The following is a 55,324-nucleotide window of genomic DNA, read 5'->3' as shown; positions in this document are numbered from 1 at the left end:
GTGTACGGCGCCGGCGTGGCCGGCGCGGCCGAGCCCGTTCATGCCTCCATCCCGGTCGTGCCGGCCGCGACCGTCGCCGACGCACCCGCAACGCCGTCCGACGGCCCGCTGGACCGGCTGTTCGACACGCTCTTCGGCGACGGCGCGGCGACCGCGCCGGCGACGCCCGCCGACGCCGCCGTCCCCGTCCAGGACGTGCCGGCCCCCGCGGCACCGGGTGCCCCCGCGGCACCGGGAGTCCCGGCCGCTCCGGGCGTGCCGGTCGCCCCGCAGGCCCCCGCCGTCCCGAGCGCTCCGACAGCGCCGCAGGTCCCCGCCGTCCCGGGTACTCCGGCCGCACCGCAGGCCCCCGCGGTCCCGGGCGCTCCGGCCGCACCGGCGGCGCCGCAGGTCCCCGCCGTCCCGGCCGCGCCGACCGTGCCCGCGGTCGTCGCGCCGGCGGTTCCCGGCGCCGCCGCCCTGCCCGCGGCTCCGGCAGCTCCGGTGGCTCCGGCAGCTCCGGTCGCGCCCACGGCTCCGGTCGCCCCGGCGGCCCCCGCGGTCCCGGCCACCTCCGCAACCCCGGCCGTGGCCGTCACCACGGACGCCACGGGCCAGCAGATCCCGGAGCCGCCGGCCGTCCCGGGCGCTCCGGCCGTCCCGCAGGCTCCCGCCGCCCCCGGGGCCCCGGCTCTCCCCCAGGCGCCGGTGACCCCGGCCGTCCCGGGTGCCCCCGCCGCCCCGGCAGCGCCCACCGTCCCGGGTGCGCCCGCGACCCCGGCGGTGCCCGGTGCGCCGACCGCTCCGCAGGCCCCGGCCGTTCCGGGCGCCCCCGCGACCCCGGCTGCTCCCACCGTGCCGGCGGCCCCGGGTGCACCGGCCGTCGCCACCGCCCCGGCCGACGCGACCACCCCGGGCGGCACCGTCGCTCCGCAGGCTCCGGCCGACGCCACGGCCCAGGACACCGCCCCCACTCGCCCGAGCCTCTGGGAGCGGCTCTTCGGCACCACCCGCTGACCTGGCACCGCACGCATCGCCACGCGACGGCGTCCCCGCACCGGGGCGCCGTCGCGGCGCGTTCAGGGCAGCTCGGTCGCCCAGCCCCGCTGCAACGACCGCAGCACCTCGTCGAGCAGGTCGGCGAGCTCGGCGGTGTCGTCGGCCAGCCAGCGCTCGTACGCGGCGATGCACACGCCCAGACAGGCGTGCCCGACGCTCTGCGGGACGAGCCCCGAGGAGGCCTCGCCGCGGCGCTCGGCGACGTGGTCGGCCACGACCTCCCGCCACGAGGCGTAGCGCAGCGTCGAGTGCGCCTGCAGCGCCGGGGTCTGCAGGATCAGCCGCAGCCGACGCCGGTGCCAGGGCTGCTCGGCCGGCTCGACGTGGTTGAACTCCAGCACCGCGCGACGGACCCCCTCCAGCGTCGGCAGGTCCGGCGGCTGGGCCGCGAGCACCGCGCGCATCCCCACCAGCTGCTCGTCGAAGGCACCCCAGGCGATGTCGTTCTTGGAGGCGAAGTACCGGAAGAACGTGCGACGCCCGATGCCCGCCGCGTGCGCGACGTCGTCGACGGTCGTGTTCTCGAACCCTTGGTCGCTGAACATCTCCAGGGCGATGTGCTCGATCTCCGAGCGGGAGGTGACCGGACGCCGGCCAGCGCGGCGTGTGCCGCTCCCGCCGGTAGTCCCGGTCCCGTCGTTCTCGGTCACCGCTGACATCGTCGCCCCGCCGTGCTCCCCGACTCCTCCGTCGTGCGTGCGACCGGCGGACCGGGAGGGTCGAGCGGAGCGCCGTCGGCCCCGATCATCCCACGTCGCGGTCGGCCCGTCGGCGCGCGTCGTCCCTGTTCGGCGGCCGTTCGTCGCGCGAGCCCTCCACTTTGTCGGTGTGTCGCGGCACACTCGCGACCAGACGGACCGGGACCCACCCGGACGGCTACGTCGAGGGGGAACCATGAGCGCACCCGCACGGGCTGCCGACGCCACCGTGGACGAGCGGCCACCCGAGGAACGCCTCGAGGACCACCGACGCGAGCTGACCGGCTACTGCTACCGGATGCTCGGCTCGGCGTTCGAGGCCGAGGACGCGGTGCAGGACACGATGGTCCGGGCCTGGAAGGGCGTCGCGAAGTTCGACGGCCGGTCCTCCCTGCGGTCCTGGCTGTACCGCATCGCCACCAACGTCTGCATCGACGCGCTGAACGGACGCAAGCGTCGCGCCGTCCCGATGGACATCGGCGGCCCCGGCGCACCGGTCGCCGAGTCCCTGCGCGAGCCGCTGCCCGACGCCGAGTGGCTCGAACCGATGCCCGACGCCCGGGTGTCGACGCCGGCCGGGGACCCGGCGGACAAGGCCGTCGCGAAGGAGACGATCCGGCTCGCGTTCATCGCGGCGCTGCAGCACCTGCCGGCCCGCCAGCGTGCCGTGCTGATCCTGCGCGAGGTCCTGTGCTGGAAGGCCGCCGAGGTCGCCGAGCTGCTGGACACCACGGTCGCCTCGGTCAACAGCGCCCTGCAGCGCGCCCGTGCCACCCTGTCCGAGCAGGGCATCTCCGAGACCGCGCCGCAGACCTCCCCGGCGATGGACCCGGCGCAGACCGAGCTGCTGATGCGCTACATGGCCGCCTTCGAGGCGTTCGACATGGAGGCGCTGACCGCGCTGCTGCACGAGGACGTCGAGCAGAACATGCCGCCGCTGGAGCTGTGGTTCCGCGGCCGGGACGACGTCATCGCCTGGATGGCGACCGGCCCCGGGCAGGGCTGTCGCGGGTCGCGGGTGGCTCCGGTGGAGATCAACGGGACGGTCGGCTTCGCTCAGTGGAAGCCGTCCGGACCGAACGGCGAGTTCGAGGCCTGGGGCATCACGGCCCTGCGGATCGAGGACGGGGTCGTCACCGGGCTGAGCATCTTCCTCAACACCGAGCTGTTCGGCTACTTCGGGCTGCCGCTGCAGCTGGCCGACCGGCCGGAGCTGTGGGAGCCGAAGGTGGCCTGACCCGGACCCGGCCGGGCCGGGCGGCGTCCGACCGCCCCGGCCCGGTGCTCGGGCCCGGCGCTCAGGCCGCCGGCGTCACCGCGGCGATCCGCTCCCCCGCGGCGCGGGCGTCGACGCGGGCGCGCTCGCGCTTCTCCGCGGCCAGCGGGCGCAGCTCGCTCATCGCGGGCACCACGTCGGCGAGGGTCAGCTCCGTCTCCACGACGGTCACGTCGGCGCCCCAGACGTCGCGCAGGATCCGGGTGATCCAGCCGGAGCCGTGGTCCCATCCCTCGCGCGGAGTGCCCGGCCCGTAGCCGCCACCCCGGGAGACGACGAGCACGACCGGTCGGCCGGCGAGCGGGGTGGTACCCGGCGCGAACCGTGGGTCGGTGATCAGGGCGTCGACCCAGGTCTTGAGGTGCGCGGCGATGCCGAAGTTGTAGAGCGGAGAACCGATGACGACGGCGTCGGCGGCCAGCACGTCGTCCGCCAGCTCCGCGATGCGCGCGAGGGCCCCGCGCTGCTCCGGGGTGCGGTCGGCCTCGGCCACGTACCCGGCCGCGACCGCGGTCGTCCACAGGTCGGCCGGCAGCGGCGCGGTACCCAGGTCGAGACGGACGACCTCGGCGCCCGGCTGCGCCTCGAGGTAGGTGCGCTCGACCTCGTCGGCGATCTCGCGGCTGACGGAGCCCTCGGTGCGGATGCTCGCGTCGAGTCGGAACAGGGACACGGTGACCTCCCGGTCAGTCTGAGAAGAAGATGTTCTGTCTGACAGAGTATCTTCACAGGAGAAGACCTTGGCAAGCACGTATCCTGTGACGATGTCCGGTCCGTCCGCCCCGCAGAGCGTCGAGTGCGACCTGGCGTGGGCACTGACCCGGGTGGCACGCGACCACGCCACCGCGGTGCAGTGCGTCGTCGCCGCCCTGCCCGGCGGACAGCGCGGCTTCCAGGTGCTCGCCGCCGCGGCCGCGGACGACCCGCCCACCCAGCTCGCGCTGGCCCGCAAGCTCGGGGTGGACCGCACCGTCATGACCTATCTGCTGGACAAGATCCAGGAGGCGGGCCTGATCGAGCGCCGCCCCGACCCGACCGACCGCCGTGCCCGCCGGATCGTGCTCACCGAGGCCGGCCGGGCGCTGCTCTGCGACACCGAGAAGCGGATGCGCAGCGCCGAGGCCCACATCCTGGCGCCGCTCACCGCGGACGAGCAGACCGCGCTCCGGACGCTGCTGCGCCGAGTGGCGACCGCGGGCACCGACCCGACCTCCGCCGACGGCGAACCCCGTCCGCCATCGGCGTAACCGCAGGTCCAGAGGCCGGTTCCGGATCTAGCGTCGGGCGGACACCCGAGGAGCGGAGATCCGATGCCCGTCCTGTCCACCCCGTCCGACCCCGCCGACCGCCTGCTCGGCGAGCGGATCGTGCTGCTCGCCCGCGAGCTCGACGACGAGGTCGCCGCCGAGACCTGCGCACGCCTGCTGCTGCTCGCCGCGGAGGACCCGCGACGCGACGTCACCCTGCACGTCCTGGCCCCCGGCGGCTCCCCGGTCGCGGCGATGGCCGTGCACGACACGATCCGCACGCTCGGTGTCGACGTCGCGACCGTCGCCGCGGGGTCGCTCGCGGGCCCGGTGCCGTTCCTCGTCGCGTCCGGGACACCGGGCAAGCGGCTCGCCCGCGCGCACGCCGCGTTCCTCCCGACAGCCGACGGCCCGGTCCGCGGCTCCCACCCCGGCGACGTGCGGGTCCGGGCCGACCACCTCGCCGGGCGTCGTCGCGAGATCGAGTCGCTGACCGCGACCTACTGCGGCGCCCCGCTGCCCGACGACGCCCGGGACCGCTGGCTGTCGGCGTCGGAGGCGGCGACCCTCGGCCTCGTCGACGGGCTGTCGGAGCCCCGGGTTCGAAACGGATAGCTAGAGTCTCGCAGGTGCGAGTCTCGGATCTGTCCCGGTCGTCCGGCGTCCCCGTCGCGACGATCAAGTACTACCTGCGCGAGGGCCTGCTCCCCCGCGGCGAGACGACGTCACCGAACCAGGCCCGCTACGACGACACCCACCTGCGCCGGCTCCGCCTGATCCGGGCGCTCGTCGAGGTCGGCGGGCTGCCGATCGCCACCGTCCGCGAGGTGCTGTCGGCCGTCGACGACCCCGCGGTCAGCCTGCACGCCATGCTCGGCCGGACGGTCTATGCGATCACCGGCGACGTCGGGGCGTCCGGCTCGCTCGACGAGGCGGAGGCGGACCTGGAGCAGGCGATGACCCACGTGGGCTGGCAGGTCGAGCAGGGAGCACCCGCCCTGGCCGGGGCCCGGTCGGTGCTGGCCCGGATGCGCGAGCTGGGCCTGGCTCCCGGCGAGACCACGCTGCGGGCGTGGGCCGAGGCCGCCGATCGCGCCGCGGAGGGCGACATGGCCGCGATCGGGCGGACCACCGGCCGGGAGCATGCCGCGGAGACCGCGCTGATCGGCACCGTCCTCGGCGACGCCCTGCTCGCGGCCCTGCGCCGCATCGCCCAGGAGAGCCGCTCCGCGCAGCTCTACCGCAACGGTTCCTGAGCGTCGGGCAGCCGCACGGTCACCAGCACCGCGCGGTGGTCGCTGCCCGGGGTGTCGAGGACGACGTGGCGGCGGGTCACCGACCCGCGGGGCACCAGGACGTGGTCGATGCGGATGCCGGCCCAGCGCGGCAGCGACGAGGGGAAGGTCGCGACGAGCCCCCGCCCGGTGCCGTCGGTGGCGTCGACGCAGCCACCGGCGGCGTCGCGCAGCCGCCGGTGGTCGACGACGGCGTTGAGGTCCCCGGCGACGACCGGTGTCGGCCGGGCGCTGGTCCACTCCCCGATCAGCGCGAGCTCACCGGCCCACAGCTCGGTCCACCGCGGGTTCGTCGGGGCGGAGGTGTGCACCGCGTACAGCGTCCGGGCGCCGAGCAGCCCGCCGGTGACCTCCAGGTGCGGCAGCCGCATGCCCTCCCCGGGCCGGACGTCCACGTCCCCGGCCCTCGGCGCGGCCAGCACCACGGTGCCGCGCTGGTCCGGGACGCCGCTCGGGACCGACGACCACCCGCGGTAGCCGGCGAGCAGGGGCAGGAGCCGGTCGAGGTAGGCGACGCCCGCCTCGGGCAGCACGACGACGTCCGGCCGCTCCCGGGTCACCGTCGCGGCGAGCGCACCGGGGTCCGCACGCCCCAGCAGCACGTTGGCGACGAGCACCGTCAGCTCGGGCCCGTCCGGCAGCGGACCGGCGGGCCGGGGCAGCACCCGTCGCAGCGCGGGGGCGGCGGCCGCTGCGCCGGCCAGGCCCACCGCCGTCGAGGTGCGGCGCAGCCCGGCGAGTCGCAGGAGGCCGGCGACCCCCAGCCCCGCGACGCCGAGGTGCGGGCGCAGCGCGGTCAGCCCGACCAGGGCGGAGTGCCGGTCGGTCCGCCACCGCCGTGGCAGCACGGTGACGGCGGTACGCAGGGCTCGGTCGACGATCACGGACACGGGTGGACAACGGATGCCGGGCGCGCTCGGTTCCAGCTGGTCCGCGGGGACGGTCCCGACCTCCGGCGGCCGTCGGATCCGGGCGCGGTCGTCGTCGCCGCGGCCGGTGCTCACGCCAGGCAGGTGAGCGGGCGGCCGCCGTTGTACTCGACCATCTCGGCGAGGGCGGTCATGACGTCGATCGGGGCGCCACGCTCGGCGCCGTCGAGCTCGGCGTAGGCGCGGTGCAGATTCCCGACGATGCGCTCGGCGTCCGGCCAGTCGGTGAACCGGCCGAGGTCGGTGTCGCGGGCGGCCTCCAGCGGGCGGATGCCGGCGTCGCGGGCGCGCTCGGCCAGGTCGACGACGAAGCGCAGGTAGTCGAGCATGTCCCGGACCGGCCCGTCGCCCTGGAACACCGGGCCGTGGCCGGGCACCGTCGTCGCGGCTCCGAGTGGCAGCACCACCTGCTCCAGGACGTCGATCGCCCCGGTCACCGACCCCATCAGCAGGAACGGCGTGCCGCCGTGGAAGACGAGGTCGCCGCAGTAGAGGACCGACCGGTCGGGCACGTGGACGAGGACGTCGTTGGTCGTGTGCGCGGGCGTCCCGGTGTGGACGATGTCGACCCGCAAATCCCCCAGGTGCAGCGCGACGCGGTCGGTGAAGGTGAGGAACGGCGGGTCCAGCGGCAGCGAGCCCCAGTCGCCGTGGTCCCAGAACGGCAGGTCCCGGGGCGGCCCGAACGCGATCATCTCCACGCGCGCCCGCTCGTGCGCGACGACCGTCGCACCGGAGAACAGGGCGTTGCCCCAGGTGTGATCCCCGTGGTGGTGGGTGTTGACCAGCGTGCGCACGGGCCGGTCGGTGACCTCGCCGATCGCGGCGGCGAACGCCCGGGTCCGGCGTTCGGTGGAGCAGGAGTCGACGACGACGGCGCCCTGCGGCCCGACCAGCAGCCCCGTGTTGTTGATCCACCAGGTGCCGTCGGGCTGGACGTAGGCGTAGAGCCCCTCGGAGACCTCCTCCAGCCGGGGCGGACCGGGAACCGTGATGTCGTGGGGGTGGGCGCTCATGCTCCGATCATGGCCCCCTCGACCCGGTTCAGCCCGCGATGTGCACGTCCAGCCCCGTCTCCCCCGGCCGGATGTGCGGGGCGAGCTCCCAGCCGCCGGTGTACTCCCCGGTGAACTGCGGCCGGTAGCGGATCGGGGCGTCGTCGAAGAGACCGTCGAGCCGCCGGAACAGGTCGGCCCGGACCGCGGTGAGGTCCTCGACGTGGTCGGCGCTCGGGAGCGCCCAGGGCGGGAGGACGTCCATCCCGGTGTAGGCGAAGGTGCCGTGCAGCAGGCCGAACAGCAGCTGATGCAGCTCGCCGGACATGCCGCGCGGCCCGATCGCGGCCGGACGATCGCCGAGGGTGGTCAGGACGAGCGCACGCCTGCCGATGAGGCGCCCCTGCTCGAACCGCAGGCGCCGGCCGGTGGCGGCGTCGGTCCCGAACGCGAACCCGTGGACCAGGACGCGGTCGAACCAGCCCTTGAGGATCGCGGGCATCCCGTACCACCACAGCGGGAACTGGACGACGAGCGCGTCGGCCCGGCACAGCTTCTCCTGCTCACGGGCCACCTCGGGCGCCTGCCGGCCCTCGAGGTACGCGGCCCGGGTGTCGGCTCCGACGCGGAACGTGCCGCTGTCGACGCCCCCGTCGCACGGCCGCAGGACCGGGTCCCAGTGCATCGCGTAGAGGTCGGACTCGACCACGTCGTGGCCGCGGGAACGCAGCCGGTCGACGCCGGCTCGTCGCAGCTCACCGTTCAGCGAGGAGGTTTCGGGGTGGGCGCTCAACCACAGGACGGACGGCATACTGCGATGGTCGACGCGCAGGGTCGACCTGGCCAGTACGGACATTTCTGTCGCTTGGGGGTTGTCGTGCGCCTGCCCGTGATCCGCGCGCTGGAGGTGTGCCCGGTCGAGGTCGCCGTGTCGGTCCTCGGGGGCACGTGGAAGCTGACGCTGGTCAAGCACCTGCTGGACGGGCCCCGCCGGTTCAACGAACTCGGCCGGCTCGTCCCCTCGGCGAACACGAAGACGCTGACCCGGCAGCTGCGGGAGCTGGAGAGCGACGGCGTCGTGCATCGGACCGTGTTCGCGGAGGTGCCGCCGCGGGTGGAGTACCGGCTGACCCGGCTGGGGCGGACCCTGGAGCCGGTGGTCGAGGTGATGGACCGGTGGGGGGCGGGGTTCGCCGAGGCCTACATCCGGGATGCGGCGGAGAAGGACCACGGACACCGCACCCAGGTCACCGGCCGGACCGGCCGTGCTGTCGGGTCAGGACCGTGGGGAAGCCTCTGATGCCGCCCTCGACGGGTGCGGTGGCCGCTAACCTGGACACCGACGGAAGGTCGTGCCTGTGTGCAACGGTGAACCCGACTCAGGCGTTGGCGGCGATGCGCTGCCGACTGCCGGGCCGGTCGAGGCGCCGGCCTCGGGGACGGTCTCGGCCGAGCGGCTCGTCTCGATGCCGGTGATGCGCGATGCGATGCTGGCGGTCGTCGCTGCCGTGAGCGCGATGCTGGCCGCACACGCGTTCCTCGACGAACGTGGCGCTGTCATCACGGCCGCCGTCGTGTACCTCGTGCTCATGGCTGTCGCCACGTGGCAGGCCGTGCGGGCCCGGCGGGCCCACCCCACCGGGTTCGATGAGCTCACCTTCCGCGAGCAGAACCGGATCGCCAAGGCCCACACCGATCCGCAACAGGTCGCCGATCTCCCGCCGCGGCTTCGCTCGGTGGCCGTCGCAGGGGCACGCCAGCACCTGCACTCGGTCCGGGTAGCCGGGCCATGGGCCGCGGCACTGATCCTTGTCTACGGCGCATTCAGTGCCTGGCGAGTGATCGACAACCCGTCCGGGGCCTCGGTCACCAACCTGATCATGCTGCTGGTCATGCTCGCCCCCGCGATTTCCTCCAGTACCAGGTACGAAGGTCGCGCGCGATCCTCGTGCGCATCGCTGACTCCCCGGGCCGGATCGGTGATTCACGAGCACCGTAGACCGTAAACGCCGTCCAACCTGCTGATCAGCTGGTTGATCCTGCCCAGCGTGGCGAGCCTGGGGCGGGTCGAACCGCCGACCTTCTACTTCTCAGGCACCGCGAGGCCCGGGCTGCACTTCGTCCGCCACCGGGTCGGCCAGGACCAGACCCGCTGCGACCGGGTGCGTTGCCGTCAGGGTCGTCATTCGAGACGCTCTGCGCCGCCAGATGCGACACTGGACAACCAAGGAGGTGGACGCCATGAGCATGCCTGCCGCGGGCGAGCAGCACGAGTTCGTGGTCGCACCGGAGCTGGCGGAGGTTGCCGAGCGCTTGGGCCTGCCCCTGCACACGGGAGACCGAGTCCGTTTCGAGGTGATCGAAGGCGGAGCCGCGCCGCCCACACCCCGCCGTCGCCTCGGCTGGCTGGGCAGCGTCGCCACTGGCGAGGGCGATCTCAGCGAGCGGGCCAAGGACGATATCCGCGACGGCATGGGACGCGAGTCCTGAGCGGGATCGTCGTCGACGCAGGCCCACTGATCGCCGGCTTCGATCGCAGCGACACGTGGCACGACCGTTACTCGGAACTGCTGACGACTCTGCCGGGTCCGCTACTCGTCCCGAGCACCATCGTGGCCGAGGTCTGCTACATGATCGCCCGCCACAAGTTCGGCGCGGAGGCGGAAGCAGCGTTCCTCCGCTCCTTCAGCGATGGCAGCCTCGTCCTCGCCGAACTCGTCGTCTCCGACTTCGCTCGGATGGCCGATCTGGTGGTGCGTTACGCGGACTTTCCGCTCGGAGGTTCCGACGCCAGCGTGATCGCCATCGCCGAGAGGCTCTCGCTCACCACGTTCCTGACGACGGACCGGCGCCACTTCGCCGCCGTGCGTCCGTCCCACGTCGAGGCGTTCACTCTGCTGCCCTGACGTCCGCTGCCTCACGGTTGCCGTCAACCGGGGAGATCGGGACGGCGCTGAGCGGAGAATTTGCTGTTCAGAAGGTGTGGCCAGGGGCGGGGTCGAACCGCCGACCTTCCGCTTTTCAGGCGGACGCTCGTACCAACTGAGCTACCTGGCCCCGGCCTCCGGGAAACCGGAGATCCAGAGAGTGGAGCGACCCAGACGGGACTCGAACCCGCGACCTTCGCCGTGACAGGGCGACGCGCTAACCAACTGCGCCACTGGGCCTTGCTCTTGCGAGAAGCATCGTATCCGACACCTCTCCCGGTACCCCCAACGGGATTCGAACCCGCGCTGCCGCCTTGAAAGGGCGGAGTCCTAGGCCGCTAGACGATGGGGGCTGGGACCAGACCCGTGGGCCTCGACCTTCCCTCAACGGCTGTCCGTTGGGAGTGAGTAAACCTTACGACACCGGCCCGGGGGACCCTGCAACCACCCCCCGGTTCCGGCATCGCCGCAGGTCAGCGAGCCACGGGTGGCGGCTGTTCCGGGTTGCCGGAGATCAGCCCCAGCATGTCGAGCAGCTCGCGCAGGTCCTCGGAGTCGTCGGAGTTCCGTGCGACGACGAGCCGGGCGCGCTGCACCTGCTCGTCGGACACCTTGAAGGCGTCGGCCGCGTTCCGCGGCGCCGGAATGGAACTGGTGTCGTCGTCGATGCCGCGCTTCGCGCCGATGGTCACGAGGCCTCCCCGTAGGCCGTCAGGACCTGCTCCGGGCACGTCCGGTGGGGCGCGCCGCGAGCCGGTGTCCGTCGGTACCGCCACGTGCTGTGGCTGTGACCAAGACGTTACCCATCGTGTGTGGACCCTGCACGCCCCTTCCCGGGTGACGGCCGGTCACGCGGAGCTGCGGAGGGCGGGTGCGTCTCAGCGATCCGGGGAGGTCCGGCAGGGGCTGCCGGACAGCTCCCCGACCGGCACGGATGCCGCCAGCGCCCGGTACCCGGCGGGCGACGGGTGGAGCCCGTCGCCGGAGTCCAGGTCGGGACGGAGCCGGAGCGGGTCACCCGGGTCGCCCAGTGCGGCGGCCGCGTCGATCACCCCGTCGGCCCAGCGACGGCCGTCCGAACGGAGCCAGTCGTTGACCTCGTCCCGGGCCGCGACGGCCGACGGTGCGGCGCGACCACCGCTGGCCGACGGCGGGATGGTGGTGAGGAACACGCGCAGACCGTCGGCCCGGGCCCGCTGGGCGAACTCCTGCATCCCGGCGACGAGGTCGCCGCCGGCCGCGCCCGCGGCGAGGTCGTTGGTCCCGACGAGCAGCACCACGTCGCGTACACCGGGGACGGCGGCCACGTCGTCGTCCCAGCGGGTCGACGGCGCGTCGCCGCCGGCCGGCGGGTCGTCCTGCAGCAGCTGGTTGCGCGACAGCCCCGCGTTCAGCACGGTCATCGGCCGGTCGCCGCCCGCCGCGGACAGCCGGGCGGCGAGCTGGTCGGGGAAGCGGTCGTCGCCACCGGGGGTGGAACCCACGCCGTCGACGAGGGAGTCCCCGATCACGAGGACCGCGCCGTCCGGACGGGGCGCCAGCACCTCCAGCCCGGTCAGCACCGGCCAGGACTGCAGGGTCGTGTCGAAGCCCGCCGCGTCCGGGGCCGCGGTGCGGTCCCCCGGCCCGGACAGCCAGGCGGTGCGCATCGCGACCGGGTGCGAGCCGATCGTGCGCGGCACCTCGGCGAGGAACAGGCTCACCGTCAGCGGCACGCCCGCCGCGGCGGCCACCGGAGCGGGGTCGGTCAGCACCTCGGCGCCCGCCGGGATGTCGGCCACGGGCGCGCCGCCGACGGTCAGCGGGACCGGCCGGGTCACCGCGGCACCCGGACCGGTGGTGCCGACGGTCATCGCCGCGATCCGCAGTGGCCCGTCGCCGTGCCGGTTGGACAGCCGCAGCCGCAGCTGCTCCCCCGCGGCGCCGGGCCGCACCACCATCCGCAGCGTCCGACCGGCGAGGCTGTCGCCGGGGACGGCCTGCTGCGCGGCGTGCCAGGCGGCGGTCCAGCCGGGCGTGCACGTCGTCGCCGCGACGGCGGCCGGGACGACCGCCGGGGCCGGGCCGCAGCCCACGGCGACGAGTCCGGCGAGCAGCGTTCCGAGCACCGCCGTGCCGGCGGGCCCGCGCCGCGCACGCCACCGGACCGCACCGTCGTCGGGCCGCACCGGCACCGCCTCTCCTCCACGCGCCCCGCCCGCGGATCGGACGGGTGCCCCATGCGCTGTGTCGAGCCGTCACCCGATCACGTTACGGATCCGTCCGGTCACACTGCGACGATCGGCGCCCCGTGGTCGGCGAGCGGCCTCCCCCTCGGGATCGGTCCTGCCGGGCGAGGGCTGCGCACTGTCGGTGCCCCGTCCTAGGGTCGTCGGCGACACGAGGGGCGGCCACCGTGGGCCGCCGGGATCGCCAGGGGAAGAGGACGACGGTGACCGCCTACGAGGAGATCTTCCGTTCCAGCGTGGACGACCGTGAGGGCTTCTGGCTCCGCGCGGCCGACGGGATCGACTGGGACGTCGCCCCGACCCGCGCGCTCGACGCGTCGAACCCGCCGTTCTACCGCTGGTTCCCCGACGGGGAGCTGAACGTCGCGTACAACGCACTCGACCGGCACGTCGACGCCGGGAACGGCGACCGCACCGCACTGGTGTACGACTCACCGGTCACCGGGTCGCGGCGCACCTACACCTACGCGGAGCTGCGCGACGAGGTCGCACTGTTCGCGGGCGTGCTGCGCGACCAGGGCGTCGGCCACGGCGACCGGGTCGTCGTCTACATGCCGATGGTCCCCGAGGCCGCGATCGCGATGCTCGCCTGCGCCCGCCTCGGCGCCGTCCACTCGGTGGTCTTCGGCGGGTTCGCCGCCAAGGAGCTCGCGGTCCGGATCGACGACGCCGGACCCAAGGTCGTCGTCTCGGCGTCCTGCGGCATCGAGGGCAAGCGGGTCATCGAGTACAAGCCGCTGCTCGACCGGGCGATCGAGCTGTCCGAGCGCAAGCCCGCGTCCACGGTGATCCTGCAGCGCGAGCAGGCCACCGCGCGGCTGGGCCCGACCGACGTCGACTGGGCCGAGGCCGTCGCCCGCGCCACGCCGGCCGACCCGGTCCCGGTGAAGGCCACCGACCCGCTCTACGTGCTCTACACCTCCGGCACCACCGGCAAGCCGAAGGGCGTGGTGCGCGACTCCGGCGGCTACGCCGTCGCCCTGGCCTGGTCGATGCCCAACATCTACGACGTCGGCCCCGGCGAGACGATCTTCACCGCGTCCGACGTCGGCTGGGTCGTCGGCCACTCCTACATCGTCTACGCGCCGCTGCTGGCCGGGGCGACGACCGTGCTCTACGAGGGCAAGCCGGTCGGCACGCCGGACGCCGGCCAGTTCTGGCGGGTCGTCCAGGAGAACGGGGTGAAGTCGGTCTTCACCGCGCCCACGGCGTTCCGGGCGATCAAGAAGGAGGACCCGAAGGGCGAGTTCCTCGCGCAGTACGACGTCTCGTCGCTGACGTACCTCTTCCTCGCCGGCGAGCGCCTCGACCCCGAGACGCACCGCTGGGCCTCGGACCTGCTCGGCATCCCCGTCATCGACCACTGGTGGCAGACCGAGACCGGCTGGCCGATCGCGGCCAACCCGGCGGGCATCGAGCTGCTGGAGATCAAGCCCGGCTCGCCGACCCGGGCCATGCCCGGCTGGGACGTCCAGGTCCTCGACGAGCGGGGCAACCCGGTCGAGCCCGGTGTCGACGGCGCGATCGTGGCGAAGCTGCCGCTGCCGCCCGGCGCCTTCCCGACCCTCTGGAACGACGACGAGCGCTACGTCAGCTCCTACATGTCGGCGTTCGAGGGCTACTACCTCACCGGCGACGGCGGCCACCTCGACGCGGACGGCTACGTCTTCGTCATGGGCCGCACCGATGACGTCATCAACGTCGCGGGCCACCGCCTGTCCACCGGCGGGATGGAGGAGGTCCTGGCCTCGCACCCGGACGTCGCGGAGTGCGCGGTGATCGGCGTCGCGGACACCATGAAGGGGCAGATCCCGCGCGGGTTCGTGGTGCTGAAGTCCGGCGTCGACAGCGACGCGGAGGGCTACGAGGACGGGCTGCGCGCCGAGCTCGTGCAGATGGTGCGCGACCAGATCGGCGCGGTCGCCTCGCTCAAGGACGTCGCGATCGTCCCCGCCCTGCCCAAGACCCGTTCCGGCAAGATCCTCCGCAAGACGATGCGCGGGATCGCCGACGGTGTCGAGGAGCCGGTGCCCTCCACCATCGACGACGCGTCGGTGCTGGACACGCTGCGTCCGGTGCTGCGCAGGGAGTGAGCGCTCTCCATCGGGTGGTCCGGAGGCGTTCCGCTTGACCCGGATCACCCGATGGCGGTAACGGCGGGCGGCCGCGTCCCGATGGTTGGTCGACGGCCGCTGCCGCTCCCCGGCATCCTTCCGCGCGGTCGTCGACGTGGAGGTGTGCGTGGACTCGGCGCGACTGCGACTCGCGGCACTGGCCGCCCCGGTGGCGCTCGGCGTCGTGCTCGGTGTGGCCGCGATGCTCGAACCCGACGACGTGCGCATGCCGTCGGTCGGCAACATCCCGGTGACCACCCGGGCGACGACCGCCCTCCTCACCGGGATACCGCACACCACCCCGCCGCCGACGCCCGTGCAGGCCCGCGCGAACCTCGCTCCGCAGCCGTTGCCGACCGCCGCCCGGACCGGCGACAGCCGCTGACCTGCAGCCTTCCCGGCCGAGGAAGGGAAGCATAACCGCAGGTCAGGGGGCCCTCAGTCCTGCGGCGTCGACCCGACGGGGGCACCATGGGTGCCATGAAGGTCATCGTGGATTTCGACCGCTGCGAGAGCAACGCGGTCTGCATGGGTGTCGCGCCGGAGGTCTTCGAGGTGCGTGACGACGACTACCTCTACATCCTCGACGAGAACCCGGCCGAGGCGCTGCGGCCGAAGGTCGAGGAGGCGGCACGGAGCTGCCCGAAGGCCGCCATCACGATCGAGGACTGAGCCCCGGCGGTCGAGGGGCGAAGCAGCGGCACGAGCCCCGGCGGTCGAGGGGCGAAGCAGCGGCACGAGCCCCGGCGGTCGAGGGGCAAAGCAACAGCGCGCCCCCGGCGGTCGGCGGTCGGAGCAGCAGGTTGCCGGGTACTCCCCGCGGCGAGCAGGATCGCGGCGACGAGTGCACCGCCTGCGAAGGAGCCGACCGTGACACAGGGCGCGACGACCGACGTCTGGACCACCCCGCTCACCCCGCTGGCCTTCCTGGGCCGCTCGGCCGAGGTGTTCGCGGAGTCCACGGCGATCGTCTACGGCGACCGCAGGTACACCTACGCCGAGTTCGCGGCGGAGGCGACCCGGGTGGCGAACGCACTGGCCGCGTCGGGCGTCGAACCCGGTGACCGGGTCGCCTACCTGCTGCCGAACGTCCCGGAGATGCTCGTCGCGCACTTCGCGGTGCCGCTCGCGGGCGCGGTCCTGGTCGCGATCAACACGCGCCTGTCGACCGAGGAGGTCCGCTACATCCTGGACCACTCGGCGGCCACGGTGCTGGTCGTCGACGCCGTCCTGTACGAGACGGTCCGCCCGGTCGCCGACGAGCTGGCGACGGTCCGCGAGATCGTCACCGTCGTCGACCCGGCGGCGCCCGGCGACGGCGTCGGCTCCGGTCTGGGCTACGCCGACCTGCTCGCCCGCGGTTCGGACGCCCCGCGGCCGTGGGCCGTCGACGACGAGCGCGCCACCATCACGATCAACTACACCTCGGGGACGACCGGCAACCCGAAGGGCGTCGAGTACCACCACCGCGGTGCGTACCTGAACTCCTTCGGCGAAATCGTCCACTCCGGGCACAGCGCGGACAGCGTCTACCTGTGGACGCTGCCGATGTTCCACTGCAACGGGTGGTGCACCCCGTGGGCGGTGACGGCGGTCGGTGGCACCCACGTCTGCCTGCGCGAGGTTCGCGGCGACACCATCTGGCGGCTGATCGGCGAGCACGGGGTCACCCACCTCAACGGCGCCCCGACCGTCGTCACGACGATCATGAACGCGCCCGAGGCCGTCACCCTGGACTACCAGCTGGTGATCACCACGGCCGGGGCGCCGCCGTCGCCGACGACGATCCTGCAGATGGAGCGGATGGGGTTCCGGATCGTGCACGTGTACGGGCTCACCGAGACCTATGGGCCGTACGCGGTGAACCAGTACCAGCACGCCTGGGACGACCTCGACGGCGAGGAGCGGGCCCGGCTGCAGGCCCGCCAGGGCGTCGGCATGGTGTGCGCGGACCGGGTGCGGGTGGTCGACGAGCAGATGGCCGACGTCCCCCGCGACGGCGCCACGATGGGCGAGATCGTGATGCGCGGCAACAACGTCATGAAGGGCTACCACCGCGACGAGGAGAAGACCGCGGAGGCGTTCCGGGGCGGCTGGTTCCACTCCGGGGACCTGGGGGTCGTGCACCCCGACGGGTACGTCGAGCTGCGCGACCGGGCCAAGGACGTCGTGATCTCCGGTGGGGAGAACATCTCCACCGTCGAGGTCGAGCAGGCGATCGTGTCGCACGACGCGGTGCTGGAGGCCGCCGTCGTCGGGGTGCCGGACGAGAAGTGGGGCGAGGTCTGCAAGGGCTTCGCCGTGCTCAGGGCAGGCCGTTCGGCCGAGCCGCAGGAGCTCATCGACCACGTCAAGACGAAGATCGCCCGCTACAAGGCGCCGAAGTACGTCGAGATCGTCGACGAGCTGCCCAAGACCTCCACCGGCAAGGTCCAGAAGTTCGAGCTGCGCGAGAAGGAGTGGGCAGGTCGCGGGAGCTCCCGCATCCAGGGATGACGCATATCGGTTAGCGTTGCTGAACGTGAGCATCGCAACCGAAACGGGCACGACGGACACCGCGGCACCGTCCGCCTTCCGCGTCGCCACCGGCGCGGTCATCGTGACGACGGCGTCGGTGCTGCCGGTGTTCCTCACCGGTGCCCTGGCGGTGCAGCTCTCGCGCGACCTGGCCTTCGACCCGTCCGGGCTGGGGCTGGTCGTCGCGCTGTACTTCGGGGTGAGCGCGCTGTGTTCGCTGCCGGTCGGGATGGTCGTCGAGCGGTTCGGGTCGCGGGTGACCAGCCGCATCGCCGTCGTCGGGGCGGCGGTGCTGATGGCGGCCCTGGGGCTGGGCGCGCGGTCCTACGTCGCGCTCGTCGTGCTGCTGCTCTGCGGCGCCTGGTGCAACGTGATGGGCCAGCTGTCGTCGAACCTGACGCTCGCGCGCTCGGTGCCCGCGCACCGGATGGGGCTGTCGTTCGGGGTGAAGCAGGCCGCGATCCCGGCGGCGACGCTGCTGGCCGGGCTGGCCGTCCCCGCGGTGGCACTGACCGTGGGCTGGCGCTGGGCCTACGGGATCGGCGCCCTGCTGGCCCTCGCCGCGCTTTTCGCCTGCCCGCGGGCCGACGCCCGGCCGCCGGCCCGCGCCGGGAAGGGTGACCGGGCGACGGGCGCGCTCGCGGTGATCGGCGCGGCCTCCGGGCTGGCCGCCGGGACCGCGACGGCGCTCGGCATCTTCCTGGTCGCGTCGGCGGTGGACCGAGGGATCGACCCCGGTCTCGCCGGGCTGGTGCTGACCCTCGGCAGCGTCGTGGGCCTGTCGGCGCGGTTGCTGCACGGGTGGCTGGCGGACCGTCGCACCGGTGGCCACGTGGCCGTGGTGGCGGCGAGTCTCGCGTCCGGCGCGATCGGTTTCGTGCTGCTCGCCGTCCCGGGGACGCCCGCACTGGTCGTCGGCGTGGTGCTGGCGTTCGGGCTCGGGTGGGCGTGGCCGGGCCTGCTGCAGTTCGCCGTCGTGCGGCTCAACCCGTCCGCCCCGGCCGCGGCGACGTCGATCGTGCAGGTCGGCGTCTACGCCGGCGGCTTCGCCGGGCCGATCGTCTTCGGCTCGCTCGCCACCCACGCCGGCTTCCCGACCGCGTGGACGGTCAACGCCGTCGTGATGCTGGTGTCGGCGGCGTTGATGCTGGTCGGGCGCCGGATGCTGATCGCGCACGCGCGGCGCTGAGCGGAAACAGGGCCGAATCTGTCAGGGTCGTGGTGCACAGTGGCGTCCGCTCACGTCGTTCGAGGGGGACTTCACGATGCCGGACGCGATCCGCGCCACGGGACTGGTCAAGACCTACGGGTCGTTGCGGGCACTCGACGGGGTGGACCTGTCGGTACCGGAGGGGACCGTGCTCGGCCTGCTGGGCCCGAACGGCGCCGGGAAGACCACGGTCGTCCGGGTGCTGACCACACTGCTGACACCGGACGCGGGCACGGCCACCGTCGCCGGCGTCGACGTGCTGGCCGACCCCGCCGCGGTGCGCAGCCGGATCGGCCTGTCCGGGCAGTACGCCGCGGTCGACGAGTACCTGACCGGTTTCGAGAACCTGGAGATGGTCGGGCGGCTCTACCACCTGGGGCGTCGCCGGGCCCGGGACCGTGCCCGCGAGCTGCTGGCGGACTTCGGCCTGACCGACGCCGCGGACCGGCCTGCCCGCACCTACTCCGGCGGGATGCGCCGCCGACTGGACCTGGCCGGGGCGCTCGTCGCCGACCCGCCGGTGCTGCTGCTCGACGAGCCGACCACCGGGCTGGACCCGCGCAGCCGCAACGACCTGTGGGACGTGATCCGCGGGCTCGTCGCACGCGGGACGACGCTGCTGCTCACCACCCAGTACCTGGAGGAGGCCGATGCGCTGGCCGACGAGATCGTGGTCATCGACCACGGCCGGGTCATCGCCCGCGGCACCGCGGACCAGCTGAAGTCCCAGGTCGGCGGGGAGCGGCTCGAGGTGACCGTCAGCGCGGCCGCGGACCTCGACGCGACCGCCGCGCACCTGGCTCCGCTCGGCGTCGGCGAGGCGGTGCTCGACCGGCACCGCCGTTCGCTGACCATGCCGGTCAGCGGCGGGGTCGACGTGCTGCGCGCCGCGCTGGACCGGCTCGCCGACTCCGGCACCAAGGTCGACGACGCGGGGCTGCGCCGCCCGACGCTCGACGACGTCTTCCTCACCCTGACCGGGCGCCCCGCCGACGAGGCGGACCAGGCCGAGGAGCCGACCCCGTGAACGCCGCCGCCACCATGCTCGCCGACGCCTCCGTCGTCGCGAAGCGAAACCTGATCAAGATCAAGCGGGTCCCGGACCTGCTGGTCTTCACGACCCTGTCCCCGATCATGTTCGTGCTGCTGTTCGCCTACGTCTTCGGCGCCGCGATCGACCCGACCGGCGGCGGGGCCGGGTACCGCGAGTTCCTGATGGCCGGGATCTTCGCCCAGACCGTCATCTTCGGGGCCACGAACACCGGCGCCGGGCTCGCCGAGGACGTCAAGAAGGGCATCATCGAGCGGTTCCGGTCGCTGCCGATGTCGTCGTCGGCGGTGCTGACCGGCCGGACCCTCTCCGACGTGGTGAACAACCTGATCGTGCTGGTGGTGATGTCGCTGACCGGGCTGCTGGTCGGGTGGCGGATCCACACCTCGGTCGGGGAGGCGCTCGCCGGGTTCGCCGTGCTGATCGTGTTCGCCTACGCCTTCTCCTGGGTGATGGCGTTCGTCGGGCTGCTCGTGCCGAGCCCGGAGGTGGTGAACAACGCCTCGTTCGTCGTGATCTTCCCGCTGACGTTCCTCGCGAACACCTTCGTGCCGCTGAACTCGCTGCCCGGCCCGCTGCGGGTGTTCGCCGAGTGGAACCCGGTCTCGGCGGTGACCGCGGCCGCACGGTCCCTGTTCGGCAACGACGGCGCGATCCCGGCGTCCGCGTCCGTCTCGGACGCCTGGCCGCTGCAGCATCCGGTGCTCTACGTGCTGATCTGGTCGGTCGCGATCGTCGCGGTCTTCGCGCCGCTGGCGAGCTGGCAGTACCGGCGGGCCGCGAGCCGCTGACGGCACCGCTGCCGACAGCACTGCCGCCGGCCCCGGCGTGCCGGGCCTGGCGGCAGGGCCGGCGACCCGAGCCCGGATGGGGAGGCCCTCCCCTGGCGTCCCCGGGGAGGGCCTCGTCGTCCGTCGGGACGCTCGTCGTGTGTGACCACTCCAGCGACTGCGGGAGCACGTCGCTGGGGAGCGTCCCGGCGTACGTGTGGGGGTCAGCCGACCTGGTTGAGCCAGGCTCCACGGCTGCTGGAGAAGTCCATCGCGTCGTAGAGCAGGACGTACTGTCCGGTCGCGCCGCTCGGCCGGTCGAAGCAGACGGTGCCGGTCATGGTGCCGCCGGGCGCCAGCTGGCCGGCGGTGAGCAGCGTGTCGGAGCCGAGCAGTGTCGTCATCAACGCTGCACCGTTCGGGTCCTGGAGCTTCCAGTCGAAGCCTCCGTTGAACGACTCCGTGCCGGATCCGGTGTTGGTGTAGGTGACGTCCGAGCACAGGGTCTGGCCGATGGGCGAGTCGCCCGGCGTCAGCGGGCTCGCCGCGATCTGCAGGTTCCCGACGGTCAGCGTGCCGCCGGCGTCGCCGACCACGTCGTCGGCGGTCGCACCGGGAAAGGCTCCCGCCGCGTCGCCGGAGGCCGCCGGCGGGGTCCCGGTCGAGGAGGCCGTCGGCAGGCCGGACACCGCGGCGGCGAACACCGAGGCGTAGAGGACACAGATGACCAGCCCGACCGCCGAGAGCACCGTGCCCGCGATCGCGACCCCACGGTTGTCCGCACGGCCCCGGCTCGCCCGGACGACACCGAGCACGCCGAACAGCAGACCCAGTAGCACCAGCGGCCAGGCGATCACCCCGATGAACGGGATGAAGGAGAACAGCAGGCCGAGGATCCCGAGCACCAGCGCGGTGACGCCGAAGCCGTTGCGCGGCGCGACGGCCGGGGCGGCGACGGCCGGGGCCGCGGTGCGCTGCTGCGGGACGGCGGTGCGCTGGGCCGCGCTCGGCCAGGGCTGGGCGCCGGCGGGCGCCTGCTGCTGCGGCATCCCGCCCGGGTTGGTGCGCCCGAAGGGCGGTCCGCCGAAGGGGACGTCGGGGTTGCCGTCGTAGTACGGGTTCGGGTACCCGCCGGAGTGCTGCGGCCGGGGCTGGTGGTGCGGCGCCCGGCCCTGCGGCGCGGCGCCGCGCGGGTCCTGCGCGTACTGCTGCCGGTGGTGTCCGGGGCCCTGGGGGCCCGGGTACTGCTGCGGGACGCGGTGCGGGCCGGACTGCTGCTGCGGCGGGCCGGAGAGGTCCGGGGCACCGTGGCGGTTCTGCGGAGTGGTCACGTCACGGCTGTCGCGGCGACGGCGGCCCGCGTATCAGCTGGTCCGCACTTAGAGGTCGCGCGGATTGATGGATGATCATGGGCGGCGGTGTGGTCGGCTGTCCCAGCGGTGCGTGGTCCAGGCCTGCCGGATCAGGCTACGGAGTGTGATGATGGTGTCGGCGAGGTCGAAGAACGCGTCGACGACGGTTTCGCGGCGTTCGTAGCAGCGCTGCAGCCGGTTGAAGCTGTTGTGCCAGGCGTTGGTGCGCTCGATGTGCCAGCGTTGGGTGGCCTGGATCGGTGCTTTCTCGCCCTTGCGCGCGATCTCGCTGTGCAGGCCCCGTTCGGTGAGTGTGTCGCGGGTCTTACCGGAGTCATAGCCGGCGTCGAGGTGCACGGTGATGTCGTCGGGCAGCGGGCCGAGAGCGTCGAGGTGGTCGAGAGTGGGGCCCAGTAGCGGGGAGTCGTGGCGGTGTGCCCCGGCCAGGACCCGGCCCAGTGGGATGCCATGGCCCTCGACGAGCACCGATCGCTTCATGCCCTGTTTACGCCGGTCAACCGGTGACGGTCCGGCGACCTCACCGCCGCCGGGGGCCTTGGTGATGGCGCCGTCGACGGCAACGTCGTCAAGCAACAGGCCGACGATGCGGTCGTAGGCGTCCAGGGCGATCCGGCGTAGCTGGGCGAAGACCCCGAGCCGGATCCACTCGTCACGGCGATCGCGGATGGTGGTCGCCGAGCAGGTGCTGTCGGAGACGCCCTGATACGGGCAGCCGAACCGCAGCACCTGCAGGAGCTTGTCGAACACGACCCGATCCGCGATCCGGCGGCGGTGACAGCCCCACGGATGAGTGGGATCGAACTCGACCCGGGGCGGCAGCAGCGCGGCGAACTGGTCCCACAACGGCTCGGTCAACCATGATGGCAGGGCGGGCACGCGGCCTCCAGACGATCACGAAGAGTCAACAACTTCATGATCGACAGGCCCGTGCCCGCCCCTCACCATCGACACCCGGCCGCGACCCAGCTGTGATCAATCCGCGCGACCTCTTATCAACAAATCTGAGGACAGGGCCGTTCGGCCGTGCGGGTACAGGACCGAACAGGTCAGCCGAGCCGGTCGAGCAGGGCCCGAGCATCGGTCGGTGCGTGGACCTTCGCGTCGTTGTCGAAGTAGCAGACGACGTCGTGCCCGGCGTCGCGCCAGGCCCGGATGCGGGCGGCCCAGCCGTCGAGCGCCGCGGCGGTGTAGCCACCGGCGTAGAGCTCGCCCTGGCCGTGCAGCCGCAGGTAGACGAGATCGGCGGTGACCTCGTCGAACACCGGCCAGGTGCCCGCCGAGTCCGACTGCACCAGGGCGACGCCGTGCTCGCGCAGCAGCGCGGTGAACGCCGGGTCCCGGAACGACGGGTGCCGCGGCTCGACCGCGTGCCGCAGCGGGCGGTCGGCGTCGGTCTCGACGAGCGCCCGGCCGTCGAGCCGCTCGTCGTGTCCGGTCGCGGCCCGGGCGGCGGCCGTGGTGGTCGACGGCAGCAGCTCCAGGAAGCGGGCCACCCGGTCGGCGTCGAAGCGCATCCGGGGCGGCAGCTGCCACAGCACCGGGCCCAGTGCGGGGCCCAGTCCGAGCACCCCGGAGGCGAGGAAGTTCGCGACCGGCACCGCGACGTCGCGCAGCTGCTTCAGGTGCGTCACGAAGCGCGGGCCCTTCACCGCGAACACGAACCCGGCCGGGACCTGCTCGGCCCAGGCGCGGTAGTTCTCCGGGCGTTGCAGCGAGTAGAACGACCCGTTGATCTCGATCGAGGTGACCTGCCGGGACAGGTACTCCAGCTCCCGGCGCTGCACCAGCCCCGGTGGGTAGAACGTGCCGCGCCACGGCGGGTAGCGCCACCCCGATGTCCCGACCAGCACAGTGCCGGCCCGGGGCGTCCCACTCACGTGCCACCGACCAGCCCGCGCAGCGCGGCGGCGGCCGCAACCGGGTGGGTCACCGGGCCGTTGTGGCCCCCGGGCAGCTCGACCAGGCCCCGCCCGATCCCGGCGGCCAGGGCCTCGGCGCACCGGTGCTCCCAGCGCCCGCGCGACTCGTAGCCGCCGGTGGGGATCACCCGTACCCCGCTGGCGGTCACGTCGGCCGGGTCGATCCGGGCGGCCCGCACGGCCGGGACGTCGTGGCGCAGGAAGCGGCGCAGTGCGGGCTGCGGGTCCCCCGACGGCGGCTCGGGCCGGTAGCCGGGCTCGACCGGGTCGTCGCCGGAGGTCAGCTCCGCCATCGTCCGGATCGCGGCGCCGATGTCGTCGCGCGCGACGAGGTCCTCGACCCGGTCCATGGCGGCCTCGAAGGCCGCGTCGCGGACCAGGCCGGGCAGCGGTGGCTCGTGCGCGACGAGCGTCGTGACCAGGCCCGGGTGCCGGACGGCGAGCAGCAGCCCGATCACCGCGCCGATGCTCACCCCCACGACGGCAGCGGGCCCGGTGCCCGCCAGCAGCCCGGCCGCGTCGTCGGCGTGCGCGGTCAGCGGGACCGGGCCGTCGTCGGCCGGGCTGCGCCCGATCCCGCGTCGGTCGTAGGTGAGCACCCGGTGGGTCACGGCCAGCTCGTCGACGAGCATCCGCGCCGCGCCCGCCTCGGACGCGCCGCCCTGGATCAGCAGCAGCGGCGGCCCCGACCCGGTCACCTCGTGGTGCAGGGGCACGACGTCCTCCCGGGCCGGTCTCGGGGCGGCCGGACGGCCGCCCGTTTGCCAGGATGGACGTCATGCGTACCCGACCGCACCTCGAGTCGTGACCGAGCTCGCCCCGGCGGTGCGCCGGGTCCTGGACTGGCCGGTCGACCACGTGGGCGCCGCCGTCGTCGCCGCGGACGGCACGGTGCTCGCCACTGCGGGCGACGTCGACCGCGAGTTCGCGCTGGCGTCGGTGACCAAGCTGCTCTCGGCCTACGCGGCGCTCGTCGCGGTCGAGGAGGGTGCCGTCGACTGGGACGACGCGGCCGGCCCGGAGGGTGTGACGGTGCGGCACCTGATCGCGCACACCTCCGGCCTGGCGTTCGACACCGACGAGGTCAAGGCCGCCCCCGGGGAGAAGCGGATCTACTCCAACACCGGTTTCGCCGTGCTCGCCGACGCCATCGCGGCCGCGACCGGCATCGGGTTCGCCGAGTACCTGCACGAGGCCGTCTGCACCCCGCTCGGGATGGGGCACACCCGGCTGGAGGGGGCCGCCGGCTCCGGCGCCGTCTCGACCGTCGAGGACCTGACCCGCTTCGCCGCCGAGCTGCAGGCCCCGCGGCTGCTGGACCCGCGGACCGTCGCCGAGGCGACCACGGTCGCCTACCCCGGTCTCGACGGGCTGCTGCCGGGCTACGGCCGACAGCGACCGAACGACTGGGGCCTGGGCCTGGAGATCCGCGACGGCAAGTCCCCGCACTGGACCGGGGTGCACTCGTCGCCGCGGACGTTCGGGCACTTCGGGCAGTCCGGCACGTTCCTGTGGGTCGACCCGGACGCGGGCGCCGCGGCCGTCGTCCTGACCGACCGCGACTTCGGGCCGTGGGCGGTCGAGGCGTGGACGCCGTGGACGGACGGGGTGCTCGCGGCGCTCGCGGCCGGCTGAGGGCAGGTCAGGGGTCGACCCGGTCGAAGCCCCAGGAGTGCGGCGGCCGGGCCAGCAGCTCGCCGGGCGGCTCGGGCAGCGTCGTCCCGGCCGGCACCCCGACCGCGATCACGACGACCCGACCGCCGTCGGCGACGAACAGCTCGTGGCGCTGCGCACCGGCCAGCGCGACGGCGGCCCGCTCGCGCACGTGGTCGAGGAGCTCGTCGCGGCGGCCGTCGGCGGCGCGGGCCTCCCACATCAGGGTCGGGGTCACGTCCGGCGCGCCGGCACGGTCGGCACGTCGACCGCGGCGGCCACGTCGGCGGCGGTGACCCGGAACCGGTCCGGATAGTGCGCGGCGTCGCGGACCGCAGGCGGCTCGGTGTCGCGCCAGACGAAGCCGCACAACCCGCAGCGGTGCACGGTCCACACCCCGGGGACCGGGGAGGTCGCGAGCACGGCGGCGCCGTCGGTGGAGCAGCGGGGGCAGGTCATCAGCGGTTCTCCTTCCGGTCGCCGGCGACGAGCCGGCCCAGACGCTCGACCCAGGCCGCGGTGTCGTCGGGCGGCACGACGCGCTGGGAGTAGTGCCCGCGGTCGTCCGGGGCGGTCGGCGTGGTGGCATCGATGATCAGCTTGTGGGTGATGCCGGCCGGGTCGGATCCCGGGTCCAGCGGCAGCACCGGCATGTCGGGCAGGATCACCAGGTCGTGCGCGGGGTGCATCTTGGTCGACAGCGCCCACATGACCTGGGGCAGGTCGAACGGGTCCACGGTGTCGTCGACGCAGATCACGACCTTGCAGTAGCCGAGGCCGTGCGGGGTGGTCATGGTCCGCATCCCGACGGCCTTGGCGAAGCCCCCGTAGCGGTTGCGGACCGAGACGATCGCGAGCAGCCCGGGGGTGTACATCGCGTTGACCGCGCGCACCTCGGGGAACTCGGCCTGCAGCTGCTTGAGCAACGGGACGCAGGTGTTGGGCCCGATGAGGTAGTCGCACTCGGTCCACGGCATGCCGATGTAGAGGTGCTCGAAGTAGGGCGTGGTCCGGTAGGACACCCGGTCGATGCGGATCTGCGGCATGCGCCGGCCGCCGGAGTAGTGCCCGGTGAACTCGCCGAACGGGCCCTCGAAGTGCCGCTCGCGCCCGAGGACGACGCCCTCCAGCAGGATCTCGCAGCCCCACGGGACGTCGAGCCCGGTCTCCGGGCCGGTGGCGATCGGGCATGGTGAGCCGCGCAGGGCGCCCGCCATCTCGTACTCGCTGTCGGCGTAGGCGATCGGCATGCCCGCGACCAGCGGGATCGTCGGCTCGTTGCCGAGCGTGATCGCGACCGGCAGGTCCTCGCCGCGCTCCTCGGCGCGGCGCAGCTGCAGCGCGATGTCGTGCTGCGGGACGGGCTGCAGCCCGAGCGTGCGCGGGCCCTGGACCTCCATCCGGTAGATGCCCAGGTTCTGCTTGCCGAAGGAGTCCGGGTCGTCGGGGTCGCGGCTGACGACGGCGGCCTTGTCGATGTAGAAGCCGCCGTCGCCTGCGTTGATGCGGAACAGCGGCAGCAGCGCGAACAGGTCGACCGCCTCGCCGGCGACGGTGTTCTCCGCGAACGGCGGGTCGGCGCGCCGCTCGACCGGCACCGGGAAGGCGTCCCAGCGACGGCCGAACTCCTCGACCTGCTCACGCACCGGGGTCTCCGGCGGCAGCCCGAGCGCGACGGCGTGGTTGGCCCAGGAGCCGTGCGCGTTGAGCACGATGTTCGGGTCGCGGAACCCGGCGACGTCGGTGAACAGCAGCGCGGGGGCTCGGTCGCCGAGCTTCGGTGCGGCGGCACCGGCGGCACCGAGGTCGGGCTCGGCCTTCACCTCGTCGTCGATGCGCAGGAGCTGGCCGTGCCGCTCGAGCTCGGCCAGGTAGTCGCGGAAGGTGTCCATCAGGCGCTCCTCCTCTGACGGGCGGACCCGCCGGTCCAGCGGCGGGCCCGCGGGGCGGGCAGGTCGAACTGGTCGCAGATGCGTGCGACGACGTGGTCGACGACGTCGTCCAGTCCGGCCGGGTGGTTGTAGAAGGCGGGCATCGGCGGGACGATCCGCACCCCGGTGCGGCGCAGGGCCAGCATGTTCTCGAGGTGGATCTCCGACAGCGGGGTCTCCCGCGGCACGAGGACCAGCTTCCGGTCCTCCTTGATCGTGACGTCGGCGGCGCGGGCGACGAGCCCGTCGGCGATCCCGTGCCGGATCTGCGCGAGCGTCTTCATCGAGCAGGGGACGACGACCATCCCGTCGGTCCGGAACGAGCCGGACGAGATCGACGCGGCCTGGTCCCCGAACGGATGTGCGGTCCCGGCCAGCGCCTCGACCTCGGGCACCGTCCAGCCGGTCTCCTCGACGATCGTCGCCCGCGCCCACTTGGAGAGCACGAGATGCGTGTCGACCTCGGCCTCGCGCAGCGCCTCCAGCAGACGGATCCCGAGGATCGCGCCGGTCGCGCCGGTGATCCCCACGACGAGTCGCACCGGGCCACCTCCCAACTAGTTCGTATACTAACTGTTTGAATACGAACTATACTCGTCGCATGATCGAGCGCAACCCGGGTGCCGACGAGGCGGTCGTGCACCTGCTCCGCCGGGTCCTGCAGTCCCACACCGCGGCCTGGCAGCAACGCGTCCCGCAGCTGACCAAGCCGCAGTACGCGATGCTCGACGCGCTGCGCCGCCGGCCCGGGATCGACCAGGTCACGCTCGGGTCGCTCGCGGCGACCGACAAGGGCACCACCACCGAGCTGCTGCGCCGGATGGAGCGCAACGGCTGGCTGACCCGCACCCGGTCCGAGACCGACCAGCGACGTCGGCTGGTCCACCTCACCGACGAGGGCGAACGCCTGGCCGCCGGGGCCGCGACCGAGGCCCGCGCGCTGGCCGCCGAGTTCCTCGCCCCGCTCGACGGGGCCGACCGGACCCGGCTGCGCGACCTGCTGGCCCGGCTCGCCGCGGCAGAGCCCGACGGGGACGGGGAGTCGTCCGGGATTCCTCACCCGGGGCGGGAATGAACCGCGACCCCCGCCCGTTGGAACGACTGTCCGAGCCGGGCGAACCGAGTCCCCGGGCCGCAATAGATAACCGCCACCGTGGAGTTCCGTTCGGCTGGAGCCACGATGCGCCACTCGCCGCGAGGCGACCGGCGTCCGGTTCGGACCCCATACCTCCCCTTCTCGAAATCCATTCGACGACGCCTGCGAGGCCGGTCACCATGGTCGGCGCGCGCCCGGTCCCGGGCGAGCAGGCAGACTGAACGAACGATGTCCAGCGAACCCGTCCCGTCTCCGACCTCCGCACAGCCGTCGTCGCACGACCGACCGCGCCGACCCCGCCGCCGACCCGGCGCCCGGGGCGAGCACCAGCCGCGCGGCGGGAACTCCGGCACCCCGCAGGACACACCTCCACACGAGACCACCTCATCGGACCTCGCCGCAGCGCAGGCCGCCCCCGGGACGGAGGGCGCCGCGCGCGGCGTCCCGGCCCGCGATCAGCAGCGCCGCCGTGCATCGACGCAGCGCCGCCGCGGGCCTCGGGGTCGGCGCGCTGCCGTCACGGCGCCCGGCCCCGACCAGCCCGGCCGTCGCGGCCCCGACCGCGACGGCCCGGACCCCTCGGGCCCCACCCCGGCCGCAGAGACCGACGCCGGCCGGCCGCGCCGGGGCACCGGCGGGGGCCGCGACGCCGAGCCGCCGCTCCCCCCGCTCGACGACGCCGAGCTCACCGCCCTGCGCGAGCGCCTCGACTCCCTCGGCCCGGCCGAGGCCGAGCGCCTGCGCGGCCGGCTGGACCGGGCCCGCGACGGGCGCGCCCAGCAGCGGGTCGCCGACGCCGTCGCGAAGGCCGAGCACCGCGTCGCGCGCCGGCGCGCCGCGCTGCCGCGGATCTCCTACCCCGCGACGCTGCCGGTCTCCGCGCGCCGCGAGGAGATCGCCGACGCGATCCGCGACAACCAGGTCGTGATCGTCGCCGGGGAGACCGGCTCCGGGAAGACGACGCAGCTGCCGAAGATCTGCCTCGAGCTGGGCCGCGGTGTGCACGGGATGATCGGGCACACCCAGCCGCGGCGGCTCGCCGCGCGCACCGTCGCCACCCGGATCGCCGAGGAGCTGGGCGTCGAGCTCGGCGGGGCGGTCGGTTGGAAGGTCCGGTTCACCGACGCCGTCGGCGACTCGACCATGGTCAAGCTGATGACCGACGGCATCCTGCTGGCCGAGCTGGCCGGGGACAAGGACCTGCTGGCCTACGACACGCTGATCATCGACGAGGCGCACGAGCGCAGCCTCAACATCGACTTCATCCTCGGGTACCTGACCCGGCTGCTCCCCCGCCGTCCCGACCTCAAGGTCGTCATCACCTCCGCGACGATCGACCCGGAGCGCTTCGCCCGGCACTTCGGCACGGCCTCGGAGAGCGGCGAGCCGACCCCCGCGCCGATCGTCGAGGTCTCCGGGCGCACGTTCCCGGTGGAGGTGCGGTACCGGCCCGTCGTCGACCCCGACGACCCCGACGCCGACCCCGACCGGCAGCTGGACGACGCGATCGGCGACGCCGTCGTCGAGCTGCAGCGCGAGGGCCCGGGCGACGTGCTGGTGTTCCTGCCCGGTGAGCGCGAGATCCGGGAGGCCACCGAGGCACTGGAGCGGCGCAACCTGCGGAACACCGAGATCCTGCCGCTCTACGCCCGCCTGTCGACGGCCGAGCAGCAGCGCGTGTGGGCGCCGCACGCAGGCAACCGGGTCGTGCTGGCCACCAACGTCGCCGAGACCTCGCTGACCGTCCCCGGCGTCCGCTACGTCGTCGACACCGGGACCGCGCGCATCTCGCGCTACTCGCGCCGCCTCAAGGTGCAGCGGCTGCCGATCGAGAAGATCTCCCAGGCCTCGGCGAACCAACGCTCCGGTCGCTGCGGCCGCACCTCGGACGGCATCGCGATCCGGCTGTACGCCGAGGACGACTTCGACGCCCGCCCCGAGTTCACCGACCCGGAGATCCTGCGGACCAACCTGGCGTCGGTCGTGCTGCAGATGATCGCCCTGGACCTGGGCGAGATCTCGGAGTTCCCGTTCGTCGAGCCGCCGGACCGGCGCGCCGTCGCCGACGGTCTGGACCTGCTGCACGAGCTCGGTGCGCTGCGTCCGGACCGGCGCTCGCTGACCGCCGTCGGGCAGTCACTGGCGCGGCTGCCGGTGGACCCCCGGCTGGGCCGGATGCTCGTCGAGGCGCACCGCAACGGCTGCCTGCGCGAGGTGCTGGTCATCGCGGCCGCGCTGAGCGTGCAGGACCCTCGCGAGCGGCCGACCGAGCAGCGCCAGGCCGCCGACGAGCGGCACCGCCGCTTCGCCGAGGACGGCTCGGACTTCCTCGCGTTCCTGCGGCTGTGGGACCACCTGCAGCAGCGCCGCGACGAGCTGTCGGGCAGCCGGTTCCGGCGCGAGCTGCGCGAGGACTTCCTGCACTACCTGCGCGTGCGCGAGTGGTGGGACCTGCACGGCCAGCTCCGGCAGGCCGCGCGCAGCTCCGGCATGGAGGTCAACGACCACGACCCCGAGTGGCCGCGGCACGCCGACCGGATCCACCAGTCCGTCCTCGCCGGTCTGCTGTCGCAGGTCGGCATGCAGGACCCGCTCTCCGAGAAGAGCACAGGGAAGGGCACGGGGAACGGCAGAGACGGGAAGAAGGAGCGGAAGGGGCCGAAGGACTATCTCGGAGCCCGCGGCGCGAAGTTCGCGATCTGGCCCGGCTCGGGGCTGGCGCGCAAGCCCCCGCGCTGGGTGATGGCCGCCGAACTCGTCGAGACGACGAGATTGTGGGCACGGACCGTCGCACCGGTGCAGCCGGACTGGATCGAGCCGCTCGCCGAACATCTCGTCAAGAAGACATATTCGGAACCGCGCTGGTCACGCAAGCGCGGGAGCGCCGTCGCGACCGAGCGGGTCACCCTGCACGGGCTGCCGCTGGTCGCGGACCGCACCGTCGCCTACGGCCGGATCGACGCCGAGGTGAGCCGCGACCTGTTCCTGCGCCACGCTCTCGTCGAGGGCGACTGGGAAACCCGGCACCCGTTCTTCCACGCCAACCGGGAGCTGCTCGACAGCGTCGAGGAGCTGGAGCACCGGGCCCGGCGGCGCGACCTCGTCGTCGACGAGGACACCCTGTTCGCCTTCTACGACGAGCGGGTTCCCGCCGACGTCGTCTCCGGTGCGCACTTCGACCGCTGGTGGAAGCGGGAGTCGAAGCGATCCCCGGACCGGCTGACCTACACCGAGGAGATGCTCGCGACCGAGGCCGCGAAGCAGGTCGACCGCAACCACTACCCCGACCACGTCGAGGCGGGCGGGCTGACGCTGCCGCTGTCCTACGCGTCCGAGCCGGGCCACCACGAGGACGGTGTGACCGTCGACGTGCCGGTGGCGGCGCTGAACCAGGTCGACCCGACGCCGTTCACCTGGCAGGTGCCGGGGCTGCGTGAGGAGCTCGTCACCGCGTTGATCCGGACGCTGCCGCGGAACCTGCGCCGCAACTTCTCCCCGGCCCCGGACCACGCGAAGGCGGTGCTGGCCCGGCTGCGCGGCGAGACCGGCCGACGCCCGCTGCTGGACGTCCTGGAGGACGAGCTCGGCCGGATGCGCGACGTGCACATCCGGCGCGAGGACTGGGAGCTAGAGCGGCTGCCCGAGCACCTCACGGTGACGTTCCGGGTGCTCGACGAGTCCGGTGCCGAGCTGGCCCGCGACACCGACCTGGACCGGCTGCGCCGCGCCCTCGCCCCGAAGGTGCGGGAGGAGCTGGCCGCCGCGGGCAGCGACGTCGAGGCGACCGGGCTGACGTCGTGGACGATCGGCGAGCTCCCCCGCGAGCTGCCGATCCGGCGCGGCGCGCACACGGTCACCGGCTACCCGGGCCTGCGCGACCGCGGCACGAGCGCCGACGTCCGGGTGTACGCGACGGCGTCCGAGCGCGACCCAGCCCACCACCGCGGCGCCCGGCGGCTCCTGCTCCGCAACACCACCCACCCGGGCAAGCAGGTGCAGCGCGGTCTGGACAACCGGGCGCGGCTGGCCCTGTCGCGCAACCCGCACGGCTCGCTCGACGCCCTGCTCGACGACTGCACCACCGCCGCCGCCGACCACCTGATGGTCCGTGGCGGCGGGGACCCGTTCGACGAGGCGCAGTACGCGCGGCTCGCGGAGCTGCTGCGGATGCGGCTGCCGTCGACGACGCTGCAGGTCCTCGACGCCGTCCGCGGCGTGCTGGAGGTGTGGCACCGGGTGGGTGCGGCGCTGGCGGACCTGCGCGGCCCGGCCACCCGCGACGGCGTCGCCGACGTGACGGCGGTCGTGGGCCGGCTGACCGCGCCGGGCTTCGTCACCGCCGCCGGCGCGAACCGGCTCGGCGACGTGAAGCGCTACCTGCAGGGCTGCGAGCTGCGGCTGGAGAAGCTGCGCGCCGACCCCGCCCGCGACGCCCGGTGGACCGCCGAGATCGCTCCGGTCGAGGCCGAGTACCGCGGGCTGCTCGCCGCGCTGCCCGAGGGCACCGAGCCGTCGCCGGCGCTGCGGGAGATCGGCTGGATGGTCGAGGAGCTGCGCATCTCGCTCTACGCCCACCCGATGAAGACCCGGCACCCGGTGTCGGTGCGGCGGATCGAGCGGGCGATCGACGAGCTGTGACTGTCGGGGGTCGCGGGCACACTGCGACCATGACCGATGCGCCGATCGCCATGTTCCGTCTCTTCGCACTCGACTGCCCGGACCCGATGGAGCTCGCCCGGTTCTACTCGGCGATCACCGGCTGGCCGGTGATCGGTCCCACCGACGCCGACCCGGACTGGGTCGAGCTCGACCCGGGTGGGGCGGGCGCCACGCTGGCGTTCCAACAGATCTCCGAGGGGGAGTTCACCCCGCCCGAGTGGCCCGGGCAGGTGCGCCCGCAGCGCGGACACGTCGACTTCGTCGTGCCCGACCTCGACGCCGGGGAGGCCGCGGTGCTGGCGATCGGGGCGCGCAAGCACGACGTCCAGCCCGCGCCGGCGAGCTTCCGGGTGTTCCTCGACCCGATCGGGCACCCGTTCTGCCTGGTCAAGGAGTAGCGGGCGCACCCAATGCCGCCGCCTCCTCGCGGATCGCCCGCACGAGAGCCGAGGCCGCGCCCGACGGCGCGCCGGCGGTGACCGCGAGCAGCGCACGGTCCGGCACGACCGGGTTGCGCACCGGGATCCAGCGCACGTCACGCGGCACCGAGTCCGCGGCGAGGCCGGGCACCACGGTGACGGCCAGCCCGGCGGCGACCAGCCCGAACCGGGTCGCCCAGTGGCGCGCCTCGTAGCCGATGTGCGGCTCGGACAGGCCCGGCCACGCGCCGAACTGCGGCTCGCCGGCCGGGCCCGCTCCGGCCACCCAGGTCTCGCCGACCAGGTCCTCCACGTCGAGCACGTCACGGTCGGCGAGCCGGTGCGCCCGGCCGACGGCGACTCCCGAGCCACGGGGGACGTGCAGTGTCTCGGCACGCAGGCCGTCGAGGTCCGGCGCGGGGAGCCCGGCGCCCACCGCGACCACCGCCACCTCCACCTGTCCGGCACGCAACCGTCGCACCTGGACAGGGCTCGCCGCCTCCTGCAGGGCGACCCGCAGGCCCGGGTGCCGGGCACGCGTCCTGGCGACGGCCCTCGGCAGCAGCACCGCCGTCGCCGTCGGGAACCCCGACGCCACGAGACTCCCGGCGAAGCGGTCGCGCACTCCGGCGACCTCCTCGAGCGCGCCGTCGAGCTCGGCGAGCACCCGGCCCGCCCGCCGGATGACGACCTCACCGGCGGCCGTCGGTCGCACCCCGCGCGGCAACCGCTCGAACAGCTCCGAGCCCGCGGCCGCCTCCGTGGCCGCGACCTGCCGGGACACCGCCGACTGCGTGTACCCGAGCACGGTCGCCGCGCCGCTGAACGAGCCCTGCCGGGCCACCTCGAACACGGTCCGCAACCCGGCGACGGTCAGCTCGGCCATGAGTCGATGGTATGCGTTCTGCTCATGTCTGTTGTGCACAGGTCTCGCTTGTCGCATGTGTTGGAGCGACGCACGCTGGACCCATGACGAACGACAAGGTGTGGTTCCTGACCGGCGCGTCGCGGGGCTTCGGGCGCCTGTGGGCCGAGGCCGCGCTGCGGCGCGGTGACCGGGTCGCCGCGACGGCGCGGGACGTGCGCACGCTCGACGGCCTCGTCGCCGCCCACGGCGACGCCGTGCTCCCGATCTCGCTCGACGTCACCGACCGCCCGGCGGTGATCGACGCCGTCCGCCGGACCGTCGAGCACTTCGGCCGGCTCGACGTCGTCGTGAACAACGCGGGGTACGGGCACTTCGGTGCCGTCGAGGAGCTGAGCGAGGACGAGATCCGTGCGCAGATGGAGACCAACTTCTTCGGCGCACTGTGGGTGCTGCAAGCCGCCCTGCCCGTCCTCCGCCGCCAGCGCAGCGGACATCTCGTCACCGTGACGAGCGAGGGTGGCGTCCGCGCGTTCCCCGGGATCGGCGCGTACCACGCGTCGAAGTGGGCGGTGGAGGGGCTTACGCAGTCCCTCGCCGGCGAGGTCCGCGAGCTCGGGATCCGCGTCACGAACGTCGAGCCCGGCCCGTACGCGACGGGGTGGCTCGACGCCACCCGGCACAGCGCGCCGCTGCCGGACTACGACCACGTCCGGGACTCCGCGGGAACCTTCGACGTCGGGGACCCGGAGGCGACGGTCCCCGCGCTGCTCGCCGTCGTCGACGCCGAGGACCCGCCGCTGCGGGTGTTCTTCGGCCGGTCGTTCGAGGCCGTCCGAGCGCAGTACCTGGCACAGATCGCGGAATGGGAGCGCTGGCAGGACGTGGCCCTGGAAGCGTTCGGGCCGGTCCGGGCCGGATGACCGGTGCGGGCCGGCGCCCGCACCGGAACCGGATGCGTTCGCCACCGCACGAATCCGGCGGGGTCGGCGGATCGGTGTGAGGATCAGGTCTCCGTCGACGGCGAGGGGCCCGCGATCATGACCGCACCGACCACCCCGTACACCGAGCTGGGCGAGGCTCTGGGCACCGACTTCTTCTCGGTGCGCGACCAGTTCACCGACGAGCAGTGGCAGCGCTTCGCCGACACCCGCACGTTCGTCGACTCCGAGGTCCTCCCCGACATCAACGACTACTGGGAGCGCGCCGAGCTGCCCTGGCACCTGTTCCGGCGGCTGCCGGAGCTCGGGGTCGTCGGCGAGGACATCCAGGGCTACGGGGCGGCCGGGATGAGCCCGCTCGCGCTCGGCCTCGTGCACATGGAGCTGCACCGCGGCGACGGCTCGCTCGGCACGTTCCTCGGGGTGCACGCGGGCCTGGCGATGAAGGCGATCGCGATGTGCGGCTCGGAGGAGCAGAAGCAGCGCTGGCTGCCGTCGATGTCGACCATGGACTCCCTCGGCGCGTTCGCGCTGACCGAGCCGATGCACGGCTCGGACTCGGTCGCGCTGGAGACCACCGCGACCCGCGACGGCGACCACTGGGTGCTGCGCGGGTCCAAGCGCTGGATCGGCAACGGCAGCGTCGCGGACCTGGTGGTCGTGTGGGCGCGCGACACCGACTCCGGGGAGGTGCTCGGGTTCGTCGTCGAGACCCCGGCGGAGGGATACCGGGCCACCGTCATCCCGGGGAAGGTGTCGCTGCGGGCGCTCTGGCAGGCCGACATCGAGCTGGACGGGGTCCGGGTGCCGGAGGAGAACCGGCTGGCGCGGGCCCGGACGTTCGCCGACTGCGCCGCGGTGCTGGCCACCACCCGGGGCACCTGCGCCTGGATGGCACTGGGCCACGCGACCGCCGGCTACGACGCCGCCCTGCGCTACGCCCTGGAACGCGAGCAGTTCGGCAAGCCGCTGGCGAGCTTCCAGATCGTGCAGCAGCGGCTCGTCGCGATGCTCGCCGACCTGACCGGCATGCAGCTCTACTGCATGCAGTCCGCGCGCCTGGCCGAGGCGGGGAAGCTGTCCCCGACCGTCGCGGGGCTGGCGAAGATGCACAACACCCGGACCGCCCGCAAGATCCTCTCCGAGGCACGGGACCTGCTGGGTGGCAACGGCATCCTGCTGGAGCACCACGTCGTGCGGCACTGGGCCGACATCGAGGCCATCCACACCTTCGAGGGCACCGAGACGATCCAGACCCTCATCGTGGGCCGCGACGTGACCGGGATCAGCGCGTTCACCTGATCCCGGCCGGCACAGGTCAGGCGGGCAGGTCGCGCGGGCCGGGCTTCTCGCGGCCGAACCGGCGGGCCAGGTCGGCCTCGACACGGCGGTCCGAGCGCCGCTCCAGCCACCGCCGCCCCCGGGCCGTCCGCGCGACGAGCAACGACTCGACCAGGTTGCGCAGCACCTGCGACGGCCACATCCACGGCGCGGTCACCGGCAGGTCCAGGTCGCGCAGGCCCTCGGCGCGCAGGAACACCCGCAGCAGCGACAGCAGCCGTCGCCGCTCCCAGGCGCCGCGGAGCCGGTCGATCCGGCCGCCGGTCCGCTCGCTGCGCAGCCCCTCGACCAGGGCGCCCGCGAGCTGCGGGCCTGCCGGGGTGACCTCGCCCTGGGCCAGCACGATGTGGTGGTTGAACGCGTTCTGCTCGCGCTCGCTGTCGAACAGCCAGTCGTCGTCGACGCCGATGAGCCACCCGACGTAGCGCCACAGGTGCATGATCGCGGCGCCGTCGGCACGCGGGACGTGCCGTCCGAGCAGGCGGCAGCCGAGGATCGCGGTGCTGTTGAACAGCCCGAGCGTGGCCGCGGCGTCGGACTGGTTGATCGGCAGACCGTGGGTGTCGACGTCGTAGCGGTCGCCGCGTTCGAACCGCTCCGCGACGAGCGCGTGCATCGCACGCACGTGCAGCGTGGCCGCCCAGCCCTCCCCACCGGGCTCCATGCCGCCGGGGCGGCTGACGGCGAACGCCCACGCCTGGGTCTCGCCGAGGCGTCGCATGGCGCCGGCGCCGGTGAGCCCGCCGGTGCGGACGAGCAGCTCGGTGGGGCCGCCGTAGCGGTAGCCGCCGATCAGCGACAGGCCGAGCAGGACGTCGTCGCGGCTGCGGCCGAGCCTGCGGTAGGCACGGGCGCCGCGTTCGAGCAGGTCCCGGTCGAGCCAGTCCGGGTCCGGGGTGACGGCGGCGAAGAAGTCCCGCAGCGCGGGCGGCGCGTCGGCCGGCGCGGCACCCGCGGCGAGCGCGGTGTGCAGGGCGCGCATGGTCACCCGCTGCGGGTCGTCTCGGTCGCGGCCCATCGCGCGGGCCAGGGCGGCGCCGGTCTCGTCGCGGGTGAGCATCCGGCGGCCGATCTCGGCCAGCAGTGCCGGGTCGGGGTCGCGGACCCCGGCGACCAGGCCGAGCGGACGGGCGATGCGCGCCGCGCGTTCGGGCGCACTGTGGAAGCGTCGCGGGGCGACGGGCGGCTCTGCCAGCATGGACGAATGCTGACACGAGCAAATGCTCGCTTTCAACGCGCGTTCCGGGGCACCCGGTGACCGCCCGCCGGGCCCGGCGAGGCGAGCCGCGCCAGGAGCGGTCCCGGGCGATGGTGGAGCGGATCGTCGCCGCGGGCCGGGAGGTACTGGTCACCCGCGGGTACGACGGCGCGTCGACGAACCGGATCGCGGCCGTCGCCGGGGTGTCGCCCGGGTCGCTCTACCAGTACTTCCCGGACAAGGACGCGGTGCTCACCGAGGTGCTGGACCGCTACCTCGACGCGATGGAGGCTCGCGTCTCGCGCGCGTTCCTCGACTCGGTCGCCACGGCCGGGCCGGGCGCCGGGACCGCCGCGGCGGTGCGCGCGACGCTGGACGCGCTGCTCGACACGTTCGGCGAGGAGCCGGACCTGCTGCGGGTGATCGTCGAGCAGCTGCCGCGCTCCCCCGGCGGGCGCCGCGCCGCGTTCGCCGGCCGGATCGACGACCTGGTCACGACGGTGCTGCTGACCCGCGGAGCCGGGGACACCGACGCGGCGCGGGCCGCGGCGTGGACGGTCGTGCGGACCGTCGAGCACCTGACCACCGGCTACGTGCTGGAGCGGCCGGGGTTCGCGCGGGAGGTCGTCGTCGACGAGCTGACCGCGCTGGTGGCGGGCTACCTGGACGCGCGCCTGTCCGGTGGGCGGGTGGCGTCCGACGGGCCGTCCTGACCGGGCTCGACCGGGAGTCCGGCCGCGGCCCATGCGCGGAACCCGCCGACGACGTCGGTCGCCCGGTGCAGTCCGATGTCCTGCAGCGACGCGGCGGCCAGACTGGAGCTGTAGCCCTCCGAGCAGAACAGCACCCAGGTGACGTCGTGGTCGACGGCCTCGGGGACGCGAGCGTCGGAGGTCGGGTCGAGCCGCCACTCCAGGTGGTTGCGCTCGATCACCAGCGCGCCGGGGATCTGCCCCTCCTCGCGGCGCTGCCAGCCCGGCCGGGTGTCGACCAGGTGCGCCCCGGCGGCGGCGAGCTCCGCGGCACGCTGCGGAGTGGGCCGGTCGAGCCGGGCGCGGGCGGCGACGAGCAGGTCGGCGACGGTGCGGCTCATCCGACACCCTGCCCGGGTTCGACGAGCTCCGTGCGGGTGCGGCGCAGGCGGTGGTGCCCGGTGGTGCCCGCGACCTCCTCGACGTCGTAGTACGACATCGCCGACAGCGGCGGCGAGTAGGCGTGCACGCTCACCGCGGGGGCCTCGGCGGTGTTGGCGACGTCGTGCACGTGGCCCAGCGGGAACCCGGCGCCGCGGCCGTGGCGCAGGGTGCGGGTGCGCAGCCCGGACGGGCCGCTCCAGCGGCGCTCGGTCAGCGAGCCCGACACCACGGTCAGCGCGCCGAGAGAGCCGGCGTGGTCGTGCAGCTCCGCGATCTGCTCGGTGGCCCAGCTGATCAGCCAGACGTCGACGAAGCCGTCGCTGCGCAGCAGCCGGTACCAGCGACGGTCCGGGTCGACGACGACCTCGTGCTGCCCGGCGCGCACCTCGGCGGCGATCTCGCGGGTCAGCTCCTGCAGGTCCTCGATGCCGTACGGGGTGGGCGCGGTGACGGGCCGCGCGTGCGGGACACGCGGCCGGGGGCGGGCGGGACCGTGCCCGGGACGGGTCGAGCGGGGAACGGACAGACCGGTGGGCACGGAGGCAGGCGCGGACACGGGAGTACTCCAGGAAGAGGTCGGGCGAGCGTGGTCGAGGGACTCAGCTCGGGCGACAGCCCTGGTCGAAGTGGTCGGCGCGACGGGTCCCCCACAGGGGTCCGAGGGTCGCTGCCTGACTCATGTCCCGCATGCCATCACAGCGACGGGCACCGTTTCAACCCGCCGTCCGACCCGCGGGAGGACCCCGCGGGTGTCCGGACAGGTCGGGTCAGGCGCCGTCGTCGTCGGACATGCCGATGACGGTGTCGAGACCCGACAGGACCAGCGAACGACGGGCCTGGCTGCCGGCGGGCGCGACGAGGGTCAGCGCGGCCCCTCCTGCCCGCATCCGGCGCGCGACCTCCGACAACAGGGCCATCCCGGCGCTGCTGACGAACGCCTCACCGGGCAGGTTCAGGGTGATCGGCAGCCCGCGGTCGACGTGCTCCATCAGCGGGGCCCGGATCGCCGAGACCCCACCGAGGTCGAGGTCGCCGACGATCCCGATCCGCACGCCGTGCGCGTCCGGGACGGCACGCAGCCGGGCGCGGACGGTGCCGTCGTCACCCTCGCCGGACGAGGTGTCGTCCCGGTCGCGGTCCCGTTCGGGCTCCCCGGCGACGAACTCCACCGGCGGACCCGCGCCCGGGGTGCCCACCTCGACCGGGATCGCGGGCAGCAGGAACCGCACGGTGGTGCCGGAGTCCGACGCGTCGATGTGCACGTCACCGGCGAGCTCGCGGATGAGCGCGATGCCGCGGCCGCGGTAGCCGGGGTCGGCCGGCGGGGGCCGCCAGCGTCCGCCGTCGGTGACGCGCACCGCGACCGAGCCGTCCGCGGTCAACGCCAGGTCGACGTCGACACCGGCACCTCCGTCGGTGTCCTCGGGCAGGTAGGCGTGCTCGATGGAGTTGGTGGCGGCCTCGCCGACGGTCAGCTGTAGGTCGCTGACCGCGTCCGGGCCCATCCCGCACCGCGCGGCCCAGGCCGCCACCGCGCGACGCAGCGGGGCGAGCCGTTTCGGGTCGGCCTCGATCGCGATCCGCAGCGGCGGCGGCATCAGCCGGGCGACGACGACGACCGTGTCGTCCGGGATGACCATCCCCTCGGACATCCGGTGCAGCAGCGTGTCCGCCATGTCGCGGGGCTGCGCGGCGGACAGCTCGTCGAACGCGGCGGACAGCCGGGCCAGGCCGTCGTCGATGACCTCGTCACGGCGTTCGAACAGACCGTCCGAGCAGAGCAGGATCGTCTCGCCGGGTTCCATCCGGTCCACGGCCTCGGGGAACGGGGGCCGACCCGAGATCCCCAGCGGCACGCCGCGGCCCTCGGACAGCGTCCGCACCCCGTCCGGGCCGGCGACCAGCGGCGGGGGGTGCCCGGCGCTGGCGTAACGCATCTCGCCGGACCCGGTGTCGATCGTCGCGATGGCCACGGTGCTGGCCATCGCGCCGCGCACCCGCAGCGCGTACTGGTCGAGCTGCTCGAGGGCCCGCGCCGGGGGCTGGCCGTTGACCAGGTTCGACGCGACCGCGGACCGCAGCTGCCCCATCACCGCGGCCGCCGCCGGGCCGCGGCCGACGACGTCGCCGACGACGAGCGCCACCAGGTCGTCGCCGAGGTCCAGGACGTCGAACCAGTCGCCTCCGGCCTCGGTGCCCTGGGTTCCGGGGCGGTAGCGGGTGGCCAGCGACAGCCGTTCGATGTCGGGCAGGCGCTGGGGCAGCAGGCTGCGTTGCAGGGTGACCGCGACCTCGTGCTCCGCCTGGTGCAGCTGGGCGCGGACGATCGCCTGCGCGCACTGGTTGGCCAGCGTGAGCACGAAGCTGCGCTGCTCGGGGGTGAACACCGGCTCGACCGGGAACCGCAGCCCGATGACGCCGATGGGGCGGGCCGCGACCATCAGCGGCACCGCGGTCTGCACCGGGTAGCGCCGGACCTCGCCCTCGGCGGGCTCGCCGGCGTTCCAGATCGGCTCGCCGCTACTGACGGCGCGGCTCAGCGGGTGCGCGCGGCCGGGGGTGCGCATCGGCGGGCCGTCGGCCGGCCAGCCGGACTCGCGCAGCAGCGAGAGCGTGCCGCCCTCGTCGACCACGAGCACCGCGACCGCCTCGGCCCCGATCGAGATCCGGCCGTGCTCGACGACGACCTCGGCGACCGACTCCAGGTCGGTGGCCCTGGCCAGCCCGGTCGCGACCGCGCCGAGGCGCTCGGCGAGCCGGCGGGCCTCGGTCTCGGCCTCCAGCATCGAGGCCCGGTCCAGCGCCTGCGCGGCGAGCTCGGCGACGGAGACGGCCGCCTCCTTGTCCGCGTCGGACAGCCGTCGTTCGGTCAGCATGGCGACCGCGAGGACCCCGAGCGAGCGCCCACCGGCGACGAGCGGCAGGTAGCCGATGGTCTGGGCGTGGTCCGGTGCGATGCCGATGGCCGCGGGGTAGCGCGTCGCCCACTCGTGCGCGGTGGTGAACCACAACGGCTCGTGCCCGGACAGGACCTCGGTGAACGCCAGCGGCGCGTCGGTCCGGATCCGGGCGGCCCGCTGCCACATGTCGCGGTCCCAGCCGTGCCCGGTGAGCGCCTGCAGCCACTCGCCCCGGACCTCCCAGAGCCCGGCGTGGTCGGCGGCGAGCAGGTCGACGATGTGGTCGGCGGCGATGGCGGCGACCTCACCGGGGGTCGCGGCGGCCGACATCTTGGCGGTGGCCCGGTGCAGCAGGCCCAGGCGCTGGGCCGAGGCGCGTTCCTGCTCCAGCAGGCGGGCGTTGTCGACGGCCAGCCCGGCCCGGCGGCCGATCTCGGACAGCAGGTCCAGGTCGTCGTCGGTGTAGGGGTCGCCGGTCTCGGTGCGGACGACGGTCAGCACGGCGCTGGTGCGGCCGCGAGCGGGCAGCGGCACGACCATCACCGAGGTCATGCGCAGCCGGGTCCAGGCCCGGCGCTGGGTGGGTGCGAGCCGGCTCAGGACCTCGTCGAGGTGGGCGGCGTCGAGGATCTCGGGGCGGCCGTCGTCGGCGGCGGGGACCAGCGGGGCGAGCCGCCACAGTGAGGGTTCCAGCGCCGAGCGCTCCGCGGCCACGGCGAGGGTGCCGGTTCCGGTGACCGCGTCGCCGTCGTGGACGACCGCGATGTCGGCGAGCCGGTCCTCGACGACGGCCCGGACGAGCTGATCCGTGCGTCCGGTGCGGGTGATCTCCCGTTCCAGGGACTCGGCGACCTCGGAGTAGATGCGGTGCCGGCGCTGCTCACGGTGCTGGACGTCGATGTCGAGACAACCGCCGACGTAGCCCGCGGAGCGTTCGCCGTCGCGCACGGGAGCGCCCCGGTCGAGCACCCAGCGGTAGCGGCCCGCCCGGTCCAGGAGCCGGTACTCGACCTCGAACGGCGCGTGCGCGCGGGCGGCGGCGGAGGTCACCGAGCGGTAGCGCTCGCGGTCGTCGGGGTGGATGCGGCGGCGCCAGTCGTGGCCCAGCTCCTGCGCGGCGTCCTCGACGCCGGTGAAGTCCAGCCAGCCGCGGTTGACGAACAGCCGGTGCCCGCCGGGGTCGTCGACCCAGATCAGCGCCGGGGTGGAGTCGGCCATGGCGCGGAACTGCAGCTCGGCGGCCCGGCGGACCCGGCCGAGATGCAGGTGGTTCGCGACCCTCGCGAGCAGCTCGCGGGCGGAGAACGGGCGGACCAGGTAGTCGTCGGCGCCGGCGGCGAAGCCCTCGACGGCGGCCTCCTCCCCGGCCCGCGACGACAGCAGCACGACCGGCACCCCGACCGTGCGGGGGTCCGACCGCAACGCCCGCAGGAGCTCGATGCCACCGTTGCCGGGCAGCGCCGCGTCCGCGACGACCAGGTCCGGCGGGTCGGTGCGGGCGGACTCCAGCGCGGCCGAGCCGTCGGCGACGACCCGCACGGTCCAGCGTTCGGTGAGCAGGTCGCGCAGGTAGCCACGCATCTCGCGGTCGTCGTCGACGACGAGCACCCGGTCTCGGTGGTCGACCTCCAGCCCGTCGACGACCGACCCGTCCACCGAGCGGCCGCGGGCGAGGACCGGCGGGACGTCGGCGGGCTCGTCGGGCAGCCAGCGCAGCGCCTCCGCGACGTAGGGCGCGGCGAGCTGCGGGGCGGATCGGGACCCGCCCCGGGCCCGGACGAGGCGTTCGGGGGCAGATGGGCGAAGCCCAGCGGCAGCCGCACGGTGAACGTGCTGCCCGCGCCGGGGTCGCTGGTCACGCCGATGGTGCCGCCGTGCAGGCGGACCAGCTGGCGGATCAGCGGCAGGCCGAGGCCGCTGCCGTCGCCGCTGCGGCCGTGCCGCCGGGTGGGCCGGTGGAAACGGTCGAACACCGCCTTCAGCTCACCGTCCTCGATGCCGGCGCCGGTGTCGGAGACCCGCAGCACGACCTGCTCGCCGTCCTGGGCGAGGTCGACGGTGATCCCGCCCTCGCGGGTGTACTTGACCGCGTTGCTGAGCAGGTTGAGGACGATCTTCTCCCAGGCGTCGCGGTCCACCCAGACCGGCCGGGCCTGCGGCGGGCAGGTCACCGACAGCTCCAGCCCGGCCCGTTCGACGACTGGCGCGAACGCGTCGACGAGCGCCGCGGTGGTCTTCCCGATCTCGGTCGGCGCGAACATGCCGTCGTACCTGCCGGTCTGCAGGGCGGAGACGTCCAGCAGACCGTCGACGAGCTTGAGCATCCGCTGGGCGTTGCGCTGCGCGAGCTCCACCTGGGTGCGGACGGCGGCGTCGTCGTGGTCGCGCAGCCGCTCCAGCGGTCCGAGGACGAGGGTCAGCGGGTCACGGAACTCGTCGCCGAGACCGGCGTAGTACTCGGCACGGGCCTGCTCGACCAGGCCGGCGTCGTCGCGCCGGTCGCGCTCGCGGTCGCGGGCGAGCGCGGCGGTCAGCAGGCCACCGATGGTGCCCGCGATCAGCCGCAGGAACGAGCGGTGGTCGTCGTCGAGCGGGAGCAGTGGCGGCGCCCCGATGACGACGGCGACGCCGGTCGACCCGTCGGGGGTGTACACCGTGGACCGCACGACGTCGGTGACCGGGGCACCGTCGTTGCCGTGGACCTCCACCGGGTCGACGGCGAGGAACTCGACGTCGGTGGCGCGGTCGGAGTCGAGGCCGTCCGGGAGCCAGCCCGCGGGCGGCGCGTCGATGCGGACGGTGGCCAGTGGGCCGGGGTCGGCGCCGATCGCCGTCACGACGGCGCAGCCGACGTCGTCGGGCAGGTCGGTCAGGACCGTGCAGAGCCGTTCGACGGCGATGTCGAGGGTCGGGGCGTCACGGGACACCTCGCCGAGCGCGGCCAGGATCGTCATGCGCCGGCCGCCGACCACCTGGGCCGTGGACTCGGCGGTGAAGACGATCAGACCCCGGACGTCGCCGTCGGGGCCACGGACGGGGGTGGCGGAGTAGGTCCACCACGTCGCCTCCGGCACGTCCCACCGCCGCAGCACCAGGCGGTCGTCGCGCCGGTAGATGCCGTCGCGCCGGCCGCCGAGCATCTCCTCCAGAACTCCGGAGAGATGAGCGAAGGCCTCGGGCCAGGCGTCGCGCAGCGGTGTGCCGAAGCCCCCGGGATGACGCAGGCCCGCGTGCGGGACGAACTCGTCGTTGTAGAACACGACGAGCTCGGGTCCCCACCACGCGACGAGCGGCTGGCGGCTCTCCAGGATGAACCGGATGGTGTCCTCGAGCTCGCGGTCCCAGGTGTCGCGCGCGCCGAGCGGGGTCGCCGACCAGTCGATCGTCGCCAGCAGGTCGCGGACGGGGACGTACTCATCCTCCGTCCGCCGGTCGAACCGATCCACCGTGCGCGCCACCCCGTTCTGCCGTTCCGGCCCCAGGATCGCACCACCGGTGCGGATCCGGCGCGGTGAGGCGGGAGATCGCTCGGGTCAGGTCACCCGACGGGCCGCGTCGCGGTGCCGGTCGAGCCAGTCCCGCAGGTCCGCGAGCGGGGCCGCCCGGCCCGGTTCGTGGTAGATCTCGTGCCAGAAGTCGTCGTACCAGAGCACGGTGGTGTCGGCGGACCCGGAGCGCTCGTCGAGCAGCCGGGTGCCCGCCGGGTCGGTGAGCCGGTCCGCGGTGCCGTGCTGCACGAGCAGCGGGATCCGCAGCTCGGCGGCCCGGACGGGCAGCTCGGCCATCTGCCGGTAGATCTCCGCGCCGAGGGCCAGGGTGGGGCGGCCGTGGTGCACGAGCGGGTCGGCGTCGTAGTCGGCGACGACGGCCGGGTCCGAGCTGATCGCGGACGTGTCGATCCCGACCGGGCGGACCGTGGGCAGCACCTTCGCGACGACCGACAGCAGCGGGACGAGCGCGGCCGGGACGGCGTCGGAGGCCAGCGCGGGAGCGGACAGCACGAGTCCGTCGAGGCGGTTCTGGTGGCGCAGCGCGTAGGCGAGCGCGATCTGGCCGCCGAGGCTGTGCCCGAGCAGGAACACCGGGATGCCGGGGTGGCGGGCGATCGTCTCGCGACGGAACGTCTCGAAGTCGGTGAGCAGGTCGTCGTAGCGGCGGACGTGCACCCGGGTGCCGCCGGAGCGGCCGTGGCCGCGGTGGTCGAGGCCGTACACGGCCCAGCCGTCGGGGACCAGGGTGTCGACGACGGTGGCGTAGCGGCCGGAGTGCTCGCCGATGCCGTGACTGACGAGCAGGACGCCGGTCGGCTCCTCGGCGGGGAGGCGGCCCTGCCAGAACAGCTCGATGCCACCGACCCCGGGGAGCCGTCCGTGGACCTCCGTGGTGCCGGTCATCAGCCCGCCAAGTCGTGCCGCACGTCGTCGCCGGCGACGAGCTCGACCTCCACGCCAGGGCCGTCGCCCGCGGTGAGCAGGTAGCGGCCGGGGTCGAGGTCGGTGAGGCGGTAGGTCCCGTCCGCCGCGGCGGTCGACGAGGCGACCGGGTCGCCGTCCTGGGAGAGCACGACGACGCTGCCCGCGGGCGCCGAGCCGTGAACGGCGGCAGCAGCGACCAGGCGCAGGGTGGTGCCGGCCTGGTCGTCGCCGACGGTGCAGGTGGCGACGCCGGGCAGGTACCCGTCGGCACGGGCGACGACGACGAACGCCCCGGCGCCCGGCGCCGTGACCTGCGCCGTCCCGTCGGCGTCGGTGGTCGCGGAGCCGAGGGGCCCGCCGGAGCGGTCGCGCAGCGCGACCTCGGCGCCGCGCAGCGGGGCGTCGGTGGCGTCGACGACGCGGACCTCGACGTCCTGCGGCGCGGTGCCCGGTACGACCGTCGACGGCGCGGGGCCGGTCCGGGGAACGGACAGGGCCACGTCCTCGGCGCGGTCGGGGCGGACGGCGGTGGTCGGGCCGGCGTGCACGAGGGCCTCCTCGGCCTCCGGGGCGGTCGTGGACCGCTCCGGGATGGTGGGGTCCGGGGTCGGGGCCTCGGCCTGCTGATCCTGCTCCTGCAGTCCCTGCTCCCGCGGCTCCTGCTCCTCTGGTCCCTGCTCGTGCGGCTCCCGGTGGAGCGGGGCCGGGGCAGTCGTGCCGTCCTCCGTCGGGCCGTCCCCCATCGGTCCTCGAACAGGGGCGACCTCGGGGGCCGCGGTGTCGTCGAGAGCCGCGGTGTCATCGGGAGCCGTTGGGGCGTCGGCGGTGTCTTCCGCGTTGTCCTCTGTGGGGCTGCTGTCGGCAGCGGGCGTCCCGCGCAGCGACGGGGCGAGGTGCCGCGGCCCGCTCCCCGGGCGCACGGACCGCAGGACCCGCGGGGCGGGCCGGGGCGGCGGCTCGGGGTTGTCGCCGGTCTCGCGCGCGGCGCGGCCGCCGGCGGCCGCGAGCCCGATCGACGGGATCCGGCTCACCGGGGAGGTGTCGGTGGCGGTCTCGGGCGCGCCGGCCTGCTCGGGGACGCAGCCCGCCCAGGTGTGCGGGGTCGAGATGCGGTCCCGGGCCTCGCGGAACTCCCGCTCGGTGTCCGGGTCGGCCGGGGCGCGCACCGCCGTGCGCTCCGACGGCAGTGCCGTGACCCGCCGGACCAGGTCCGGGTCGAACGGTGCGCGGGCCTGGACCGTGGTGGCGGGCTGGGCCTCGTCGACCTCGTCGTCGCCCTCGTCGGCGGCCTTCTCGTCGGCGGCCTTCTCGTCGGCGGCGGCCCCGGCGGCGGCGCCGGCCGCAGCAATCCCCGCGGCGGTGGCCCTGGCGGTGGCACCAGCGGTGGCACCAGCGGACGGGGTCCCGGCGGACGCGGCACCCTCGGTGTCCTCCGAGGACGCGGCGGCGGGCTCCCCGGTGGCGGTCGTCGACGTGTCCCCGCCGACCGCGTTGCCGGAGGTGGGCGTGCTGATGTCCGGCGCCGAGCTGTCCGGGCCCGGGCCGCCGGCCACGGTCACCTCGTCGGCGGCACGGGCGGCCGGGTCCGCGACGGCCCGTCGCCGCACGAACGGCGTCGGGGCCGGGGTCCGCCGGACCGGTGCCGGCTCGACGGGCTCGAGCGGCTTGCCGTCCTTGAACCCGCGCGACCAGGGCGGGCCGACCGGCCCGGCGCTCACGTCGGGGGTGACCCGCGGGACCGCCGGCAGCTCGTCGGTGGGGTCGGACGCGTCGACCGCCTCGGTGATGTCGGGCGCCGACGACGAGGGGCCGAACTCCTCCACGGTGTCCGCGACGGCGGGGGTCCGCGGACGCTCCTCCCGCGGGCCGACCACGGCGACGGGCGTGGTCGCGGAGGCCGCGTCAGCGGGATCGTCGTCCACCGCGGCGGCGGCCCCGGCGTCCGCACGGTCCGTGGGCTGCTCCTCGTCGGCCTCGGGCTCCGGCAGGTCCTCGTCCACCGGGGACACCGGGGAAGGGGACGCGGGAGGTGCCGGCGACGGGTCGGGCGCGGGCCTGCGCGACCCGCCGTCGAGGCCGCGGGCGCGGCGGTCGACGAGATCGGCGACGGTGCGCGGACGGTCCTCTTCGGACGACGCGACGTCGTCCTCCCGGCCCCGTCCCCACCGCAGGAACCCGGCGATCCCGACGGCCACCAGCACCACCACCACAACCAGCCCGAGCAGGGCCCACGTCGACATCTGGAAGTCCTCCTGCCGGAGCTGCGCGAACCGTCGTCCACGACACGGTGCGGCCCAGGAGGAGGTGCCCGTCGCCGGGCCCCGCTGCCCGGCCGGTCACGGTGACCCGCTCGGCGCATCCGGCGACGCACCGTAGCACCGCGGACCCCCTGACCGGGGGTGAGCGGAGGCGTCCCGCGTGTCGGTCACCGACGTTGCCCGTCTCACCCCGTGCGGCCGGGCCGGACCGCTGCTCATCCGCCAGGATCGACCCATGACCAGCGACCCGGTGACCCCCGAGCTCGCCGAGATCGCCGACGCCCACGGCGTCGCGACCTCGTACCTCGACGGCAGCAGGACCGAGCAGCGGATCGACGCGGAGGTGGTCCGCACCGTCCTCGGGTTGCTGGAGGTCGACGTCGCCTCCCCCGACGCGGAACGCGTGGCACTCGCCGGGGCCCGCGAGCGCGCCGGCGCCGGGGCGCTGCCGCCGACGATCGGGCTGCGCAGCGACCGTTCCCGCGCCGTGCCGGGCCGCGGGCGGCTGACCGCCGTCGACGGCGCACGGGGCGAGCAGGGCTGGGCCCGTGACGTCGACGGCGAGCTCCCCGCCGGGCTGGAGCCGGGCCGCTACGCGCTGGAGACGACGGCCGGGCGGGCCCACGTCGTCGTCGCACCGCCCACGCTGCCCGACCCGCCCCGGACCTGGGGATGGATGCTGCAGCTCTACGCCCTGCACTCGCGCGGGTCGTGGGGCATCGGCGACCTGGGCGACCTGACCACGCTGATCCGCGGCGGGCACGGGGCGGGCGCGGTGCTGCTCAACCCGCTGCACGCGATCACCCCGGTGCCGCCGGTGCAGCCCTCGCCGTACACGCCGTCCTCGCGCCGCTACGCCACCCCGCTGGCGCTGCGGATCACCGACCTGCCCGCCTACGCGGCCGCCGACGCCGCCACCCGCGCCGAGGTCGACGCGCTGCGTCCGGAGACGACCGGTGACCGGATCGCCCACGACCGCGTGTGGGCGGCGAAGCGGTCCGCGCTGGAGGCGCTGTGGCGCAGCGCCGGCCACCCCGACGGCGATCCCGACGACGACCTGCGCCACTTCGCGACCTACTGCGCCCTCGCCGAGCGCTACGGCGGCCGCTGGTCGCTGTGGCCTGCGGAGCTGCGCCGGCCGGACGGCCCCGGGGTCGCCGCGGCCCGCGAGGAGCTGGCCCCACGGGTCGCGTTCCACGCGTGGGTGCAGCGCCAGGCCGAGGCCCAGCTGGCCGCGGTCCGTGCCGCCGCGAAGGACGCGGGCATGCCGGTCGGGGTCATCCACGACCTCGCCGTCGGCTGCGATCCCGAGGGCGCCGACGCGTGGATGCTGCAGGACGTGCTCGCGCTCGACGCGACGGTCGGTGCCCCGCCGGACGCGTTCAACCAGCGCGGCCAGACGTGGGGTCTGCCGCCGTGGCGCCCGGACCGGCTCGCCGACACCGGCTACGCCGCGTTCGGCGACATGACCCGCGCGCTGCTCGCGCACGCCGACGGCCTGCGGATCGACCACGTCATGGGGCTGTGGCGGCTGTGGTGGGTGCCCTCCGGGCAGACCGCCGACCGCGGCACCTACGTCCACTACGACGCCGACGCGATGCTCGCCGTCCTGCTGCTGGAGGCCCACCGCGCGGGCGCGCTGGTCGTCGGTGAGGACCTGGGCACGGTGATACCGCGGATCCGCGAGGACATGGCCGAGCGGAACCTGCTGGGCTCGACGGTGCTGTGGTTCTCCCGCGACCCCGACCCCGTGACCGGCGGCGACGACGGTCCGCTGCGCCCGCCGCGCCGCTGGCCGGAGCGGTCGGTCGCGACGATCTCCACCCACGACCTGCCGACCGCGCCCGGGTTCCTGGCCGGCGAGCAGGTGCGGGTGCGCGCCGAGCTGGGGCTGCTCGACGACCCGACGACCGAGGAGGCGAAGGCGGGCGCCGAGCGGGACGAGCTGCTGGCGCTGCTGACCGCGGAGGGGCTGCTCGACTCCCCGGACGAGACCGACGAGGACACGATCGTGGTCGCGCTGCACGCGCTGCTGGCGTCGGCGCCGTCGCGGCTGGTCCTGGCCTCCCTCTACGACGTGCTGGGCGAGACCCGGCAGCCGAACCTGCCCGGCACCGTCGACGAATACCCGAACTGGCGGATCCCGCTGCCGGTGTCGCTGGAGGACGCACTCGCCGACGACCGGGTCCGCCGCGTCGCCGAGGTGCTGCGCGCCCGGACCGGCGACGACGGCTGACCCGCGGCCCTGGCAGGATGCCGCCCCGATGAGCGTCGAGAACACCTCCGCGGGAATGGACCCGACCGCCGTCGACCTCGTGCGGGCCGACGGCACCGCCGGTGCGCTGTGGCAGGCCTGGACCACCGGCGAACGGATCGCCGCGCTGCCGGAGCTGCTGCGCCCGCGCAGCCTCGCCGAGGGCTTCAGCGCGCAGCGCAGGCTGTCGGAGCGGGCCGGGCCGTCCTACGGCTGGAAGCTCGCGGCGACCGCGCCCGCCGGGCAGACCCACATCGGTGTGGACGCCCCGCTGCCGGGGGCGCTGTTCGAGCGGTTCCGGCACTCCCCCGGCGACGTGGTGCCCTCCGACGACCTGCACATGGCCGTCGCCGAGGCGGAGTTCGCGTTCGTCATGGGCGCGGCGGTCGGCGCCGACGCGACCCGCGAGGAGCTCCGGGCCGCGGTCGCCGCCGTGCACGGCGCGGTGGAGCTGCCCGAGTCGCGGTTCACCGACTTCGTCGCGGCCGGGGCGCCGTCGATGCTGGCCGACGCCGCCTGCGCCGGGCGGTTCGTGCTGGGCCCGGAGCTGCCCGGTGCCCTCGACCTGGACCTCGCGTCGACCCCGACCACCCTCCGGGTCGACGACGCCACGGCGACCGGCTCCGGCGCGGCCGTCCTCGGCGACCCGTGGGCGGCACTGGCCTGGCTCGCCGACGTCCTGCCCGGCTACGGGCTCCGGCTGGAGGCGGGCACGGTCGTCACCACGGGGACGACGACCACCCCCGTGCCCGTGCACCGCGGCGCGCGGGTCCGTGCGAGCTTCGGCGACGACCTCGGCTCGGTGGAGTTCAGCCTCGCCTCGTGACCGGCCGGGCGTCAGCGCACGACGTTCAACGCCCCCGCCGCGCAGCGGATGCGGATCGCGGTCCCGGCCGCGACCTCGTCGACCTCGCCGTCGATCTGCACCGGCATCGGCCCGCACGCGGTGAACCGGAAGTCCGATGTGGACGGCTGCCGACCGAGTCCGGAGAACGCAGCCCGGGCGGCCACCCACAGCTGCTTCCACTTCGGACGGTGCTCCAGCAGCACGACCTCGAACCGGCCGTCGTCGGGACGGCTGGTGGCCGACAGCTCGGCGACCTTGGCCATCTCGCCGATGTTGGCGAAGACCAGGTTGTCGATCCGGCGCCGGTCGCCGCGGGAGAACTCCACCTCGAACGGGGTGAACGCCCAGAACGCCCGCACCGTGGTGATGACCTCCCGGATGCTGCCCTTGCCGCCCTTCTCGATCTGCAGCGCGACGACCGGGGTCAGCCCGAACCCGATGTAGGAGTGCGCGTAGCGCGGCGGGTCCTCGTCGCGGTGCATCTCGAGCAGGTCCATCGGCTCGGGGCGGCCGTCGAGGATCGCCTCGGCCAGCGGACGACGTGCGGTGACGCGGTCGTGGTCGTTCGCGTTCCCGGCGGCCAGCACGGCGGCCGCGGCGGCGGTGCCCGGTACGTCCATGATCCCGTTGACGACCTCGTTGTAGCCGCCGTCGCCGGACGCCGAGACGATGAGCGGGCGCCCACCGGCGGACGCGGCGTCCCTGGCGATGACCCGGGCGTGCCCGGCGTACTCGGTGGGTACGAGCCGCACGCTGAGCTCGGGCCGGGCGGCGTGGAGCTCGTCGCGCAGCTGTTCGGCGAGCACATCGGCATCCCCGGTACTGCCCGGGTTGAAGACCACCAGCACGGAGTCGATCGGCTCAGCCACGCGCACACCGTAGACGCCTGCGGCCCCGCCACCGTTGCGGCACGGTGGGAGTCATGGATCTGCAACTGAACGGGCGTCGGGCGATCGTGACGGGCGGGAGCCGCGGCATCGGGTTGGCGACGGCCAGGGCACTCGCCGCCGAGGGTGCCCGGGTCGCGTTGTTCGCGCGTGACGCCGGGGCCCTGGAGTCCGCCGCGGCCGCGCTGCGCGCCGAGGGGGCACCGGAGGTGCTCGCCGTCGCGGTCGACACCACCGACGACGACGCGGTCCGCCACGGCGTCGCCGTGGTCGCGGACCGGCTCGGTGGGGTGGACGTGCTGGTGAACGCCGCCGCGCGACCGGCGAGCGCGGGCCCGCCGACCGACCTGGCCTCCATCACCGACGACGCGGTGCGGGTCGAGCTGGAGACGAAGGTGCTCGGCTACCTGCGGTGTGCGCGGGCCGTCGCGCCGCTGATGCGCGCGCAGGGGTGGGGCCGGATCGTGAACGTCAGCGGCCTGAACGCGCGGAAGTCGTCGTCGCTGGTGGGGTCGGTGCGCAACGTCGCGGTGGCCTCGATGACGGCGGCACTCGCCCAGGAGCTGGGTCCGCACGGCATCAACGTGACGGTCGTGCACCCCGGTGCCACCGAGACCGAGCGGACGCCCGCCGCCCTCGCCGCGCGGGCGGAGTCGGCGGAGATCACCGAGGCGCAGGCGCGCGCGGAGCTCGACGCGACGACGACGATCGGCCGCATCACGACCGCCGCGGAGGTCGCCGACGTCATCACCTTCCTCTGCTCGCCCCGTTCGGTCGCCGTCACCGGGGACGCCGTCGCCGCGGGTGGAGGGACACCGGGGGTCGTGCACTACTGAGGCCCGGCGGGCGGACCGCCGCCGCCCGCCCGCAGCGCCGGATCGGCCCGGAGTGCCCTCCCGGATGGCACGATGGTCGGATGGAGGGGACCCGCGTGGACCGGTGGCTGTGGTCGGTGCGCCTGGCCAAGACCCGCGCCGACGCCGCGACGGCCTGCCGCGGCGGGCACGTGCGGATCAACGACCGGCCCGCGAAGCCGGCGGCGACGGTGCAGGTCGGCGACCGGGTACGGGTGCGGGTGTACGACCGGAACCGGATCGTCGAGGTCACCCGGGTGATCGAGAAGCGGGTCGGCGCGCCGATCGCGCAGGAGTGCTACATCGACCACACCCCGCCGGAGCCGACCGCCGCGGGGCAGCCGCTGTTCGCCCACCGCGACCGCGGGGCGGGGCGTCCGACGAAACGCGACCGCCGGATGCTCGATCAGCTGGGGCTGTCCCGCCGCACCTCCTAGGCCGGTGTGAGGATGGGGGCATGTACGACGCCCTCATGCGCCACGTGCTCCGGCACCTCCCGTCCGAGCCCGCGCACCGGATGGGGTTCGGTGTGGTCCGCGCACTCGGGACCGCGCCCGTCGTGGGTGAGCGGGTCGCGGAGCGGCTCGCTCCGTCGGACCCCGTGCTGCGCACCCGGGCGCTGGGTCTGGAGTTCGCCGGCCCACTCGGTCTGGCCGCCGGTTTCGACAAGGACGCCGAGGGTGTTCTCGCGCTCGGCAGGCTCGGGTTCGGAGCGGTAGAGATCGGGACGGTGACCGGGCGGGCGCAGCCCGGGAACCCACGGCCCCGCCTGTTCCGGCTGGTCGACGACGCCGCCCTGGTCAACCGGATGGGCTTCAACAACTCCGGTGCCGGGACCGTCGGGCCGCGCCTCGCCGCGCTGCGCACCCGCCCCCGGCCGGGGATGCCGGTGCTGGGGGTCAACATCGGCAAGAGCAAGGCGGTGCCCGCCGAGGACGCGGCGTCGGACTACCGCGCGAGCGCCGCGGCGCTGGGCGCCTACGCCGACTACGTCGTGGTCAACGTCAGCTCACCGAACACCCCCGGTCTGCGGGACCTGCAGCAGGTCGACGTGCTGGAGCCGCTGCTCGTCGCGGTGCGCGAGGAGCTGGACCGGGTCTCCGGCGGTCGTCGTGTCCCGCTGCTCGTGAAGATCACCGTGGACCTGGCTCCGGAGGACCTCGACGCCGTGGCCGACCTGGCCCGGCGCCTGCGCCTCGACGGGGTCGTCGCCACGAACACGACCGTGTCACGCGACGGCCTGCGCACCGCTCCCGACGTCGTCGCCGCGGCCGGTGCCGGCGGCTTGTCCGGACGCCCGTTGACCGAGCGTGCCCGGTCGGTCGTCCGCCAGCTGCGCACTCGGCTCGACGACGGCCAGGTCGTCATCTCCGCCGGTGGGATCGCCGACGCGGAGGAGGCCTACCGACGGATCCGCTCCGGTGCGGCGCTGGTCCAGGCCTACACCGGGTTCATCTACGGCGGTCTGCTCTGGCCCGCGCGGGTCCACCGGGAGCTCGCGGCGCTGCTGCGCGCCGACGGTTTCTCGTGTGTCGACGACGCTGTGGGTGCCGATCTCTGAGGGCTTTGGTGGCTGGTGTTGCCGCCGGGGGTGGCTGGTGTTGCTGCCGGCGGTTGTTCTCGGCCGACTGGGTGCCTCACAAGCGAGACTCCGCCTGTGTGTGCCTTATTGGCCCTGGCGTGCTCTCTCGCCGGTGGTGGAGAGTCGCGGGCTAGCCGGTGGTGCAGGGTCACGTCTTATCGATGGTGCAGAGTCGGGTGCCGAGCAGCGTCATCGGTGGAGCAGCGTCATCGGTGGACCGGGGGTCGCCGTGGCCCCGGCCCCGGGCCGAGTCCCCGCCCACTCTCACCCCGCATCGCCCTGCCTTACCGCGCCTCATCCATCGCCGCGGGTGCGTTCGACCTCGCACACCGTCCTACGACCTCGCAGACCCTGCAGCAGATGCGAGGTCACAGAAACCTGTGCCCCGTGCCCCGCCCGGCTCACAGCCGGCGCAGAACAGAACAGAACGGGACAGAACGGGACGGGACGGGACGGGACCGACTCCACAACCGAAAGCGGGCCCAGAGCACAGGCACACAA

General features: G+C 74.4%; 51 protein-coding genes, 3 tRNA genes and 1 pseudogene (1 of these 55 only partly in view). 28 read left to right on the top strand and 27 right to left on the bottom strand.

The window, feature by feature from the left end:
* On the top strand, positions 1-996 hold the 3' portion of the coding sequence (locus Ae331Ps2_RS32560) for a hypothetical protein (RefSeq protein ID WP_083695516.1). Its footprint begins 18 nt before the window's first position; the window shows 996 of its 1,014 coding nt (coding positions 19-1,014); the start codon falls outside the window, past its left edge; its stop codon occupies positions 994-996.
* A gap of 62 nt (positions 997-1,058) precedes the next feature.
* Here the strand turns inward: Ae331Ps2_RS32560 and mftR are convergent, their stop codons facing one another.
* A complete protein-coding gene (gene mftR, locus Ae331Ps2_RS12955; RefSeq protein ID WP_075308668.1) occupies positions 1,059-1,697 on the bottom strand; it encodes a mycofactocin system transcriptional regulator in 639 nt (212 codons plus the stop codon).
* Between the two features lie 235 nt (positions 1,698-1,932).
* Here mftR and Ae331Ps2_RS12950 point away from each other — a divergent pair, with 235 nt between their 5' ends.
* On the top strand, positions 1,933-2,973 hold the full coding sequence (locus tag Ae331Ps2_RS12950) for a sigma-70 family RNA polymerase sigma factor (protein ID WP_020626624.1): 1,041 nt from the start codon (positions 1,933-1,935) through the stop codon (positions 2,971-2,973).
* 61 nt (positions 2,974-3,034) lie between these two features.
* On the opposite strand, the gene Ae331Ps2_RS12945 is transcribed toward Ae331Ps2_RS12950, so the two are convergent.
* Positions 3,035-3,685, bottom strand: coding sequence for an FMN-dependent NADH-azoreductase (locus tag Ae331Ps2_RS12945; RefSeq protein ID WP_075308670.1), 651 nt, complete (start codon positions 3,683-3,685; stop codon positions 3,035-3,037).
* Between the two features lie 91 nt (positions 3,686-3,776).
* On the opposite strand from Ae331Ps2_RS12945, the gene Ae331Ps2_RS12940 reads away from it, so the two are divergent.
* The 3 genes from Ae331Ps2_RS12940 to Ae331Ps2_RS12930 all read left to right on the top strand — a co-directional run bounded on the left by Ae331Ps2_RS12940 (position 3,777) and on the right by Ae331Ps2_RS12930 (position 5,515).
* Positions 3,777-4,259, top strand: coding sequence for a MarR family winged helix-turn-helix transcriptional regulator (locus tag Ae331Ps2_RS12940; protein WP_075312454.1), 483 nt, complete (start codon positions 3,777-3,779; stop codon positions 4,257-4,259).
* A gap of 63 nt (positions 4,260-4,322) precedes the next feature.
* A complete protein-coding gene (locus tag Ae331Ps2_RS12935; protein ID WP_075308671.1) occupies positions 4,323-4,874 on the top strand; it encodes an ATP-dependent Clp protease proteolytic subunit in 552 nt (183 codons plus the stop codon).
* Positions 4,875-4,888: 14 nt separating this feature from the next.
* Entirely contained in the window at positions 4,889-5,515 is a 627-nt protein-coding gene (locus Ae331Ps2_RS12930) for a MerR family transcriptional regulator (RefSeq protein WP_075308673.1), read from the top strand.
* On the opposite strand, the gene Ae331Ps2_RS12925 is transcribed toward Ae331Ps2_RS12930, so the two are convergent.
* The 3 genes from Ae331Ps2_RS12925 to Ae331Ps2_RS12915 are packed head-to-tail and all read right to left on the bottom strand — an operon-like array spanning position 5,497 to position 8,289.
* Positions 5,497-6,558, bottom strand: a complete 1,062-nt coding sequence (locus Ae331Ps2_RS12925) for an endonuclease/exonuclease/phosphatase family protein (RefSeq protein ID WP_075308675.1) — start codon at positions 6,556-6,558, stop codon at positions 5,497-5,499. The genes Ae331Ps2_RS12930 and Ae331Ps2_RS12925 overlap by 19 nt on opposite strands.
* Complete coding sequence (locus tag Ae331Ps2_RS12920; protein ID WP_075308676.1) at positions 6,555-7,499, bottom strand: MBL fold metallo-hydrolase; 945 nt, start codon at positions 7,497-7,499, stop codon at positions 6,555-6,557. The genes Ae331Ps2_RS12925 and Ae331Ps2_RS12920 overlap by 4 nt, the downstream gene beginning before the upstream one ends.
* A 28-nt stretch (positions 7,500-7,527) precedes the next feature.
* Entirely contained in the window at positions 7,528-8,289 is a 762-nt protein-coding gene (locus tag Ae331Ps2_RS12915; RefSeq protein WP_075308678.1) for an NAD(P)H-dependent oxidoreductase, read from the bottom strand.
* A gap of 66 nt (positions 8,290-8,355) precedes the next feature.
* Between Ae331Ps2_RS12915 and Ae331Ps2_RS12910 the strand changes: the two genes are divergently transcribed.
* The 4 genes from Ae331Ps2_RS12910 to Ae331Ps2_RS33225 all read left to right on the top strand — a co-directional run bounded on the left by Ae331Ps2_RS12910 (position 8,356) and on the right by Ae331Ps2_RS33225 (position 10,384).
* Positions 8,356-8,778 carry a helix-turn-helix domain-containing protein gene (locus tag Ae331Ps2_RS12910; protein WP_249265248.1) on the top strand — a complete coding sequence of 141 codons (423 nt, stop codon included), beginning with the start codon at positions 8,356-8,358 and terminating at the stop codon, positions 8,776-8,778.
* 58 nt (positions 8,779-8,836) lie between these two features.
* The gene (locus Ae331Ps2_RS12905) at positions 8,837-9,484 is read left to right on the top strand and encodes a hypothetical protein (protein ID WP_075329731.1); all 648 of its coding nucleotides are present in this window, start codon (positions 8,837-8,839) and stop codon (positions 9,482-9,484) included.
* A 235-nt stretch (positions 9,485-9,719) separates the two neighbouring features.
* On the top strand, positions 9,720-9,968 hold the full coding sequence (locus Ae331Ps2_RS33230; protein WP_170916996.1) for a hypothetical protein: 249 nt from the start codon (positions 9,720-9,722) through the stop codon (positions 9,966-9,968).
* A complete protein-coding gene (locus tag Ae331Ps2_RS33225) occupies positions 9,881-10,384 on the top strand; it encodes a type II toxin-antitoxin system VapC family toxin (RefSeq protein WP_254864917.1) in 504 nt (167 codons plus the stop codon). The genes Ae331Ps2_RS33230 and Ae331Ps2_RS33225 overlap by 88 nt, the downstream gene beginning before the upstream one ends.
* A gap of 77 nt (positions 10,385-10,461) precedes the next feature.
* Here the strand turns inward: Ae331Ps2_RS33225 and Ae331Ps2_RS12895 are convergent.
* The 5 genes from Ae331Ps2_RS12895 to Ae331Ps2_RS12875 all read right to left on the bottom strand — a co-directional run bounded on the left by Ae331Ps2_RS12895 (position 10,462) and on the right by Ae331Ps2_RS12875 (position 12,579).
* Positions 10,462-10,535, bottom strand: a tRNA-Phe gene (locus Ae331Ps2_RS12895).
* Positions 10,536-10,571: 36 nt separating this feature from the next.
* Positions 10,572-10,645: transfer RNA gene (locus Ae331Ps2_RS12890), tRNA-Asp, on the bottom strand.
* Positions 10,646-10,685: 40 nt separating this feature from the next.
* Positions 10,686-10,758 (bottom strand) — tRNA-Glu (locus Ae331Ps2_RS12885).
* 120 nt (positions 10,759-10,878) lie between these two features.
* A complete protein-coding gene (locus Ae331Ps2_RS12880) occupies positions 10,879-11,097 on the bottom strand; it encodes a hypothetical protein (RefSeq protein ID WP_020622469.1) in 219 nt (72 codons plus the stop codon).
* 186 nt (positions 11,098-11,283) lie between these two features.
* Positions 11,284-12,579: a GDSL-type esterase/lipase family protein gene (locus tag Ae331Ps2_RS12875; RefSeq protein WP_075308680.1), complete on the bottom strand. Its 1,296-nt coding sequence runs from the start codon at positions 12,577-12,579 to the stop codon at positions 11,284-11,286.
* 257 nt (positions 12,580-12,836) lie between these two features.
* Here Ae331Ps2_RS12875 and Ae331Ps2_RS12870 point away from each other — a divergent pair, with 257 nt between their 5' ends.
* From Ae331Ps2_RS12870 to Ae331Ps2_RS12840, 7 genes are all read left to right on the top strand, one after another.
* The gene (locus Ae331Ps2_RS12870) at positions 12,837-14,726 is read left to right on the top strand and encodes a propionyl-CoA synthetase (RefSeq protein ID WP_020622467.1); all 1,890 of its coding nucleotides are present in this window, start codon (positions 12,837-12,839) and stop codon (positions 14,724-14,726) included.
* 148 nt (positions 14,727-14,874) lie between these two features.
* Entirely contained in the window at positions 14,875-15,132 is a 258-nt protein-coding gene (locus tag Ae331Ps2_RS12865) for a hypothetical protein (protein ID WP_139318847.1), read from the top strand.
* 95 nt (positions 15,133-15,227) lie between these two features.
* Complete coding sequence (locus tag Ae331Ps2_RS12860) at positions 15,228-15,419, top strand: ferredoxin (RefSeq protein WP_043276655.1); 192 nt, start codon at positions 15,228-15,230, stop codon at positions 15,417-15,419.
* A 198-nt stretch (positions 15,420-15,617) separates the two neighbouring features.
* Positions 15,618-17,243 (top strand): acyl--CoA ligase family protein, encoded by a 1,626-nt coding sequence (locus Ae331Ps2_RS12855; RefSeq protein ID WP_075308682.1) that lies wholly within the window; start codon positions 15,618-15,620, stop codon positions 17,241-17,243.
* 25 nt (positions 17,244-17,268) lie between these two features.
* Positions 17,269-18,453: an MFS transporter gene (locus Ae331Ps2_RS12850; protein WP_233147402.1), complete on the top strand. Its 1,185-nt coding sequence runs from the start codon at positions 17,269-17,271 to the stop codon at positions 18,451-18,453.
* A 76-nt stretch (positions 18,454-18,529) separates the two neighbouring features.
* Positions 18,530-19,501, top strand: coding sequence for a daunorubicin resistance protein DrrA family ABC transporter ATP-binding protein (locus tag Ae331Ps2_RS12845; RefSeq protein ID WP_020622752.1), 972 nt, complete (start codon positions 18,530-18,532; stop codon positions 19,499-19,501).
* The gene (locus Ae331Ps2_RS12840; RefSeq protein WP_371335638.1) at positions 19,498-20,316 is read left to right on the top strand and encodes an ABC transporter permease; all 819 of its coding nucleotides are present in this window, start codon (positions 19,498-19,500) and stop codon (positions 20,314-20,316) included. The genes Ae331Ps2_RS12845 and Ae331Ps2_RS12840 overlap by 4 nt, the downstream gene beginning before the upstream one ends.
* 203 nt (positions 20,317-20,519) lie before the next feature.
* Here the strand turns inward: Ae331Ps2_RS12840 and Ae331Ps2_RS12835 are convergent, their stop codons facing one another.
* From Ae331Ps2_RS12835 to Ae331Ps2_RS12820, 4 genes are all read right to left on the bottom strand, one after another.
* Positions 20,520-21,626: a DUF4190 domain-containing protein gene (locus Ae331Ps2_RS12835; RefSeq protein ID WP_075308684.1), complete on the bottom strand. Its 1,107-nt coding sequence runs from the start codon at positions 21,624-21,626 to the stop codon at positions 20,520-20,522.
* 75 nt (positions 21,627-21,701) lie between these two features.
* Positions 21,702-22,544: an IS5 family transposase gene (locus Ae331Ps2_RS12830; protein WP_075329730.1), complete on the bottom strand. Its 843-nt coding sequence runs from the start codon at positions 22,542-22,544 to the stop codon at positions 21,702-21,704.
* Between the two features lie 170 nt (positions 22,545-22,714).
* Positions 22,715-23,545, bottom strand: a complete 831-nt coding sequence (locus Ae331Ps2_RS12825; protein ID WP_020622627.1) for a DUF72 domain-containing protein — start codon at positions 23,543-23,545, stop codon at positions 22,715-22,717.
* Positions 23,542-24,303, bottom strand: a complete 762-nt coding sequence (locus tag Ae331Ps2_RS12820) for an alpha/beta fold hydrolase (RefSeq protein ID WP_075308686.1) — start codon at positions 24,301-24,303, stop codon at positions 23,542-23,544. The genes Ae331Ps2_RS12825 and Ae331Ps2_RS12820 overlap by 4 nt, the downstream gene beginning before the upstream one ends.
* Positions 24,304-24,391: 88 nt before the next feature.
* Here Ae331Ps2_RS12820 and Ae331Ps2_RS12815 point away from each other — a divergent pair, with 88 nt between their 5' ends.
* Positions 24,392-25,222, top strand: coding sequence for a serine hydrolase (locus Ae331Ps2_RS12815; protein ID WP_075308687.1), 831 nt, complete (start codon positions 24,392-24,394; stop codon positions 25,220-25,222).
* A gap of 7 nt (positions 25,223-25,229) precedes the next feature.
* Here Ae331Ps2_RS12815 and Ae331Ps2_RS12810 read toward each other — a convergent pair whose 3' ends face one another.
* The 4 genes from Ae331Ps2_RS12810 to Ae331Ps2_RS12795 are packed head-to-tail and all read right to left on the bottom strand — an operon-like array spanning position 25,230 to position 27,713.
* Positions 25,230-25,478, bottom strand: coding sequence for a hypothetical protein (locus Ae331Ps2_RS12810; RefSeq protein WP_075308689.1), 249 nt, complete (start codon positions 25,476-25,478; stop codon positions 25,230-25,232).
* Positions 25,475-25,699: a non-oxidative hydroxyarylic acid decarboxylases subunit D gene (locus tag Ae331Ps2_RS12805; RefSeq protein WP_020622623.1), complete on the bottom strand. Its 225-nt coding sequence runs from the start codon at positions 25,697-25,699 to the stop codon at positions 25,475-25,477. The genes Ae331Ps2_RS12810 and Ae331Ps2_RS12805 overlap by 4 nt, the downstream gene beginning before the upstream one ends.
* Positions 25,699-27,132 carry a non-oxidative hydroxyarylic acid decarboxylases subunit C gene (locus Ae331Ps2_RS12800; RefSeq protein WP_075308691.1) on the bottom strand — a complete coding sequence of 478 codons (1,434 nt, stop codon included), beginning with the start codon at positions 27,130-27,132 and terminating at the stop codon, positions 25,699-25,701. Before Ae331Ps2_RS12800 ends, Ae331Ps2_RS12805 begins: the two co-directional genes overlap by 1 nt.
* Positions 27,132-27,713, bottom strand: coding sequence for a UbiX family flavin prenyltransferase (locus Ae331Ps2_RS12795; RefSeq protein ID WP_075308693.1), 582 nt, complete (start codon positions 27,711-27,713; stop codon positions 27,132-27,134). Before Ae331Ps2_RS12795 ends, Ae331Ps2_RS12800 begins: the two co-directional genes overlap by 1 nt.
* Before the next feature lie 59 nt (positions 27,714-27,772).
* On the opposite strand from Ae331Ps2_RS12795, the gene Ae331Ps2_RS12790 reads away from it, so the two are divergent.
* The 3 genes from Ae331Ps2_RS12790 to Ae331Ps2_RS12780 all read left to right on the top strand — a co-directional run bounded on the left by Ae331Ps2_RS12790 (position 27,773) and on the right by Ae331Ps2_RS12780 (position 33,324).
* Positions 27,773-28,246, top strand: coding sequence for a MarR family winged helix-turn-helix transcriptional regulator (locus tag Ae331Ps2_RS12790; protein ID WP_075308695.1), 474 nt, complete (start codon positions 27,773-27,775; stop codon positions 28,244-28,246).
* Positions 28,247-28,495: 249 nt separating this feature from the next.
* Positions 28,496-32,905, top strand: coding sequence for an ATP-dependent RNA helicase HrpA (gene hrpA / locus Ae331Ps2_RS12785; RefSeq protein ID WP_083695510.1), 4,410 nt, complete (start codon positions 28,496-28,498; stop codon positions 32,903-32,905).
* A gap of 29 nt (positions 32,906-32,934) precedes the next feature.
* Positions 32,935-33,324, top strand: coding sequence for a VOC family protein (locus Ae331Ps2_RS12780; RefSeq protein ID WP_020626316.1), 390 nt, complete (start codon positions 32,935-32,937; stop codon positions 33,322-33,324).
* Here Ae331Ps2_RS12780 and Ae331Ps2_RS12775 read toward each other — a convergent pair.
* On the bottom strand, positions 33,314-34,231 hold the full coding sequence (locus Ae331Ps2_RS12775; protein WP_075308697.1) for a LysR family transcriptional regulator: 918 nt from the start codon (positions 34,229-34,231) through the stop codon (positions 33,314-33,316). The genes Ae331Ps2_RS12780 and Ae331Ps2_RS12775 overlap by 11 nt on opposite strands.
* Before the next feature lie 83 nt (positions 34,232-34,314).
* Between Ae331Ps2_RS12775 and Ae331Ps2_RS12770 the strand changes: the two genes are divergently transcribed.
* Both Ae331Ps2_RS12770 and Ae331Ps2_RS12765 read left to right on the top strand, forming a co-directional pair.
* A complete protein-coding gene (locus Ae331Ps2_RS12770; RefSeq protein ID WP_075308699.1) occupies positions 34,315-35,133 on the top strand; it encodes an SDR family NAD(P)-dependent oxidoreductase in 819 nt (272 codons plus the stop codon).
* 117 nt (positions 35,134-35,250) lie between these two features.
* Complete coding sequence (locus tag Ae331Ps2_RS12765) at positions 35,251-36,453, top strand: acyl-CoA dehydrogenase family protein (protein ID WP_075308701.1); 1,203 nt, start codon at positions 35,251-35,253, stop codon at positions 36,451-36,453.
* Positions 36,454-36,469: 16 nt separating this feature from the next.
* On the opposite strand, the gene Ae331Ps2_RS12760 is transcribed toward Ae331Ps2_RS12765, so the two are convergent.
* Positions 36,470-37,690, bottom strand: coding sequence for an oxygenase MpaB family protein (locus Ae331Ps2_RS12760; protein ID WP_020626312.1), 1,221 nt, complete (start codon positions 37,688-37,690; stop codon positions 36,470-36,472).
* Positions 37,691-37,746: 56 nt separating this feature from the next.
* On the opposite strand from Ae331Ps2_RS12760, the gene Ae331Ps2_RS12755 reads away from it, so the two are divergent.
* Entirely contained in the window at positions 37,747-38,403 is a 657-nt protein-coding gene (locus Ae331Ps2_RS12755) for a TetR/AcrR family transcriptional regulator (protein WP_212611742.1), read from the top strand.
* On the opposite strand, the gene Ae331Ps2_RS12750 is transcribed toward Ae331Ps2_RS12755, so the two are convergent.
* The 6 genes and pseudogenes from Ae331Ps2_RS12750 to Ae331Ps2_RS30430 form a co-directional block, all read right to left on the bottom strand.
* The gene (locus tag Ae331Ps2_RS12750; RefSeq protein ID WP_075308705.1) at positions 38,349-38,783 is read right to left on the bottom strand and encodes a rhodanese-like domain-containing protein; all 435 of its coding nucleotides are present in this window, start codon (positions 38,781-38,783) and stop codon (positions 38,349-38,351) included. The genes Ae331Ps2_RS12755 and Ae331Ps2_RS12750 overlap by 55 nt on opposite strands.
* Positions 38,780-39,382 carry a cysteine dioxygenase family protein gene (locus Ae331Ps2_RS12745; protein ID WP_249265246.1) on the bottom strand — a complete coding sequence of 201 codons (603 nt, stop codon included), beginning with the start codon at positions 39,380-39,382 and terminating at the stop codon, positions 38,780-38,782. The genes Ae331Ps2_RS12750 and Ae331Ps2_RS12745 overlap by 4 nt, the downstream gene beginning before the upstream one ends.
* A 211-nt stretch (positions 39,383-39,593) precedes the next feature.
* Positions 39,594-43,334 (bottom strand): SpoIIE family protein phosphatase, encoded by a 3,741-nt coding sequence (locus tag Ae331Ps2_RS33220; protein ID WP_075308707.1) that lies wholly within the window; start codon positions 43,332-43,334, stop codon positions 39,594-39,596.
* 212 nt (positions 43,335-43,546) lie between these two features.
* Positions 43,547-44,680 (bottom strand): annotated as a pseudogene (locus Ae331Ps2_RS33215) (sensor histidine kinase); the annotation flags it as partial.
* Positions 44,681-45,259: 579 nt separating this feature from the next.
* The gene (locus Ae331Ps2_RS12730; RefSeq protein ID WP_075308716.1) at positions 45,260-46,120 is read right to left on the bottom strand and encodes an alpha/beta hydrolase; all 861 of its coding nucleotides are present in this window, start codon (positions 46,118-46,120) and stop codon (positions 45,260-45,262) included.
* Entirely contained in the window at positions 46,120-48,381 is a 2,262-nt protein-coding gene (locus Ae331Ps2_RS30430) for a carboxypeptidase-like regulatory domain-containing protein (protein ID WP_083695509.1), read from the bottom strand. The genes Ae331Ps2_RS12730 and Ae331Ps2_RS30430 overlap by 1 nt, the downstream gene beginning before the upstream one ends.
* 253 nt (positions 48,382-48,634) lie before the next feature.
* On the opposite strand from Ae331Ps2_RS30430, the gene malQ reads away from it, so the two are divergent.
* Positions 48,635-50,635 carry a 4-alpha-glucanotransferase gene (gene malQ / locus Ae331Ps2_RS12715; RefSeq protein WP_075308717.1) on the top strand — a complete coding sequence of 667 codons (2,001 nt, stop codon included), beginning with the start codon at positions 48,635-48,637 and terminating at the stop codon, positions 50,633-50,635.
* A 28-nt stretch (positions 50,636-50,663) separates the two neighbouring features.
* Entirely contained in the window at positions 50,664-51,479 is an 816-nt protein-coding gene (locus Ae331Ps2_RS12710) for a 2-keto-4-pentenoate hydratase (RefSeq protein WP_233147401.1), read from the top strand.
* Between the two features lie 11 nt (positions 51,480-51,490).
* On the opposite strand, the gene Ae331Ps2_RS12705 is transcribed toward Ae331Ps2_RS12710, so the two are convergent.
* Complete coding sequence (locus tag Ae331Ps2_RS12705) at positions 51,491-52,369, bottom strand: diacylglycerol kinase family protein (RefSeq protein WP_020625969.1); 879 nt, start codon at positions 52,367-52,369, stop codon at positions 51,491-51,493.
* A 53-nt stretch (positions 52,370-52,422) separates the two neighbouring features.
* Between Ae331Ps2_RS12705 and Ae331Ps2_RS12700 the strand changes: the two genes are divergently transcribed.
* From Ae331Ps2_RS12700 to Ae331Ps2_RS12690, 3 genes are all read left to right on the top strand, one after another.
* Entirely contained in the window at positions 52,423-53,223 is an 801-nt protein-coding gene (locus Ae331Ps2_RS12700; protein ID WP_075308718.1) for an SDR family NAD(P)-dependent oxidoreductase, read from the top strand.
* An 80-nt stretch (positions 53,224-53,303) separates the two neighbouring features.
* Positions 53,304-53,678, top strand: coding sequence for an RNA-binding S4 domain-containing protein (locus Ae331Ps2_RS12695; protein ID WP_020625426.1), 375 nt, complete (start codon positions 53,304-53,306; stop codon positions 53,676-53,678).
* Positions 53,679-53,698: 20 nt separating this feature from the next.
* A complete protein-coding gene (locus tag Ae331Ps2_RS12690) occupies positions 53,699-54,802 on the top strand; it encodes a quinone-dependent dihydroorotate dehydrogenase (protein ID WP_020625425.1) in 1,104 nt (367 codons plus the stop codon).
* The last annotated feature ends 522 nt before the right edge of the window (positions 54,803-55,324 follow it).

Source organism: Pseudonocardia sp. Ae331_Ps2 (assembly GCF_001932405.1).
In the GTDB taxonomy this organism is placed as follows: domain Bacteria; phylum Actinomycetota; class Actinomycetes; order Mycobacteriales; family Pseudonocardiaceae; genus Pseudonocardia.
This window is presented reverse-complemented; position numbering and strand designations above follow the sequence as displayed.

Excerpts from the sequence above, each read along its gene's own strand:
- mftR (WP_075308668.1), bottom strand. The coding sequence starts at position 1,697 with ATGTCAGCGGTGACCGAGAACGACGGGACCGGGACTACCGGCGGGAGC.
- Ae331Ps2_RS12950 (WP_020626624.1), top strand. The coding sequence starts at position 1,933 with ATGAGCGCACCCGCACGGGCTGCCGACGCCACCGTGGACGAGCGGCCA.
- Ae331Ps2_RS12940 (WP_075312454.1), top strand. The coding sequence starts at position 3,777 with ATGTCCGGTCCGTCCGCCCCGCAGAGCGTCGAGTGCGACCTGGCGTGG.
- Ae331Ps2_RS12935 (WP_075308671.1), top strand. The coding sequence starts at position 4,323 with ATGCCCGTCCTGTCCACCCCGTCCGACCCCGCCGACCGCCTGCTCGGC.
- Ae331Ps2_RS12920 (WP_075308676.1), bottom strand. The coding sequence starts at position 7,499 with ATGAGCGCCCACCCCCACGACATCACGGTTCCCGGTCCGCCCCGGCTG.
- Ae331Ps2_RS12915 (WP_075308678.1), bottom strand. The coding sequence starts at position 8,289 with ATGCCGTCCGTCCTGTGGTTGAGCGCCCACCCCGAAACCTCCTCGCTG.
- Ae331Ps2_RS33230 (WP_170916996.1), top strand. The coding sequence starts at position 9,720 with ATGAGCATGCCTGCCGCGGGCGAGCAGCACGAGTTCGTGGTCGCACCG.
- Ae331Ps2_RS12860 (WP_043276655.1), top strand. The coding sequence starts at position 15,228 with ATGAAGGTCATCGTGGATTTCGACCGCTGCGAGAGCAACGCGGTCTGC.
- Ae331Ps2_RS12845 (WP_020622752.1), top strand. The coding sequence starts at position 18,530 with ATGCCGGACGCGATCCGCGCCACGGGACTGGTCAAGACCTACGGGTCG.
- Ae331Ps2_RS12805 (WP_020622623.1), bottom strand. The coding sequence starts at position 25,699 with ATGACCTGCCCCCGCTGCTCCACCGACGGCGCCGCCGTGCTCGCGACC.
- Ae331Ps2_RS12800 (WP_075308691.1), bottom strand. The coding sequence starts at position 27,132 with ATGGACACCTTCCGCGACTACCTGGCCGAGCTCGAGCGGCACGGCCAG.
- Ae331Ps2_RS12790 (WP_075308695.1), top strand. The coding sequence starts at position 27,773 with ATGATCGAGCGCAACCCGGGTGCCGACGAGGCGGTCGTGCACCTGCTC.
- hrpA (WP_083695510.1), top strand. The coding sequence starts at position 28,496 with ATGTCCAGCGAACCCGTCCCGTCTCCGACCTCCGCACAGCCGTCGTCG.
- Ae331Ps2_RS12780 (WP_020626316.1), top strand. The coding sequence starts at position 32,935 with ATGACCGATGCGCCGATCGCCATGTTCCGTCTCTTCGCACTCGACTGC.
- Ae331Ps2_RS12775 (WP_075308697.1), bottom strand. The coding sequence starts at position 34,231 with ATGGCCGAGCTGACCGTCGCCGGGTTGCGGACCGTGTTCGAGGTGGCC.
- Ae331Ps2_RS12770 (WP_075308699.1), top strand. The coding sequence starts at position 34,315 with ATGACGAACGACAAGGTGTGGTTCCTGACCGGCGCGTCGCGGGGCTTC.
- Ae331Ps2_RS12765 (WP_075308701.1), top strand. The coding sequence starts at position 35,251 with ATGACCGCACCGACCACCCCGTACACCGAGCTGGGCGAGGCTCTGGGC.
- Ae331Ps2_RS12760 (WP_020626312.1), bottom strand. The coding sequence starts at position 37,690 with ATGCTGGCAGAGCCGCCCGTCGCCCCGCGACGCTTCCACAGTGCGCCC.
- Ae331Ps2_RS12750 (WP_075308705.1), bottom strand. The coding sequence starts at position 38,783 with ATGAGCCGCACCGTCGCCGACCTGCTCGTCGCCGCCCGCGCCCGGCTC.
- Ae331Ps2_RS12730 (WP_075308716.1), bottom strand. The coding sequence starts at position 46,120 with ATGACCGGCACCACGGAGGTCCACGGACGGCTCCCCGGGGTCGGTGGC.
- Ae331Ps2_RS30430 (WP_083695509.1), bottom strand. The coding sequence starts at position 48,381 with ATGTCGACGTGGGCCCTGCTCGGGCTGGTTGTGGTGGTGGTGCTGGTG.
- malQ (WP_075308717.1), top strand. The coding sequence starts at position 48,635 with ATGACCAGCGACCCGGTGACCCCCGAGCTCGCCGAGATCGCCGACGCC.
- Ae331Ps2_RS12710 (WP_233147401.1), top strand. The coding sequence starts at position 50,664 with ATGAGCGTCGAGAACACCTCCGCGGGAATGGACCCGACCGCCGTCGAC.
- Ae331Ps2_RS12700 (WP_075308718.1), top strand. The coding sequence starts at position 52,423 with ATGGATCTGCAACTGAACGGGCGTCGGGCGATCGTGACGGGCGGGAGC.
- Ae331Ps2_RS12695 (WP_020625426.1), top strand. The coding sequence starts at position 53,304 with ATGGAGGGGACCCGCGTGGACCGGTGGCTGTGGTCGGTGCGCCTGGCC.
- Ae331Ps2_RS12690 (WP_020625425.1), top strand. The coding sequence starts at position 53,699 with ATGTACGACGCCCTCATGCGCCACGTGCTCCGGCACCTCCCGTCCGAG.